Source organism: Rhodococcus triatomae (assembly GCF_014217785.1).
GTDB classification, from domain to species: Bacteria; Actinomycetota; Actinomycetes; order Mycobacteriales; family Mycobacteriaceae; genus Rhodococcus_F; species Rhodococcus_F triatomae.
In genome coordinates this window covers 4344446-4402116 of sequence record NZ_CP048814.1, presented here as the reverse complement: position 1 = coordinate 4402116, position 57671 = coordinate 4344446, and the positions used below count along the sequence as shown (strand labels likewise).

The following is a 57671-nucleotide window of genomic DNA, read 5'->3' as shown; positions in this document are numbered from 1 at the left end:
CGGTGTGCATCGCCGGGGCGAACACCACCGGACAGCGTGCCGTGAGCAGTGTCGCGGTCAACAGATCGTCGGCCCGTCCCATGACGGCCCGCGCCAGGAGATCCGCCGTGGCCGGGGCCACGACGACGAGGTCGGCTTCCTGCCCGAGCCGCACGTGCGGAACCTGCGGCACGTCGGTGAACACCCCGGTCTGCACCGGGTTGCCCGACAGGGCCTCGAAGGTGGCCCTGCCGACGAACTCGAGTGCGGACTCGGTGGGCACCACTCGCACCTTGTGTCCGGCCTCGGTGAAGTCGCGGATCAGTGCACAGCTCTTGTACGCGGCGATACCGCCGCCGACTCCGACGACGATGCGTTTGCGCGTGTCGGGGACGTCCGCGCCGATCGCCGAACGGGATGCGCCGTCAGGCACGTCTGGCCCTCCGCTCACTCGCCTTCGGTGTGCTCGAGCAGGTCGGAGTGGATCTCACGCAGCGCGATCGACAGCGGCTTCTCCTGCAGACCGGGCTCCACCAGCGGTCCGACGTACTCGAGGATGCCGTCACCGAGCTGGTTGTAGTAGTCGTTGATCTGACGGGCACGCTTGGCCGCGTAGATGACCAGGGCGTACTTCGACGACGTGCGCTCGAGCAACTCGTCGATCGGAGGGTTGGTGATACCGAGCGGGGTGTCGTACGCAGGCAGTTCGCCCGGGGTCGGAATGGTGGACGCTGCGGATGTGCTCACTCGGTGTCTCCTGGAAGTAGATGGGTCTGCGCTGGATCGGTCCGGGCCGGTACGTCGTCGGCGGAAGAACGGTGCCCGACCAACAAGGATACCAACTCCTCGCAGGTACGTTCGACATCCTCGTTCACGAGGACCACGTCGAACTCGTTCTGGGCTGCCAGTTCCACCCGCGCGGTGGCCAATCGGCGCTCCACCACGTCGGGAGCCTCGGTGCCCCGGCCGGTCAGCCGCTCGACGAGGACGTCCCAACTCGGGGGCGCCATGAACACGAGCAACGCCTCGGGCTTGGCGGCACGAATCGCACGGGCGCCGGCCAGATCCACCTCGACCAGCACCGGCCTGCCCGCGGAGAGCGCTCGTTCCACCGGAGCCGCGGGTGTGCCGGACAGCTGGAGGCCGCCGTGGATCTCCGCCCACTCGAGCAGTTCGCCGGAGTCGATCATCCGGCGGAACTCCTCGCGGCCGACGAATCGGTAATCCCTGCCGTCGACCTCGCCGGGACGCGGATCGCGGGTGGTGGCCGACACCGAGAAGACCAGCTCCGGGAGCCGTTCGTGCAACATGCGCACGACACTCGACTTACCCACGGCCGAGGGGCCGGCCAGTACCACCAGCCGACCCCTCCGCAGCGGGTTCCTGCTCTCTGACACGTGTGCGTCAGTGGTCACCGCTCGACTCAGGCCTCGAAGTCGAAGCGAGCGAGCAGCGCCTTGCGCTGCCGGTCGCCGAGTCCACGCAGACGGCGCGTCGGGGCGATCTCCAGCTCGGTCATGATCTCCTGCGCCTTGACCTTGCCCACCTTGGGCAGGGCCTCGAGCAGGGCGGACACCTTCATCTTGCCGAGGATCTCGTCCTCTTCGGCGTCCTTGAGGACCTGCTTCAGGTCGGTGCCGCCGCGCTTGAGGCGCTCCTTGAGCTCAGCCCTGGCCTTACGGGCGGCAGCCGCCTTCTCCAAAGCAGCGGCGCGCTGCTCATCAGTCAACTGGGGAAGGGCCACGGTTCCTCCGTCTCATCGTTGGGCATCAGTACCAAACCGCTGTCAACCAGCGGCGATAGCGACCGTACTCAGCCTCGGCGCCGATTGCGAACCCACCCCCCGCCGGAGCCCGGCGAAACCGGTGGGCTATGCGAGGACCACTTCGATCTCCTCGCGCAGCCGCGCGACCTCGGCCCGCAACGCGGAAACAGACGGCCCGACCTGCAGAATGCCACGGGAAACATTGGGGAGCAGCAGTTTTCGGGAACCCTGGAAAATCTGCGGAAGATCGGCCGCCGTCGCCCCCTGCGCGCCCACGCCGGGCGCCAGGATCGGTCCGGAAAAATTCGACAGATCCAGCCCGTGATCGCGCGTGGCACCGACCACCAGGCCGACGGTGTCCGCATCCTGCGCATTCCGCGCCGTCGCCGCGTCCACGACGGCCTGGGCGACCGAGACTCCGCCACCCGTCCCGGCTCCCTGGAACAGCCCACCCTCGGGGTTGGAGGTGCGGGCGAGGACGAACACTCCCCTGCCGCCTGCCGCGGCGAGGTCGACGGCAGGGCCGAGGGCACCGAACCCGAGATACGGCGAGATCGTCACCGCGTCGGACGACAGCGGCGAATGGGGATCGAGCCACGCCTGCGCGTACGCGGCCATCGTCGAGCCGATGTCCCCGCGCTTCGCGTCGGCGAGAACCAACGCCCCGGCCTCTCTCAGGCCCGCGACGGCGCGTTCGAGGATCGAGTACCCGGCGGCGCCGTACGCCTCGAAGAACGCCACCTGGGGCTTCACCACGGCCGCCTCGTCGCCGAAGGCCTCGACACAGATGTCGGTGAACCGCGCGAGACCGTCCGCCGAGGCGGGCAGGCCCCAGGACTCGAGCAGCGCCGGATGTGGGTCGATACCCACACACAGGCGCCCTCGCGAGGACACCGCGGCCCGCAGGCGGGTACTCCACGCCCCGGCCGCAGGCCCCGTCACTCGCCGGACTCCGCCCGCAGCCGCTCGTGCAGTTCCTGGAGCGACTGCACCCCGATGTCTCCGCGGATACCCGCCTCGATGCCCTGCACGGCCGCGGAGGCACCCTGCACCGTCGTGATGCACGGAATGTTCACCGACACCGCGGCACTGCGGATCTCGTAGCCGTCCACACGCGGCCCGGCGTTGCCGTAGGGGGTGTTGATGATCATGTCCACCTCACCCGCGCGGATCTGGTCCACGATCGTGCGGGCACCGTCCGGCAGCACCTCACCGGACGCCTTGTGCACCTGCTCACACTGGATACCGTTGCGCCGCAGCACATCCGCGGTACCTTCCGTTGCCAGGATGCGGAATCCCAGATCCGCGAGCCGCTTGACCGGGAAGATGAGCGATCGCTTGTCCTTGTTCGCCACCGAGACGAACACGGTGCCGCCGGTCGGCAGCGAACCGTAGGCGCCGGTCTGACTCTTGGCGAAGGCCGTGCCGAAGTCCGCATCGATGCCCATGACCTCGCCGGTCGACTTCATCTCCGGGCTGAGCAGGGTGTCGATCCCGGTGCCGTCCGCGCGGCGGAACCGGTTGAACGGCAGCACCGCCTCCTTCACCGCCACCGGGGCCGACATCGGGGTGGTGCCCCCGTCCCCGACCGCCGGCAGGATCCCGTCGGCCCGCAACTCGGCGATGGTCGCCCCCAGCATGACCCGCGCGCAGGCCTTCGCCAGCTGGACCGCGGTGGCCTTCGACACGAACGGGACCGTCCGGCTGGCCCGGGGGTTGGCCTCGAGGACGTAGAGGATGTCGTCCTTCAGCGCGTACTGCACGTTGAGCAGGCCCTTCACGCCGATCCCCGCGGCCAGCGCCTCGGTGGAGCGGCGGACGTTCTCGAGGTCGGCCCGGCCGAGCGTGATCGGAGGCAGGGCGCACGCCGAGTCACCGGAGTGGATACCCGCCTCCTCGATGTGCTCCATCACGCCGCCGAGGTACACCTCGGTGCCGTCGCACAGCGCGTCCACGTCGATCTCGATCGCGTCCTCGAGGAACCTGTCGACCAGGACCGGGCGGTCGTCGGAGATCTCCGTCGCCCTCGAGATGTAGTCCTCGAGTGCGCGCTCGTCGTAGACGATCTCCATACCGCGGCCGCCGAGCACGTACGACGGGCGGACCAGCACCGGGTAACCGATCCCGGCCGCGATGTCGCGGGCACCCTCGAACGACGTCGCGGTGCCGAACTTCGGCGCGGGCAGGCCCGCAGCGACGAGCACCTTGCCGAACTCGCCCCGGTCCTCCGCGAGATCGATGGCGGCGGGGCTGGTCCCGACAATGGGGACCCCGGCGGCCTCGAGCCGATCCGCCAGGCCGAGTGGCGTCTGCCCGCCCAGCTGCACGATGACACCCTCGACCACCCCGGACTGCGATTCGGCGCGATACACCTCGAGCACGTCCTCGAACGTGAGTGGCTCGAAGTAGAGGCGATCCGCCGTGTCGTAGTCGGTGGAGACCGTCTCCGGGTTGCAGTTGACCATCACGGTCTCGTAGCCGGCCTGCGAGAGGGTCTGCGCCGCATGGACGCACGAGTAGTCGAACTCGATGCCCTGCCCGATCCGGTTCGGCCCGGAACCGAGGATGAGGACCTTCGGCCGCTCGGTCTGCGGGGCGACCTCGGATTCGGCCTCGGGATCGAGCTCGTAGGTCGAGTAGTGATATGGCGTCTTCGCCTCGAACTCGGCGGCACAGGTGTCGACGGTCTTGTACACCGGATGCACGCCGAGCTGCTCGCGCAGTTCCCGGACGACGGACTCGGTGCCCAGTTCCGGTCGCAGCGCCGCGATCTGGCGATCCGACAGTCCGTGGTACTTGGCGCGACGCAGCAATGCCTCGTCCAGTTCCGCGGCGTCGTGCACGACATTGCCGATCTCGTGGATCAACCGGATCTGGTCCAGGAACCAGGGGTCGATCGCGGTCGCCTCGTACAGCTGCTCGTCGGTGGCACCCCAGCTCATCGCCCGCTCGATGCCGTACAGGCGGCCGTCGTGCGGCACCGTCAACTCGGCGAGCAGTGCGTCGAGGTCACCGCTCAGCGTCTCCTGTCCCGTCCAGAACCCGGCCGGCTTGGTCTCGAGCGAACGCATCACCTTGCCGAGTGCCTCGGTGAAGTTGCGGCCGATCGCCATCGCCTCGCCCACCGACTTCATGGTCGTGGTCAGCGTGGCATCGGCACCCGGGAACTTCTCGAACGCGAACCGCGGCGCCTTGACCACGACGTAGTCGAGGGTCGGCTCGAAGCAGGCGGGAGTCTCCCTGGTGATGTCGTTGACGATCTCGTCGAGGGTGTAGCCGATCGCGAGCTTCGCCGCCATCTTCGCGATCGGGTAGCCGGTGGCCTTCGACGCGAGCGCGGACGATCGGGACACCCGAGGGTTCATCTCGATGACGACGAGGCGCCCGTCCCGCGGATCCTGCGCGAACTGGATGTTGCAGCCACCGGTGTCGACGCCGACCTCGCGCAGGATGTCGATGGAGAGGTCCCGCATCTTCTGGTACTCGCGGTCGGTGAGCGTCATCGCGGGAGCGACGGTCACCGAGTCACCGGTGTGCACGCCGACCGGGTCGACGTTCTCGATCGAGCAGATGATGACGACGTTGTCGCGGCCGTCACGCATGAGCTCGAGCTCGTACTCCTTCCAGCCGAGGATCGACTCCTCGATGAGGACGTTGGCCGTCGGCGACGCCGCGAGACCGCCACCGGCGATCCGGTCGAGGTCCGCCTCGTCGTACGCCATACCCGAACCGAGGCCACCCATCGTGAACGACGGCCGAACGACGACGGGGTAGCCGAGTTCGGCGACCGTCTCGTGCACCTGCTCCATCGTGTGACACACGCGGGACCGGGCGGACTCGCCGCCCACCTTGGCGACGATGTCCTTGAACATCTGCCGGTCCTCGCCGCGCTGGATGGCGTCGAAATCCGCGCCGATGAGCTCGACGTCGTACTTCTCGAGGATGCCCTGCTCGTGCAGGGCGACCGCGGTGTTGAGCGCCGTCTGCCCGCCGAGGGTGGCGAGCACCGCGTCGATCGGGAAACCCTTTTCCGCCTCACGGGCGATGACCTTCTCGACGAACTCCGCGGTGATCGGCTCGACGTAGGTGGCGTCCGCGAACTCCGGGTCGGTCATGATGGTGGCCGGGTTGGAGTTGACCAGCGACACCCGCAGGCCCTCCTCCCGCAGCACGCGACAGGCCTGGGTGCCCGAGTAGTCGAACTCGCAGGCCTGGCCGATGACGATCGGGCCGGACCCGATCACCAGGATGTGCGACAGATCTGAACGGCGTGGCATTACTTGCGAACTCCCGTCCCCCGGCGCGCCGAGAGCAAAGTGGTGAAACGGTCGAAGAGGTAGGCGGCGTCGTGCGGACCTGCCGCGGCCTCCGGGTGGTACTGCACCGAGAACGCCGAGTCGTCCAGTAGCCGGACGCCTTCGACGGTGCCGTCGTTGGCGCAGGTGTGGCTGACGATCGCGCGGCCGAAGGGGGTGTCGAACTCCTCGCCGGCCTCGCCTTCGAGGGCGAACCCGTGGTTCTGCGCGGTGATCGCGATCCGGCCCGTCTCGTGTTCGACGACCGGGATGTTGATGCCACGGTGGCCGAACTTCATCTTGTAGGTGCCTCGGCCGAGCGCCCGGCCGAGGATCTGGTTACCGAAGCAGATGCCGAACAGCGGCAGTCCCTGGCCCAGGACCTCCTTCGTCAGGTGCACGGCACCGTCGGCGGTGGCCGGATCGCCCGGACCGTTGGACAGGAACACCCCGTCCGCCTTCAGGTCGAGAATCTGATCGAGCGTCGCGTTCGAGGGCAGCACGTGCACCCGGATGCCGCGCTCGGCGAACATGCGCGGGGTGTTCGTCTTGATGCCCAGGTCGATCGCCGCGACCGTGAACTGCGGGCTGCCGCCGACCGGCTCCACGGTGTATCCGGTGGTGGTGCTCACCTGACCGGCGAGGTCCGCACCCAGCATCGACGGCTGCTCGCGGACGCGAGCGAGCAGGACATCCGTGTCGAGGATCCCGTTCCCGGCCCACGCCAGCGCGTCGCCGGAGAAGACACCGGCCCGCATCGAACCGCGGGTGCGTAGATGCCGGACGAGGGCGCGGGTGTCGATGTTCGCGATCCCGACGATGCCCTGCCCCGACAGGGCGTCCTGCAGCGATCCGGTAGCCCGCCAGTTCGACGTCACCCGTGAGGGATCGCGCACCACGTACCCGGCCACCCAGATGCGGGCACCCGCCGGATCCCCGGTGGGGCCGACCGACTCGTCGTCCTCCTGGTTCCAGCCGGTGTTGCCGATCTGCGGTGCCGTCGACACCACGATCTGCCGGTGATAGCTGGGGTCGGTGAGTGTCTCCTGGTACCCCGTCATCCCGGTGCTGAACACCGCCTCACCGAGTGTCTGCCCGACGGCCCCGAACGTGGTTCCGCGGAACACTCGTCCGTCCTCGAGAACCAGTACCGCGAGATCGCCCCCCGAGGCGCTGTCTGCGAAAGGGGTGTCGTGGGGGCCGCTCATGCGTCCTCTCCGTTCTGCGGGGCCTCACCAGAGCCCGACGCGTTCGTTGGATCTTCGTTGTCCGTCGAGGACGGTGCGCTGGTACCGCCGTCCGCCGGCGACGGGGCCGGAGCACCGTCGGGCACGGGAGCGACCCAGTGCGGGTACACCGACTTGTCGTCGCCCCGGAATCCGGTGTCGACCTCGGTGCCCGTCGGCAGCTCCCAGCGGATCACCAGGACACCGTCCTTGGTCATCACCTTTCCGGCCAGACCCCGTTCGGTGCGGATGGCGCGGATCGATTCCCGGGGAATCCAGATCGCCGAGGCACCCGCCCGAGCGAGCAGGATCCCCTTCTCGTAGCGGCTGAGCTCGGAATCCGCCCGGTGGCCGAGATCCCCGACCGCGATCCGGTCCTGCCAGCTCGGCGCCAGGGTGCTGCCGACGTAGAGCCCGGTGGTCGCCGGAAGCAACTGGGTTCCCGGATCCTCCGGCACCGTCGGCAGCTCGCCGACCCGGTCGGCCTGCCGCCTGGCGCGGCCACGCCACCCGACGTACATCAGGCCGATCATCGCCACCCAGAAGACGAACAGCCCGACCACCCACAGCACGCGATCCATCAGCGATCTCCCTTCGGGCGCACCTTGCCGTCGCGGGCGGTGATCCGCCCGCGCAGCACGGTCGCGGTGACCTTGGCGGGCAAGGTCATCGACTCGTACGGGGTGTTGTTCGCGACGCTGGCCAGCTCCGGTCCGTGCACCGTCCACTCGGTGTCCGGATCCACGAGGACGAGGTTCGCCGGCTCCCCCACCTCGATCGGCCGGCCCTGGTCGTCGAGGCCGACGATCTCCGCGGGACGCTCGCTCATCACCTTCGCCACACCACGCCAGTCGAGCAGCCCGGGGCGGAGCATCGTCGAGACGACGATCGACAGCGCCGTCTCGAGCCCGAGCATCCCCGGCCGGGCAGCCGCGAACTCGCAGCACTTGTCCTGTTCGGCGTGCGGGGCGTGATCGGTGGCGACACAGTCGATCACGCCCTCCGCCAGGCCCCGGCGCAGCGCCTCGACGTCCGAGGCCTCACGCAACGGTGGGTTCACCCGGTTCACCGCGTCGTACGTCTCGAGTCTCGAGTCGTCCAACAGCAGATGGTGCGGGGTGACCTCGGCGGTGATCGAAATTCCCTGGCTTCGAGCCCATTTCAGCAACTCGACCGTACCGGCTGTCGAGGCGTGGCAGATGTGGACGCGGGCGCCGGCATCCCGCGCGAGCAGCGCGTCACGCGCGACGATCGATTCCTCGGCAGCTCGCGGCCAGCCGGTCAGACCCAGCCGCGCCGCCGTCGGCCCCTCGTGCGCCACGGACCCGACCGTCAGGCGCGGCTCCTCGGCATGCTGGGCGACGAGCACGTCCAGCGCACTCGAGTACTCGAGTGCCCGGCGCATGATGAGCGGATCGTGGACACAGTGCCCGTCGTCGGAGAACATCCGCACCCGGCCGACACCCGAAGCCATCGTGGCCATCTCCGCGAGCTGCTCGCCCGCGAGACCCACCGTCACCGCACCCACCGGATGCACGTCGACCAGGCCGACTTCCTGTCCGCGGCGCCACACGTGATCGGTGACCACTGCACTGTCGGCGACCGGGCTGGTGTTCGCCATCGCGAACACCGCGGTGTAGCCGCCGAGTGCGGCGGCCGCGGAACCGGAGTCGATGGTCTCGGTGTCCTCGCGGCCGGGCTCGCGCAGGTGCGTGTGCAGGTCCACGAAGCCCGGTAGCAGGACCTGACCGGCGCCGTCGAGGATCTCGGCGTCCTCGCCCGCACCGGCTGCGGCGTCGGGACCGATCGCCGCGACGATGCCGCCTGTGACCAGCACGTCGGTCGGTTCGCCCTCGCCGTAGACGCGGACGTCCCTGATCAGTACCGCACTCCCGGCCGGCACCGCATCTCCGGTCGGCACCGCATCTCCAGTCAGCACTGCATCTCCTGTTCTGTTCCCACTCATACCGCGGCCTCCTCGGCTCCGACGAGCAGCCGGAACAGGACCGCCATCCGCATGTGCACCCCGTTGGTCACCTGCTGCAGCACCGCGGCGCGCGGCGAGTCGGCCACCGCGGAAGCAATCTCCATGCCGCGCAGCATCGGGCCGGGATGCAGCACGACCGCGTGATCCGGGAGCATTCCCAGTCGCCTGTCGTTGAGGCCGTAGTTGATCGAGTACTCACGTTGCGAGGGAAAGAACCCGCCGTTCATCCGCTCGGCCTGTACCCGGAGCATCAGCACGGCGTCCAGCCCCGGCAGTTCCGCGTCGAGGGAATGCGCGACCGTCACCGGCCACGTCTCGACCCCGACCGGAAGCAGGGTCGGCGGGGCGACGAGGACGACCTCGGCACCGAGCATCGACAGCAGCAACGCGTTGGAGCGGGCGACCCGGCTGTGCAGGATGTCGCCGACGACGGCGATACGCCTGCCCTCGACGGATCCGAGCCGCTGCCGCAGGGTCAGTGCGTCGAGAAGCGCCTGCGTCGGATGCTCGTGAGTGCCGTCGCCCGCGTTGATCACCGCCGGACCGCCGTCGTCCATGCCACCGGTCCACCGCGCGATCTGGTGCGCGGCACCGGACGACGGGTGACGCACGATCAGCGCGTCGGCCCCGGCTGCGCGCAGGGTCATCGCGGTGTCCCGCAGCGATTCGCCCTTGGACACCGAGGAACTCGACGCGCTGACGTTGATGACGTCGGCGCTCATCCACTTGCCCGCGACCTCGAACGACACCCGGGTGCGGGTGGAGTTCTCGAAGAAGACCGTCATCACGGTGCGGCCGCGCAGGGTGGGCAGCTTGCGGACCTCACGGCCGAGCAGCGCCTGCTCGAATCGCTCCGCCTCGTCGAGGAGCGAGGTGGCCGACTCCCGATCCAGATCGGCGATCGACAGCAGATGCTTCACTTAGCTCTTACCCCCGGAGATCATGACCGCGTCGCGGCCGTCGTGTTCGGCGAGCAGGACGCTGACATCCTCGCTGCGTGCGGTGGGGACGTTCTTGCCGACGTAGTCGGCTCGCAGCGGAAGTTCACGGTGTCCGCGGTCGACCAGCACGGCGAGCTGTACTCCGCGAGGCCGCCCGAGATCGCGAAGAGCGTCGAGCGCCGAGCGCACGGAGCGGCCGGAGAAGAGAACGTCGTCGACGAGGATCACGAGCGCGTCGTCGACCCCGCCTTCGGGCACCGAGGTGCGTTCCAGGGGTCGGTGCGGTTTCGTGCGCAGATCGTCGCGATACAACGTGATGTCGAGAGAGCCGGTGGGTGGGCGGATGCCGGAGAATTCCTCGATCCGGTCCGCCAGCCGAGTGGCGAGGGTGGTGCCGCGCGTCGGGATTCCGATGAGGACGACGCGGGCTGCGTCGCCGTCCTCGGATTCGGAGCCGCCTGCCGCATCCAGCGCGGTCTTCTCGATGACCTGGTGCGCGATACGGGCGATCGTCCGGCCGACATCGGCGGCGGACAGCAGCTCACGAGCCGCTGCGGGTGGTGTTGGATCTGCCGCATCATCGGCAGGGCGTGAGCCCTCGGGCACGCGCATACAACGACCTCCTTCTCCGCCTCACTGGACGGATCGTTAAAGGATGCCTGACGTGGGCCATCGTAGCAGCGACCGGAGATCGCACCGCACCCGCCCTCAGACACCCACGTTCACCTCCTCCCCCGGCCCACAACCGGGTGAAGGTGGCTTTCGACCGGTCAGACCGGTCGAAAGCCACCTTCACCCACGAGGAGGGAGGGGTCCAGTGCGTCGGTGGATCAGTCGGTCGGGTCCGACGGCCCCTGCTGCGCCTCGGCGGGAACGTCGACGTCCGCCGATTCCCGGGCGTCTGCGGTGGATTCGGTCTCGGCGGCACGCTGCGAGGTGGCGGCGGCGGCCGACCGCACCTGCGGCGCGACGAGGACGACCTGTCCGAGAACTCCGTTGACGAAGCCGGGAGAATCGTCGGTCGACAGCTGTTTCGCCAGCTCGACGGCCTCGTCCACCGCCACGACCGGCGGGACGTCGGCGGCATGGAACAACTCCCACACCGCCAGGCGCAGAATTGCCCGGTCCACGGCGGGGAGCCGATCGAGAGTCCAATCCTGCAGATGCGACTCGATGACGGAGTCGATCCGGTCCAGGTTCTCCGCGACGCCGGTGACCAATGTCACCGTGTATCCCGGCACCGGCGCGACCGAATCGTCCTTGGCCGCGAGGTCCGCCCGGTCACCGGCGAGGTCGACCGGGTCGAGGTCGCGAGCCTCGGCTTCGAAGAGGAAATCGACGGCGCGCTTCCGTGCCTTGTGCCGCGCGCCGAGCTTCTTGTGCGTACCGGACACTCAGGAATTCACACGCCCGAGGTAGTTGCCGTCGCGCGAGTCGACCTTCAGCTTGTCACCGATGTTGATGAACAGCGGAACCTGGATCTCGGCACCGGTCTCGAGTGTCGCCGGCTTGGTCCCACCGGTCGAACGGTCGCCCTGCAGGCCGGGGTCGGTGTGCTTGACCTCGAGCTCGACCGTGACGGGCAGCTCGACGAACAGCGGGGCGTCCTCGTGCGTGGCGACCTGGACCTGCATGTTCTCCAGCAGGAAGCGGGCGCCGTCACCGACGGTCTCCGGGCTGATCGACAGCTGGTCGTAGGTCTGGCCGTCCATGAAGATGTAGTCGGTGCCGTCGTGGTACAGGTACGTCATGTCACGGCGGTCGACCGTTGCGGTCTCGACCTTGACGCCGGCGTTCCAGGTCTTGTCGACGGTCTTGCCCGAGAGCACGTTCTTGATCTTCGTACGCACGAAAGCCGGCCCCTTGCCGGGCTTGACGTGCTGGAACTCGAGGATCTGCCAGAGCTGGCCCTCGATCTTCAGCACGAGACCGTTCTTGAAATCACTGGTGTCTGCCACTTACTTCGCGTCTCCTTGTTCGTTGCACCCGCCGGTGTCCGTCACAGCCGCCGGTCGGACCCGACCCGGGCGACGAGCCACCGCACATCGAGTGAGGTCACACCACGGTCAGTTCCTTGTCGGTGAGCGTGAGCAATTCCGGGCCCTGTTCGCGCACCACGAGCGTGTCCTCGATCCGGACGCCACCGCGCCCGGAGAAGTACACACCCGGCTCGACGGTCACCGCCGCACCGACCGAAAGTGTACCGGTGCCCCGCTGACCGATTCCGGGCGCTTCGTGAATCTCGAGTCCGACACCGTGCCCGAGGCCGTGCACGAACAGGTCCCCGTATCCGGCATCGGCGATCACCCGCCGCGCCGCACCGTCGACGGCGGCCACCTCGGTGCCGGGTACCAGCGCCGCCCGGCCCGCCGCCTGCGACCGCGCGACGAGCTCGTAGACGTCGCGCTGCCACTGCGCCGCGGCGCCGAGCACGTAGGTGCGGGTCATGTCGGAGTGGTAGCCGCCGATCCGGGCACCGAAGTCGAGTTTCACGAAGTCGCCGTGGGCGAGTACCGCGTCGGTGGGACGGTGATGGGGCACCGCCGAGTTCGCGCCGGTGGCGACGATGGTCTCGAAGGAGACCGCGTCGGCGCCGTGGTCGAACATGAGGTTCTCGAGATCACGGCGGACCTGCTTCTCCGTCCGGCCCGGGCGCAGTCCACCCTGGTCGAGCAGGTCCGCGAGGGCGGCGTCGGCACACGCACAGGCCGCCCGCAGGCGGCCGATCTCGAATTCGTCCTTGATCGCACGCAGCGCTTCGACCAGATGCGGCGTCGACACCAGCCGGCTCGGCGACACCAACGGCTCCCAGGTCCGGAACTGGTCGACGGTCACGACGTGACTCTCGAAACCGAGCGAACCCACACCGTCCGCGACGGCCTTCTCCAGGAGGTGGACCGCACTCGCGCGGGCGATCTCGGCCGGCAGATCCGGAACCTGCTCCGCGACCTGCGTGACGTACCGGCCGTCGGTGCACACGACCGTCCCGTCCTCCCCCGCAGCACGGACCAGCAGCGCGGCCTGCGAGCCGGTGAAGCCGGTGAGATAGCGGATGTTGAGCAGATCGGTGACGAGGATCGCCTCGCACCCCTGGTCGGCGAGTACACGGCGCAGTGCCTCGCGGCGGCGTCCGAAATCGGCAGGCATCGGTTCAACGTACCGCCGGACCAGCCGGACCCGCTGCTCCGGCGCGCGACCCCGTCGCCCGTACGACGTGAATCCGCTCCGGGTGTGGGGTGCAACACACACCGGAGGTACCCTGTCCGCATGAATGCGTGGGTGGTACGCGGCCTCGGCATGGCCCTGATACATGTTCTGGTACGGACGTTCCTCGGGGTGGCCCTCACCCAGTGGCCGCTCCAGGGCTCGACGTTCCGGTTCCTCGGCCTCGTCGTGGTCGTGGTCGCCGCCGCCGGATGGGGGTGGCTCGATGCCGCCGCGGACAGCCGCAGGCACCCGGAGGAGGACACCGGCAGCGACCTCACGATGCGGTGGCTGCAGGCCGGCGTCCTCGGCGCCTTCCTCTCCGCGGTGATCTGCTGGATCCTCAACTTCGTCCCCGGCCTGAACGTGACCAGCAACTCGCTGTTCTTCGAGCTCACTTCCGGTGCGGCGTTCACGATTCTGCTCATCTTCGTCCCCGCGATCATCACGTCCGCGATCGCCCGGTTCGTGGCCGGTCGACGCAGCGGACCCGCCCACGTCTCGCCCGCCGCCGACGCGTCGGTTCCGGTCGGCGCGGCCGCCGCGCCCGGCGCGACGATGGCCTACGGAGCCGGATACGCGCCGGAAGCCCACGAGACCGACTCGTTCGGGGAGACGGAGCACCACTACGGGGACGGGTCGGTGGACCCGAACGCCGACACCACCGTCTTCGAGGCCGTCACCGAGGATCCGTCCCCGCCTTCCGAAGACGCGCCCACCGAGCAGTGGTACCGCGACGACCAGCGCTAGACACCAGAACGGCGGCAACCGCCGGAGCTGCACCCTACGACGAGACAGGCCCCGTGGAAGAGTCCACGGGGCCTGTCTCGTTCCCCACTGCGTCGAGGCCGGAAGCCGCAGAGCCGCAGATCAGAGCAGGATCGCGCCGCCGCCGGGCGCCTCGTCCCGGCCGATCGCCGAATACGCTGCCACCAGGAGCGACGGGTCCGGGCCCTCCAGACGGCCCGGCTTCGCCAGGCCGTCGAGCACCACGAACCTCAGCCGACCGGCGCGGTTCTTCTTGTCCGTCTGCATGCCTTCGAGCAACTGCCCGAAGGCGTCGGCGTCGTACGTCGTGGGCAGGCCGACGGCCTCGAGAATGCGGCGGTGCCGGTCCGCGGTCTCGTCGTCGAGCCGACCTGCCAGGCGCCCCAGCTCCGCGGCGAAGACCAGGCCCACCGCGACGGCCGCGCCGTGCCGCCAGCGGTACCGCTCACGCCGTTCGATCGCGTGGCCGAGGGTGTGGCCGTAGTTGAGGATCTCCCTCAGGTCCGATTCGCGGAGGTCGGCCGCGACCACGTTCGCCTTGACCTCCACCGAACGACGGATCAGTTCGGGCAGCACGGCTCCCGCCGGGTCCAACGCGGCCTCGGGATCGGCCTCGATCAGGTCGAGGATGATCGGGTCCGCGATGAACCCCGTCTTGATCACCTCGGCCATCCCGGCGACGATCTCGTTGCGTGGCACAGTCTCGAGCGTGGCCAGGTCCACGAACACCGCGGACGGCTCGTGGAACGCCCCGACCAGGTTCTTCCCGGCCTCCGTGTTGATTCCGGTCTTGCCACCGACGGCGGCGTCGACCATCGCGAGCAACGTCGTGGGAACGTGCACGACGCGCACACCGCGCATCCAGGTGGCCGCCACGAAGCCCGCGAGATCGGTGGCGGCTCCCCCACCGAGGCTGACCACGGCGTCTCTGCGGCTCAGTCCGATCCGCCCGAGGACCTCCCAGCAGAAGCCCGCGACGGCCAGTTCCTTGCCGTCCTCGGCATCCGGGATCTCGATGCGGTGGGCGTCGATCCCCTTCTCGGCCAGCGAACTCCGGATCACCTCGGCGGTCTCGGCGAGCGGCGGCTGGTGGAAGATCGCCACGGTCCGCGTGCCCTCGAGTTCCTCGACGAGATCACCCAGCAGACCTCGGCCGATCACCACGGGATAGGGGTCCGCCGTCTGTACCTCTACGCGTACCGGTTCGGTCACTTCGTCACTGCTCCCGTTTCTCGACATCGAATTCCTGAGGGGCCCCGGTGTTCCGGTCCCGTGTCAGTTCGGCCACCAGTTGGCGCACGACGCGTCCCGGACTGCGTCCGTCCGTGCGGATCCGGAGGGTGGCCACCTTCCGGTACAGCGGTCGGCGTCGTCGCATCAGTTCCTGATACTTCGCCCGTGGATCGCCGCCGGTCAACAGGGGGCGGCCGGTGTTGCCGCCGGTTCGCTTGAGACCCTCGGACACACTGATCTCGAGATAGACGACCGTGTGTCCCGCGAGCAGCCGCCGCGTGTTCGGCGAGAGCACGGCTCCCCCGCCCAGCGACACCACGCCGTCGTGCTCGGCGAGCGCCTTCGCGACGACCTCCTCCTCGAGTGCCCGGAACGCGGGCTCGCCGTCGGCGGCGAAGATCTCGGGGATGGTGCGCCCGGCGGTTTCCTCGATCGCGACGTCCGTGTCGAGCAGCGGCACCTCGAGAGCCTGGGCGAGGCGTCTGCCGATGGTGGACTTGCCGGCACCGGGAGGCCCGACGAGGACGGCCCGCGGCGACATCAGTGCGGCGGGCGGAGCGCGATCGCGTCGGCGTAGCGACGGAAGTTGGACCGGGTCTCCTCGATCGAGTCCCCACCGAACTTCTCGAGCGCTGCCTGGGCGACGACGAGCGCCACCATCGCCTCGGCCACCACTCCCGCTGCGGGAACCGCACAGACGTCCGAGCGCTGATGGATCGCGACCGCCTCCTCGCCCGTCGACATGTCGATGGTCGACAACGCGCGGGGGACGGTGGAGATCGGCTTCATCGCCGCGCGGACCCGCAGGGGCTGACCGTTGGTCATGCCCCCCTCGAGCCCTCCCGCCCGGTTGGTCGCACGGGCGATCCCGTCCGGTCCAGGCGTGATCTCGTCGTGCGCGACGCTGCCGCGGCGACGAGCGGTCTCGAAGCCGTCGCCCACCTCGACACCCTTGATCGCCTGAATCCCCATGAGTGCCGCGGCGAGACGCGCGTCCAGCCGTTCCGCTCCGGAGACGAACGAGCCCAGGCCCACGGGCAGTCCGTGCACGACGACCTCGACGATCCCGCCGAGAGTGTCGCCGTCCCGCTTGGCCGCGTCGATCTCCTCGACCATCGCGGTGGTGGATGCCTCGTCGGCCGCGCGGACGGGGCTGGCGTCGATCGCGGCCGCGTCCTGCGGGCTCGGCACCGGGCCGTCGTAGGGCGCGCTCGCACCGATCGAGATCACGTGCGAAAGCACTTCCACACCGAACAGCTGGCGCAGCATGTTGCGTGCGACGGTGCCCGCCGCCACGCGTGCGGCGGTCTCCCGGGCGCTGGCCCGCTCGAGCACGGGCCGCGCGTCGTCGAAGCCGTACTTGAGCATGCCCGCGTAGTCGGCGTGACCGGGCCGAGGCCGCGTGAGTGGCGCATTGCGTGCCTGGTCCTCGAGCAGCGCCGGATCGACCGGGTCCGCTGCCATGATGGTTTCCCACTTCGGCCACTCGGTGTTGCCGATCTCGACGGCGATGGGTCCGCCCAGCGTGAGGCCGTGACGGACGCCACCGAGAACGGTGACCTTGTCCGCCTCGAACTTCATCCGAGCGCCCCGGCCGTATCCCAGCCGTCGGCGGGCAAGTTGTGCCGAGATCTCCTCGGTCGTGATCTCCACCCCGGCCACCATTCCCTCGAGCATCGACACGAGGGCAGGTCCGTGGGACTCTCCAGCAGTTATCCAGCGCAGCACATCCGCTATCTTTCCACGACTGCCGCCGATGCCGGTCCGTCACCCCCACGAGGCCACGGCGAGAGCGCCGAGTGCCGCGAGGCACATCGACGGCCCGTGCGGGACGCGCCCTCCGGTGCGCCGCACCGACGCGATACCCCACCCTGCGGTCAGGATCGGCGCGAGCACGGCGGCACACAGCCACACGGTGGCGCCCGCGAGGCCGGTGACCGCCCCGATCCCCAGCGCCAGCTTGACATCACCCGCTCCCATCGACGCGGGCGAGACGAGCCACACCGCGCCGTACAGCCCGGCGAGAACGACACCCGCGAGAACGCACGTCGCGGCCCGCCCACCGGCTGCGGCGTAGGCGACGATCAGGGCGAATCCCGGCAGGGTCAGCACATTCGGCAGTCGGTGGACTCGGAGGTCGGTCGCGCACAGGCTCAGACACCATCCGATCAGTGCCACGGCGGCCGACGTCTCGGCCGGCCCGTCGGTGATTCCGGCAGCGAGCGCCCCGCCGATCGCCCCCGCGGCTTCGTATCGTCCCGCCGCGACGGCCGCGCCGACGGCACGGCGGGCAGCGAGCCGGGCGAGTACACCGGCCGCCGTCCCCAGCACCGCACCCAGCACGAGCATTCCGACGAGCGGCCACGGCGACATCCCTGCGTCCATGCCGTCAGCATGGAACGAGCGGCCCGCACCTCGGTCCGGGTCCGGTGCCCTGCGAACAGGTCTGTGGATCGATGCGAGCCTGTGGACAACGGCCCGGTCGGTGGCTCGCTCAGTGCAGCGCTGCCGCCATCGCCGCGCGCGGTGCCGGCCGGCCGGTGAATTGCTCCACCTGTCCGAACGCCTGGTTCAGCAACATCGACAGGCCGCCGACGACCGTGCCCCCGCGGGCCGCGACCGCCTCGGCGAGTGGCGTCGGCCACGGATCGTAGATCGCGTCGAGGACGAACGGGGCACGGCCGAGCGCATCGGCGAACGGCGCCGCTGCAGCCGCGGGAACGGTTCCGACGAGGACCTCGGACCGCGCGGACACCTCCGCCAGACGGGCGTCGTCCAGCGCCAGCCATTCCACGGCGAGACCCACCGCGGCGGCGCAGTCGATCGCGCCGTCCGCGCGCGCTCGGTCCCGCGCGACCACGGTGACCGACTCGACCCCCAACCCGGCCAACGCGACGAGCGCGGGACGCGCAGTGCCACCAGCGCCCACGACGACCGCCCGGCCCCCGGTGACGTCACCGAGACCGGCATCGAGCAACGCCCCACTGACGCCGTCGACGTCGGTACAGTCCGCCCGCCAGCCGTCGGCGGTGCGGACCAGGGTGTTCGCGGACCCGACGATCATCGCCCGCTCCGTCCGGACGTCGGCGAATTCGAGCGCGGCGATCTTCCCGGGCATCGTCACCGACAGGCCGATCCATTCCGGGCCGAGGCCCGCGACCAGCCCGGGTAGTTGCTCGGCGGTGCACTCGATCCGGTCGTAGGTCCACTCGACAAGTCCGAGAGCGCGATACGCCGCCAGGTGCAGTTGTGGGGAACGCGAGTGCGCGATCGGTGAGCCGAGAACAGCGGCCTTGCGCGCGGGTGCCGCCGGGCCGGCCGAGGAGAACGCCGGGCCAGCCGAGGAGAACTCAGCGGCCACTGTCGAGAATTCCGCTCTGCAGAGCATGCCGGGTGTTCGACAGATGCTCGTCGTAGCTGTTGGAGAACAGCGTGGTACCGGCTTGGTCGATGGTGACGAAGTACGTCCAGTCCCCCTGCTCGGGGGCCTCGGCCGCCTGCAGCGCCGCGATGCTCGGCGACGCGATCGGCGTGGCGGGCAGTCCCGGGCTGGCGTAGGTGTTCCACGGCGTGACCTCGGCGCGGTCGGCGTCGGTCGTGGCCAGTTCCGTGGTGTCCAGGGAGTAGTTGACGGTGGAGTCGAACTGCAACGGCTGGCCGATCGCGAGGCGATTCACGATGACCCGCGCGACCTTGGCGAAGTCGTCCGGCTTCGCCTCACGCTCGACCAGGGACGCGGAGATCAACACCTCGTACGGCGTCATCCCGACATGGCCACCCGCGGTACGGATCCCGGTCTCCTCGTACGCGGCCGCACTCTCGGTGACGAGCTTGCGCAGGATCGCGGTCGGGTCCGCGGTCGGGTCGAAGTCCCAACTGCCGGCCGCGATGAGTCCTTCCAGCTGCCGGTCGCGGTCCGGGACGTTCGCCACCGCGTCCGCAGCCCAGTCGGGTACCCCGAGATCGGCGAGATCCCCGGCACCGGCGGTGTTCAGCTCGTCGTACTCGATGCACTGCTGCGCTCCCTCGGCGCCGATGCAGCTCGCTTCCGCGATGAGCGTGTAGATCCCCTTCTTCACCGCCTCGGTCTGCACGTCCCGCGAGTCGTGTAGTTGGCGTCCCTCGGAGATCACCATGTGTCCGACCCGCGCACCGGGCGCGACGAGCGCACTGACCGCCTGTGCTGCGGGTATCCGGCTCGGGATGCTGTAGAAGCCGGGTTGGACGGTGTTCATTCCCTCGTCCAGCAGCGCCGCGCGGTAGAACGCGTTGGAGCTCGCCACGACATCCTTGTCCGCCATCGAGCGGGCGATCTGCTCGGCGGTGTCCCCCGGGCTGACCTCGACGACCACCGGCTCACCACCGGGCCCGGCGTAATCGGCCGGCGGGTCGTCGGCACCGAAGAACACCTTGCCGCCGACGAACAGGAGTCCACCGAGTACGACCAGAACCATCACCGCGGCGAGGCTGCCGACCCACTTTCCGCGGCGCCGGCGGCGGTCGCTGGCCTGGCGCCGGCGGCGGGCCTGGGCACGGGACCCGTGGGAGGCCACCCCCACCTCCGCGGGGATCGCCCGGATCACCTGGGTCTCGTCGTCGTACCGGGGGCGATCGGTGTAAGGGGGACGATCGGCATACTCAGGAGGATCGGCGTAGTCGGCGGACTCGCCGTAGCCGTCGCGGTACTCCCGATCCTCGTACTCGGCGTCCGCATAGCCGGCGTCCGCATAGCCGGCGTCCGAGTAGCCCGAGTCCGAGTAGCCCGAGTATCCCGAATCCTGGTACGCCGGTTCCGCGTAGCCCGGATCGGAATAGCCCGTGTCGGCGGACTCGGGCCCCTCCTCCGGTACGTACCGATCGCCCGGTCCCGGCGCACGCCGGCCGTAGTGTGCGTTCTCCCCGACAGGACGCCACTGATCACTCACGGCTACGGCCCGCCCCCGTTCTCGTCTGCTCGCGTGTCCTCGATGTGCACCGACCTGCTCCGCTCGTCCAGCCATCCCTGCAATATCGCCACCGCGGCGGCCTGGTCGATGACCTGGCGCTGGCCCCGGGCGTCGACTCCGCTGTCCCGCATCGCACGCGACGCGGCCACCGTGGTCAACCGTTCGTCGGCCAACCGTACCGGTACCGGCTCGACGGCTCGACGCAGTCGTGTCGCGAACGCCACCGCGACCGACGCCGCCTTGCCCCGCTCTCCGCGCAGGGTTCGCGGCAGACCGACGATAACCTCCACCGCCTCGTATTCCGTGACAATGTCGGCGATCCGCCGGATGTCCGGCGCGTCGGGACCCCGGTCCTTCGCCCGCGGCACCGTCTCCACCGGGGTGGCGAGAATCCCGTCCGGATCACTCGAGGACACCCCGATCCGGACGCTTCCCACGTCGATTCCGATCCGCCGTCCACGCCCGGGGTCGTCGGTACCGGGACGATCCGGCTCACCGGCGAGCACCGCTAGTTGCTTCCCGCCAGTTCGGCGACACGAGCCCGCACCGCGTCCAGCGCCGCCTGGACGCCGCTGGGGTCGGCCCCGGATCCCTGCGCCATGTCCGCCTTGCCGCCACCGCGCCCGGCGATCTTCGGTCCGAACGACGCGACGAGCTCACCGGCGCGGATCCCGAGTTCCTGGGCCGCCTTGTTCGCGGCCACGACGAACGGAACCTTGCCGTCCACGTCGCCGAGCAGGATCACGACGGCCGGATCGTTCCCGAGCCTCCCGCGGATGTCACCGACGAGAGTGCGCAGGTCTCCCGCGGACACGCCCGCGGGCGCGGCGTCGGCGACGAGCCGGACCGCGCCGATGCGCTGCGCCTTCTCGGCGAACTCACCGGCTGCGGCGAGAACCGCCTTGGCACGAGTCGCCTCGAGTTGCTTCTCCGCCACGCGGAGCCGCTCCACGAGGGATTCGACGCGTGCGGGGACCTCCTCCGCGGGGACCTTCAGGGATGCGGAGAGTCCGGCGAGGAGCGCGCGCTCCTTGGCCAGGTGGCGGTACGAGTCCAATCCCACGTAGGCCTCGACGCGCCGGATGCCGGAGCCGACGGACTGCTCGCCGAGAAGTGTGACCTGCCCGATCTGCGCGGACGATCCGACGTGGGTCCCGCCGCAGAGTTCCATGGAGAAGGGTCCGCCGATCTCCACGACCCGGACCTCGTCGCCGTAGTTCTCGCCGAAGAGCGCCATCGCGCCCATCGACTTCGCCTTGTCGAGATCGGTGACGAAGGTGTTCACGGCATAGTTCGCGGCCACTGCCTCGTTGGTCACGGCCTCGATGTCCTGCTTCTGCGCTTCGGTGAGCGCACCCTGCCAGGAGAAGTCGAAACGCAGGTAGCCCGGCTTGTTGAGTGAGCCCGCCTGCACCGCGTTGGGGCCGAGGACCTGTCGCAGCGCGGCGTGCACCATGTGCGTGCCGGAGTGCCCCTGGGTGGCGCCCTTACGCCAGTCGGCGTCGACCTGGGTGAGGACGGTGTCGCCCTCGGTGATCTGCCCCTGTTCGACCGTCACCTTGTGGACCCACAGCTTCTTCGCGATCTTCTGCACGTCGTTGACCCGAACGCGGAGTCCGGATGCGGTGATGGTGCCGCGATCGGCGATCTGGCCGCCGGATTCGGCGTACAGCGGGCTGCGGTCCAGGACGATCTCGACATCCTGACCCGCGGCGGCGGTCGGGACCCGGACACCGTTCGAGATCAGGGCGAGGACCGACGACTCGGTGACCAGTTCCTCGAAGCCGGTGAACTCGGTCGGACCGCGGTCGACCAGTTCCTTGTAGACACTCAGGTCTGCGTGCGCGTGCTTGCGGGCCTGCGCATCTTCCTTGGCGCGCGTGCGCTGCTCGGCCATGAGTGTCCGGAAGCCGTCCTCGTCGACGCTCAGGCCCGCCTCGGATGCCATCTCGAGGGTGAGATCGATGGGGAATCCGTACGTGTCGTGCAGTGCGAAGGCCTCGTCCCCGCCGATGACCTTCTTGCCGGCCGCCTTGACCTCGGAGGCGGCGTTCTCGAACAGCCGCGAACCGGAGGCCAGGGTCTTGAGGAACGCGGTCTCCTCGCCGACGGCGACGGTGGAGATCCGGTCGAAGTCGGTCTCGAGGACCGGGTACGAGGGCGCCATCGTGTCGCGCACGACCGTGACGAACTCGCGCATCGACGGCCGGTCGGCGCCGAGCAACTTCGCCGAGCGGACGATCCGGCGCAGCAGCCGGCGCAGCACGTAACCACGTCCGTCGTTGCCCGGGTTCACACCGTCCGCGATGAGCATGGCGGCGGTGCGGGCGTGGTCGGCGATCACCCGGAACCGGACGTCGTCCTCGTGGTCCCGCCCGTAGGTGCGGCCGGACAGTTCCTCGGCCTTGGCGATGACGGGACGCACCAGGTCGGTCTCGTAGACGTTGTCGACACCCTGCAGCAGGAACGCCACGCGTTCGACGCCCATGCCGGTGTCGATGTTCTTCTTCGGCAGTGGCCCGAGGATCTCGAAGCTGTCCTTGCCGGTGCCCTCCCCACGCTCGTTCTGCATGAAGACGAGGTTCCAGATCTCCAGGTAACGGTCCTCGTCCGCCTCGGGACCGCCGTCCTCGCCGAACTCGGGTCCGCGGTCGTAGTAGATCTCCGAGCACGGTCCGCAAGGACCGGGAATGCCCATGGACCAGTAGTTGTCGGCCATTCCGCGCCGCTGGATGCGCTCCTCGGGGATGCCGACCTCGTCCCGCCAGATGTCGCGGGCCTCGTCGTCGTCGAGGTAGACCGTCACCCACAGCCGCTCGGGATCGAAGCCGTAGCCACCCTCGTCGATCGGCGACGTCAGCAGCGCCCACGCGTGCGTGATGGCCTCACGCTTGAAGTAGTCGCCGAAGGAGAAATTGCCCGCCATCTGGAAGAACGTGTTGTGCCGGGTGGTGATGCCGACGTTCTCGATGTCGAGGGTGCGCACACACTTCTGCACGCTCGTGGCGGTGGAGTACGGGGGTGTCTGCTGGCCGAGGAAGTAGGGCACGAATTGGACCATGCCGGCATTGACGAACAGCAGATTCGGATCGTCCAGCAGCAGCGATGCGCTGGCGACCTCGGTGTGGCCCGCCTTGACGAAGTGGTCGAGGAAGCGCCGGCGAATCTCGTGGGTCTGCACGTCGATGGTCCTTATGGTCTGTCTCGGGAGCGGCGGACACGGGGAACTCCCGGCAGCCGCCGGGAAAAACACCACTGTTCAGCTTAACCGTCGAGCTCCGCGGAACCGCCCGCGGACACCGTCGGTGACGGCGCTCACGCCCGCAGCGTGGTCACCGTTTCCCGCGCACGATCGAACGCAGCTTGCCGAGGCGTTCGCGGATTCCGCGTTCCACACCGTGGCCGCTCGGCGTGTAGTAGTCCACGCCGACCAGCTCGTCGGGCGGATACTGCTGGGCCAGCACCCCGTCCGGGTGGTCGTGGGGATAGCGATAGCCGACGGCATTGCCGAGTTGCTTCGCCCCGGCGTAGTGCCCGTCCCGCAGGTGGGCAGGCACGAGACCGGACTTGCCCGCCGCGACGTCGGCCATCGCGGCACCGAGGGCCGCGATGACGGCGCCGGACTTGGGGGCGGTCGCCAGATGGATCGTCGCCTGCGCGAGCGCCAGGCGGGCCTCCGGCAATCCCACCAACTGCACCGCCTGAGCCGCCGCCGTCGCCGTCTGGAGCGCGGTGGGATCCGCCATCCCGACGTCCTCACTGGCATGCACGACGAGCCTGCGGGCGATGAACCGTGGGTCTTCGCCCGCGGTGAGCATGCGCGCCAGATAGTGCAGGGCCGCGTCGACGTCCGACCCGCGGATGGACTTGATGAACGCGCTGATGACGTCGTAGTGCTGGTCGCCGTCGCGGTCGTACCGCACGGCGGCCTTGTCGACGCTGGCCTCGACGGTCTCGAGGTCCAGGGTGGCCGACGCCCCGTCCTCCCCGGCGGCACCGTCCTTCCCCGCGGCACCGTCGTTCGCGTCGAGCACCGTCCCGGCGGCCGCCTCGAGGGCGGTGAGTGCGCGACGGGCATCCCCTGCGGCCAACCGGACGAGATGGTCCACCGCGTCGTCGGTGATCTCGATCCGCCCGCCCAGCCCCCGTTCGTCGACGCGGGCGCGCTCGATCAGCGCGCGGATGTCCGCGGACGTGAGGGATTGCAGTTGCAGGACGAGCGATCGCGACAGCAGCGGCGAGACGACGGAGAAGGACGGGTTCTCCGTGGTGGCCGCCACGAGCAGGACGATCCGGTTCTCCACCGCCGCGAGCAGTGCATCCTGCTGCGTCTTGGAGAACCGGTGGACCTCGTCGATGAACAGCACGGTCTGCTCGCCGGCGAGGAGCCTGCGCCGAGCCAGGTCGATGACGCCGCGTACCTCCTTGACGCCGGCCGACAGGGCGGACAGGGCCTCGAACCGGCGTCCGGTGGCGCCCGAGATGAGCGACGCCAGCGTCGTCTTCCCCGTCCCGGGCGGCCCGTACAGCAGTACCGAGGCGGCGCCGGATCCCTCGACCAGACGACGCAACGGCGCGCCCGCCCCGAGCAGGTGCTGCTGCCCGACGACCTCGTCGAGGCTGCGCGGCCGCATGCGCACCGCCAACGGGGCATCCGGCCGGACCGGCGCCGCGACTCCGACGGACGAGTCCGCAGACACCGCCGGGCCCGTCGTCTCGGCCGTCTCGAACAGACGCCCCGGGGCCGCTCCGTCGGTACCGGTTCCGAAGAGATCACTCACCTGTTCGACGCTACCCGGCGACACCGACGGGACGGAATTCGCGACGACCGGCACCGACGCGGACACTCCGCTCGGCCGCCGGGCCGGAGCGCCCCGTCCGGACCGATTCCGGTCCACCGGGCGAACGTTTCGTGAACTCTCGCAACGAATCCCCCCGAAACAGTTGAACAAGCGCCCAGAATGGGGTCTGATTCATCGCGTGCTCCGAACTCCAGCCTCACCGGTCCCTGCGGTCACCCGCCGCGGCTTCCTACGTACCGCCGCCGTCGTCACCGGAACGAGCGTCGCGCTCTCCGTCCCCGGTGTCGCGCGCGCCGAGGCCGGGGCGATGTTCCGCCACGGCGTCGCGTCCGGCGACCCGCTGCCGGACGGCGTCGTCCTGTGGACCCGGGTGACCCCGTCCGCCGACGCCGAGCCGGGATCGGGCCGGGGCGAGTCGGTCCCGGTGCAGTGGTCGATCGCACGGGACGCGGGATTCGCACAGATGGTCGCCTCGGGCAGCGTCGTCACCGATGCCTCGCGCGATCACACCGTCAAGGTCGACGTGGCCGGCCTGGCGCCGGCCACCGACTACCACTACCGATTCTCCGTGGCAGGTGAGCACTCTCCGGTGGGCCGCACGCGCACCGCTCCTGCCGCCGACGCCGATCCCGGCCGACTCCGGTTCGGGGTCGTCTCGTGCTCGAACTGGGAGGCCGGATTCTTCGGTGCCTATCGACATCTCGCTCTCCGGGGCGACCTCGACGCGATCGTGCACCTGGGCGACTACATCTACGAGTACCCGCAGGGCGAGTACACGGGCCGCTCGGGCGCGGTACGCCTCCACGAGCCGGCCCACGAGATCGTCACGCTGGCCGACTACCGGATCCGGCACGCCCAGTACAAGACGGATCCCGACCTTCTCGCCCTGCACGCGCGACTGCCGTGGATCGCCACCTGGGACGACCACGAGAGCGCCAACGACGCGTACGTCGACGGGGCGGAGAACCACGATCCGGCGACCGAGGGCGACTGGCACACCCGCCGAGCCGCCGCCATGCAGGCCTACCTCGAGTGGATGCCGGTCCGGGCCGGAGGTGGCGCCTCCGACGCCCGCCTGTACCGACGGCTGCGATTCGGCACCCTCGCCGAGCTCTCGATGCTGGACCTGCGCACCTACCGCGACGCCCAGGTGTCCCCGGTCGCCGAGTGGCGCGGCGTGGACGATCCGGCGCGGTCGATCACCGGCGAAGCCCAGATGCAGTGGCTCACCTCCGGCGTGACGACGTCTTCGGCGCAGTGGACGCTGGTCGGCAACCCGGTGATGATCGCTCCCCTGCTGATCCCCCCGCTGGACCCGGACAGCACCCGCGCACTCACCGAACTCCTCGGCGTCCCCGCCTCCGGGGTCCCGGTGAACGTCGACCAGTGGGACGGATACCAGGCGGACCGCCGCCGGTTGTTCGAGTCTCTCGCCGCCACCGGCCGGGACACCGTCTTCCTCACCGGAGACATCCACACGTCCTGGTCGGCGGACCTGCCACTCGAACCGGCCCACTATCCGGCCGGGCCCACGGTCGGGACCGAGATGGTGGTGCCCTCGGTGACGTCGAACAACTTCGACGAAATCCTGCACACCCCGCCACGCACGACGTCGGTGGCCATCGAGGCCGCCCTGCAGGGCGTCAACCGGCATCTCACCTACGTCGAGCTCGATTCGCACGGGTTCGGCGTCTTCGAAGTCACCGCGGAGGCTGCCCAGATGGACTGGTATTTCGTCGACGACATCGCCGACCCGAACAGCGGTGCGCGTTATGCCGCCGGTCGGCGCGTGGCTGCCGGTGGCGGCCGCTCGCTGCCCACCGGTGCGCCCCTCGTCGACGACGGGGCGCGGGCATGAGCGGGCGGCCGGGAACGGCGGCACGCGAGGGATTCCGGCGCCGCACCTTCCTGGCGGGCGGCGCCGCGGTGGGAGCGGCCGCCACCGGGCTGGCACTGCCGCGGATCGCCGGCGCGGGGCAGCCCACCGATCCCGCCGCGGACCTCGACGTCTACGTGATCGTGGTCGACGGGATGCGTCCGGACGAGCTCCGCGCGGATCTGGCTCCGGCACTCACCGCGCTCGCCGAGGGCGGCACCCGCTATTCGTCGGCCGAGGCGATCGACGTCGCGGAGACTCTGCCCAACCACACCGCGATGATGAGCGGTGTGTGGCCGGACCGCTCCGGGGTGCCGACGAACAAGATCTTCGACCGGGAACTGGGTGGCACCCGGGACCTCGATCGACCGGACGACCTCTGGGGCACCACGGTCCTCGACCGGGTCCGCACCGAGCTGGGTCTGACCACGGCGAGCGTGCTCTCCAAGCGTTACCTGCACGGGCTGTTCGGCGACCGCGCCTCCGTCGTGTGGGATCCGGCTCCGTTGATTCCCGGTACCGAGCACGCTCCGGACCAGTTCACCGTGGACGCGCTGCTCCGCATCGTGGACGAGCATCGCCCCCGCCTGACTTTCGTCAACCTCGGTGACGTGGACCGGGTCGGACACCTGGACTTCTCCGGCCCGTCCGCCCGAATCGCCCGGACGGCCGCCGTCCGCAACGCCGACGCGCAGGTCCACCGGTTCGTCACCCACCTGCGCGAGCGCGGCTGGTGGGAGCGCAGCGCGGTCATCGTGCTGGCCGACCACTCGATGGACTGGTCGGTGCCGACGGAGATCGTCAGCCTCTCCCGCGCCTTCGAGGCCGATCCGCTACTCGCGGGGAGGGTCGAGATCGCGCAGAACGGCGGCGCCGAGACCGTCTATCACACCGGTGAACCGGACGGCCGTGACGCCGCGATCGCCCGCATCCTCGAGATCGCGAACGGCACCGTCGGAGTCCAGTCGGCGACGCCCGTCGCCGACACCCGACTCGGGCCCCGGGCCGGCGACGTGGTTCTCGAATGCTCCCCCGGCTGGAGGTTCAGCGACCCACACGTGGTCTCGAACCCGATTCCCGGCAACCACGGCCACGGCGTGACCCTGCCGATCCCGTTCTTCGTGGCCGGAGGTCACCCGGCACTCGCCTCCGGGGTGGTCGTCGACGAACCGGTGCTGACAATGGATGTCGCGCCGACCGTGGCCGCGCTGTTCGGGCTGGACTCGCCCGAGGGCGGCTGGGACGGACGGGCGCGCCTGCACGCCCTGCGCTGACCACCCGGTCTCCCCCCGGGTGACGGCGGGCGGGGCGGGACGCGTCAGCCGCGCAACCTGTCCTCGACCTGCGCGGCATGGCCCGCGACGACGTTGTTGCCCGCGCGCTGCGCCGCGCGCCCGAGACGCGACCATCGCTGCCGGAGAGCCTCGAGCCGGGGCACCGACAGGGCATGCTCACGGACGGTGGCGATCCGCTCGTGGTTCTCGGGGAGGAAGAGCGAGGTGGTCAGCCACACCCAGATCAACTCGGCCTCGAGCATGCGGGCCGCGAGCACGGCGTCGTCGGCGAGTGCCGGCCAGATCCCGACGACCTCCGCGCGCCAGGCGTCGATCATCGCGTCGGACCGCTCGTCGGACAGATCGATGCTGCACAGGCAGCCCGGGAAGGACACCAGCGCGTACGTGATGTCGAGCATCGCGTCGCGGAAGCCACCCCACTCGTAGTCGAGGAAGCGCACGCCCTCGTCGTTGACGATGATGTTGTCGGGGCAGAGGTCCGCCGGACTGAACGCACGGAACCCCCCGCCCCGGAACAACTTCGCCGCGTGCTCGACCTGCTCCACCACTTCCGCGGGAACGTCGATGTCGAGATGCTCGGCGAGCAGTCCCGGCACCTCGGACGCCACGGTCGCGACCCGGGTCGCGAAGGCATCGGCCGTGGGCGGGACGTCGGCGCGACGGAGCAGCGCCGTGAAGTCCTCCTCACGGCCGACGGTCGCCGCGTGCATCCGGCCGAGGGCCTGGGCCATCGCCATCAGGGTGTTGGTGACGGTGTCCGCATCCGAGTGCTCGAGCAGAACTCCGATCGGCGACGCGTCGCCGAGATCACTGAGCACCAGCAACTTCGCATCGAGATCCGAGGCCAGCAGTTCCGCCCCCGGGCGGCTCTCCGTGGCCAGCGCCGTCGCGAACTGGTAGGACACCGCTTCCCGCAGGAACGCCTTGTCCGCGTCGCCGATCCACTCGTCCGAATCGACGGTGCTCGCGCGGGGCCGGCCGGCGTCCCCGCGCACCTGCTTGAGCACGAGGGTCCGGGGTAGCGAGAACGGATTCTCCGCGACGCGCACGCGCAGCACGATCGTCCGGCCGCTCCCCCCGAGATCGACAGGGTCCGCCAACGTCACCGATGCCCCGGTACGACGCGTGAGCAGCCTTTCGGCTGCGGCAACTACCTCGGAAACGGGGTCTGCCAATATTGCGGTCATCGAGTTCCAACTTACCTGCCCGAACCCGACCGGGGCGATGGTCGGCCCCGGTCCGATTCACGGCTGTGACTATTGCGCGGACGTCGGCTGCGCGGCGGCGGCACCCTCCGCCGGTTCGGTGTCCCGACCACCACCCGACCGCGGCTCCGGCCTCGCGTCGATGCCCGATTCCTTGCGCTGTTGCGGCGTGATCGGCGCGGGCGCCTCGGTGAGCGGGTCGACGCCGCCACCGGACTTCGGGAAGGCGATCACCTCGCGGATGGAGTCCACTCCCGCGAGCAGCGCCGTGATGCGGTCCCACCCGAAGGCGATACCGCCGTGGGGCGGGGCACCGTAGGCGAAGGCGTCGAGCAGGAAGCCGAACTTCTCCTCGGCCTCCTCGTGCGAGATGCCCATGACCGCGAACACCCGCTCCTGGATGTCCTTGCGGTGGATACGGATGCTGCCGCCACCGATCTCGTTGCCGTTGCAGACGATGTCGTAGGCGTAGGCCAACGCCGACCCGGGGTCCGTGTCGAACGTCTCGAGCGACTCGGGCTTGGGCGAGGTGAACGCGTGGTGCACCGCCGTCCAGGCGCTGTACCCGAGTGCGACGTCACCGCTGGCGGTGGCCTCCTCGGCCGGCTCGAACAGCGGCGCGTCGACGACCCACACGAACGCCCAGGCCTCCGGATCGACGAGGTCCTGCTTGCGGGCGATCTCGCCGCGCGCCGCACCCAGTAGGGCGCGGGTGGACTTGACCGCGCCGGCACCGAAGAAGACGCAGTCGCCGGGCTGGGCACCGACGTGGACGGCCAGGCCGTCGCGCTCGGCGTCGGTGAGGTTCTTCGCGACCGGCCCGGTCAACGTGCCGTCCTCGCCGACGAGGACGTAGGCGAGCCCCTTCGCACCGCGCTGCTTGGCCCATTCCTGCCAGGCGTCGAGCTGACGCCGGGGCTGGCTCGCACCGCCGGGCATCACGACGGCGCCGACGTACGGGGCCTGGAAAACACGGAACGGCGTGTTCGCGAAGTACTCGGTGCACTCGACGAGTTCGACGCCGAAGCGCAGGTCCGGCTTGTCGGTGCCGAACCGGCGCATCGCCTCGGCGTAGGTCATGCGCGGGATCGGTGTGGTGATCTCGTGACCGATCAGCCGCCACAGCGAGACCAGGATCTCCTCGGCGAGGAGGATGACGTCTTCCTGCGTGACGAAGGACATCTCGAGGTCCAGCTGGGTGAACTCCGGCTGACGGTCCGCACGGAAGTCCTCGTCCCGGTAACACCGGGCGATCTGGAAGTACCGTTCGATGCCCCCGACCATGAGCAACTGCTTGAACAGCTGCGGGCTCTGCGGCAACGCGTAGAAGCTGCCGGGCTGCAGACGGGCGGGCACCAGGAAGTCGCGAGCGCCCTCCGGTGTCGACCGGGTCAGTGTGGGGGTCTCCACCTCGACGAACTCGTGATGGGCCAGCACCCCGCGCGCGGCGGCGTTGACCTTCGAGCGCAGGCGGATGGCCTGGGCCGGTCCGGGGCGGCGCAGATCGAGGTACCGGTATTTCAGGCGCGCTTCCTCGCCGGGCTGATCGTCGAGCTGGAACGGCAGGGGAGCACTCTCCCCCAGGACCTCGAGGTCGGTGACGTTCACCTCGATCTCGCCGGTCGGAATCTCGAAGTTCCGGTTGCCCTCCGGGCGTACCTCGACGACACCGGTCACCTTGACGCAGTACTCGGCGCGCAGCCGGTGTGCCTGCTCGGCGGCGTCGCCCTCGCGGAACACGGCCTGCGCGACGCCGGACGCATCCCGGAGATCGATGAAGATCACGCCGCCGTGGTCACGACGCCGCGCAACCCAACCGGTGAGGGTGACGGTCTGCTCGGCATGCTCGGGTCGCAACGAGCCGGCGAGATGGGTGCGCAGCACGGGTGTCCTTTCGACAAATGTGAAACACGAAACGTCGTCGGCTGCGATCCTACGGAGGCAGAGCGTGTGAGTGGAAACGCACACCCGGATCGGGTCGCGCGAGGACGCGGAAGGTGACGAGGCGATGACGTTCGACGAGCGTGCGCGGATAGATGCAGGCCGGGTCTCGGTCGGCGGAGGAGGCGGCGGGCGCGGCGGCAAGTTCGCGCTCGGCGGTGGCGCGGGCGGCCTCGTCGTCCTGGTCCTCGCCCTCCTGCTCGGCGGGGATCCCGGGTCGCTGCTCGGCACGTTCGGCGGGGCGACGGGCCCTTCCGGTCCGGCCACCGGCGGCACCCTGGAGAACTGCGAGACCGGCGCCGACGCGAACCGCGACATCGACTGCCGGGTGGCGTTCACGGCCGCCAGCCTCGACGCGGTATGGGGCGGCGAACTCGAGCAGCAGACCGGCGTCGCCTATGTGAGGCCGGGCGTCGTGCTGTTCTCCGGCGCGGTATCCACCGCGTGCGGGAACGCCACGAGCGACGTCGGGCCGTTCTACTGCCCCGCCGATTCGACGGCGTACTTCGACACCAGCTTCTTCCAACTGCTCACCGATCGATTCGGCGCGAACGCCGGCCCCCTCGCCCAGGAATACGTGGTGGCGCACGAGTTCGGCCACCACATCCAGAACCAGCTCGGCGACATCGGCCGAGCGCAGATCGACCCGCGCGGAGCCGAGTCCGGTGCGGTCCGCACCGAGCTCCAGGCCGACTGCTATGCCGGGGTCTGGGCCCACTACGCGGACTCGGTGCCGGGTCCCGACGGGGGCCCGCCGTTCCTGCAACCGTTGACGCAGAGCGACATCGACGACGCCCTGTCGGCGGCGTCGGCGGTCGGCGACGACCGGATCCAGCGCTCGGCCGGCGCACGGGTCAACCCGGAGAGCTGGACGCACGGCTCGTCGGAACAGCGGCAGACGTGGTTCCTCGCCGGCTACGAGTCCGGTCGGGTCGACGCATGCGACACCTACGCGGCGCGGGATCTGGAGAACCCGTGACCTGTCAGCTCGCGGCTGCCCGGCCGAGCGCCTCGTCGAATCGGTCGAGGATGTAGCCCGCCTGCCCGTAGTTGCTGACCAGGGCGTAGCCCGCCGGGTACACCTGCCCGGCGGCGCCCGCGGAGGAACCGACGACGACGATCCCGAGAAACAGCGCCACCGCTGCGGTCAGCAGATTTCGTCACACACGCATCCGTCGTCTCCTTCGGCGGCCGCACCGTCCTCGGCGCCGGTGAGCGCACCCTGACCGACCGATGCGCCACGAAAACGTGTCTCGGATCACAGGGCTTCGGACGTTCGGATTCGGCGCTCGCCTCCGACCACACAGTCGACAGACACAGCCACAACCGAAGGAGTGGACCATGGGATTCGTCGACAAGGCCAAGAATGCCGCCGAGGACATCGCGGGCAAGGCCAAGGAAGCGGTCGGCAACGTCACGGACGACAAGGATCTCGAAACCGAGGGCAAGACCGATCAGGCCAAGTCGAGCCTGAAGGATGCCGGCGAGAACATCAAGGACGCGTTCGGCAAGTAGCCGCCGTCTCGATGCGTTTCCGCTCCGGGCAGGGTGACCTACCCGGAGCGTTCTCGTGTCCGGGCCGCCCGGATTCACGCGTGCGGGACCTTCGCGCATGCGGGAATCGTGCACTAATTGTTAGGGCACGAAGTAGTGGCTAGAGTGGGGGCCGTGTCAGCCGCTCCCACCGATCCCCTCGCCCTCGACCGACAGGTGTGCTTCGCTCTCGCGGTCGCCAACCGCGCGGTGCTGTCGGTCTACCGCCCTCTCCTCGAGCCCCTCGGCCTCACTCATCCGCAGTACCTGGTGATGTTGGCGCTCTGGGAGCGGTCCCCGCGTGCGGTGAAGGACATCGCCGGGGCCCTGCAGCTCGAGTCCGCCACACTCTCACCGCTACTGAAGCGGCTCGAGAGCGCCGGAATGGTCGAACGCACGCGCAGCCGCACGGACGAGCGTCAGCTCGACGTCGCGCTGACCGCCGCCGGGCTCGCCCTGCGGGAACGCGCACTGTCGATTCCCCCGGCCGTGGTCGAGCGCCTCGGAGTGAGCCTGGCCGAACTCGAGGAACTCCACTCCGTCCTCGTCCGGGTGAACGGTGCAGCCCTGGCCGCCGGTGCGCTGAGCGAGACGCCGTGACGGCGTCGAGGCGATCTCGGCCGGAACGGCGCCGTCCCGGCCCACTGCAATGGCTCGGATACGCATTCGGACGCACCCTGCCCGATTCCCAGCGGGACTGGGTCCGGAACGACCTCGTCGGCAACCACGCGGTGGCACGGCACCTCGTCCGCAGCATGGCCCCGTTCGTGCCGGTCTTCGCCGCCTTCGCCCTGTTCCCCGGTCCGGTGGCACTGCGCGCGTCGATGGTCCTCCTCGGAGTGCTGCTCGCGCTGTTCTACTCGGTCGCCTACATGGCCCAGAACCGGGCCAGGCGCCTCGAAAGGCACGGCCTGCCGGCCGATCTGGAGAACCCGAAGGCCGCGCGACGCCACGAGAACGAGCGCCGCACCTACGAGCGTCGTCACGGGCGGGCACCCTGACGATCGCCCCGACAGGGCGGGCGGGCAGGAGCGTCTCAGAACAACGTGAGTGCGGGCTCTCCCGTCGGACGCGGGTCCGGGGTCTCCTCGTCGGCAGGCACGCGCCCGACCGGGTGGTCGGCGCCGCGGTGCGGCTCCCGCGGCGCCAGACCGTAGGCCACGCGCAGCGGATCGACCCTCGCCTTCAGCCAGCTGGTGTACTCGGGCGGAACGTACGCCCCGCGCCCGTACAACTCGCGGTACCGGCGGACGAGGGCGGGGTGCTCCTGCGCGAGCCACGACAGGAACCAGCCCCGAGTACTCCCCCGCAGATGCATGGCGAACGCGGTGACCCCGGACGCGCCGGCCTCGGCGAGATCCGCGAACAATGCCTCCAGGTGCGCGGACGAGTCGGTGAGGTACGGAATGACGGGCGCGACCATCACGTGCGGCGCGAATCCGGCGTCCGCGATCGCACGGATCAGCTCGAGCCGGGCCCGAGGCGACGGCGTGCCGGGCTCGAGTTGCTTCTGCAACTGCGCATCGTGGACGGCGAGGGAGACGGACAGGCTCACCGGAACCTGCTCGGCCGCCTGCCGGAGCAGCGGCAGATCCCGCCGCAGCAGCGTTCCCTTCGTGAGAATCGAGAACGGCGTGCGGGATTCGGTCAGCGCGCCGATCACACCCGGCATCAGCCGGTACCGCCCCTCCGCGCGCTGATAGGGATCGGTGTTGGTACCCAACGCCACCGGAGAGCGCTTCCACGACCGGCGGGCGAGTTCCTTGCGAAGCACGGCCGCGACGTTCAGCTTGACCACCACCTGCGAGTCGAAGTCGTGCCCCGCGTCGAGATCCAGGTACTCGTGGGTCGGGCGCGCGAAGCAGTACCGGCAGGCGTGCGAGCAACCCCGGAACGTGTTGACGGTGAACGAGAACGGGAGGTTCGTCTCCTCCGGCACCTTGTTGAGCGCGCTCTTGCACAGCACCTCGTGGAACGTGACACCCTCGAACTCCGGCGTCTGCACGGACCGGACGAACCCGGCCCGTTCGAGACCGGGGAGGGCTCCGTCGTCCGCGTCGAGCGTCTGACCGTTCCACCGCATGAGCCCAAGTCGAACATGTGTGCGAGCACCTGTCAACCGGTGCTCCTCAGCCGGCCGCGAACTCCCCCGCATCCGCCCACCGCTGCCTCTCGGCCGCGAACGCCGACGACTGCCTGCCACGGAACTCGCCGATCGAGGCCGCGTTCTCGGCGAGGAAGCGCCGGTGCTCCGCCAGTGTGAACGTGCCCTCCGTGATGTCGACACCGCCGCCGCGGCCGGCCGCGATGTCGGCACGCAGGTCCCTCAGTTCCTCCGGCTCCACCGGGTACCAGGAGATCCGGTCGAAGAACCGGAGCAGCCACGGCGTGCCCTCCTCGAACATTCCGGACGCCTGCGGGTGCCGGTGGTTCCACACCTGGGTCGTCCGTCCGACGAACTGGTACCCACCCGGCCCCTCCATCCCGTAGATGCACAGGTAGGCACCACCGATCCCCACCGCGTTCTCCGGCGTCCAGGTACGGGCGGGGTTGTACTTGGTGGTCACGAGACGATGCCGTGGATCGAGAGGCGTCGCCACCGGGGCCCCCAGATAGACGTCGCCGAGACCGAGCACGAGGTACTCGGCGCCGAAGACGGTGTCGAAGACGTCCGCGACGGAGTCGAGTCCGTTCATCCTCCGGATGAATTCGATGTTCCACGGGCACCACGGGGCATCCGCACGCACCCCGTGCATGTAGCGCTGGATGGCCTCGCGGGTCGAGGGGTCGTCCCAGGACAGCGGTAGCCGCACCGTACGGCTGGGCACCACGAGCTCGTCCACCGCGGGCAACTGCTCCTCGGCCTCCCCCAGCAATCCCATGAGTGTCGAGATCGGGAGAACGTCCGGGTCCACCCGCACCTGGAGCGAGCGGATGCCGGGAGTGAGATCGAGCAGCCCGGCCGGACGCTCGCGTTCGAGCCGTTGGTGCAGCGCATGGGCACGAGCGCGGAGCGCGAGATCCAGTGTCATGTCGCCGTACTCGACGAGGACGTTGTCGTCTCCCGACCGGCGGTAGGTGACGGCGACCTCGCCGTCACGCCGGGCGATCACACCGTCGTCGCCGTCCCCGCCGCCGCGGTGCACCCGACCGGTTCCGGCACGACGCGCAGCCCCGAACACCCGCGGCGACGCGGCGGCCTGCACCTGCACGGGCACGAACCGCACGGTGTTGCCGGGCGCCAGCTGACCGAGTTTCCACCGGTCGGCGGCCACCACGGTCACCGGACACACGAAGCCACCCAGGCTGGGCCCGTCCGGGCCGAGCAGGATGGGCGTATCTCCCGTGAAGTCCAGCGCGCCGACCGAGTAGGCGTTGTCGTGGATGTTCGACGGATGCAGGCCGGCCTCCCCACCGTCCGGGCGCGCCCAGTCCGGTCGGGGACCGATCAGGCGCACGCCGGTGCGGTCCGAGTTGAAGTGCACCTCGTAGTCGGTGGCGTACAGGGTGTCGATGTCCCCGCGGGTGAAGAACTCCGGCGCCCCGTGCGGCCCCTCGGTGACCGCCAGTTCCCAGTGCGTGCCGAGTGCGGGCAGATGCTCGGACGGCAGCGGACGGGTGGGCGCCTCGGGCTCGTCACCGATCGTCAGGATGTCGCCCACCCGCAGCGCGCGACCCTCGTGTCCACCGAATCTCCCGAGAGTGAACGTTGCCGCGCTGCCGAGGAATTCGTCGACCGACACGGCGCCGCGCACCGACAGGTACATCCGCAGGCCGGGGCCGGAGACAGTGCCGATGTCGAGGACGGCTCCGGCAGGCACCCGGATCGGCTGCCACTGCGCCCGTGGCACACCGACCACCGTCACCGGTACCGGCGCTCCACTCACGCACACCACCGTGTCCTGGTCGAACTGGACCGCCGGCCCTGCCATGACCGCCTCGATACCCGCCGCGCCCTCCGGGTTGCCGACAGCGACGTTGCCGAGCCGGAACGACAGGTCGTCCATCGGCCCCGACGGCGGAACGCCGACCTGCCAGTACCCGACTCGGCCCGGGTGGTCCTGCACGGTCGCGAGCATTCCCGGGCGGAGCAGCGTCATCTTCGCAGTCACGGTGCGCCGCCCTCGGGCGAGGTGACGATCATCCGCACCGGGGTCGGGTCGAATCCGTTGCACGGGTTGTTGATCTGCGGACAGTTCGACACCAGGACGAGGACGTCGCGCTCGGCCCGCAACGCCAGCCGCTTACCCGGCGCCGAGAGCCCGTCGACGATTCCGAGAGTGCCGTCGGCGTCGACCGGGACGTTCATGAAGAAGTTGATGTTGGACACCAGGTCTCGCTTGCCGAGCCCCCATTTCGCACCTTCGACCAGAAAGTTCTCCACGCACGCGTGCTGGTGGGCGGTGTGGTGTCCGTAGCGGAGGGTGTTCGATTCACGCGAGCACGCGCCACCCACCGTGTCGTGGTTGCCCACCTCGTCGGCGACCAGGGTCATGAGTGGGTCGCCGTCGTCCGAGCGGAGCACACTCCCGGCGGTGAGGAAGATGTTGCGCTGCGCCGACACGGTGGCGGCGGCCGAGTAGCGCACCTCCGCATCGACCGCGTCGTAGATCAAGGTGTCCACCGCCTGGTTACCGTCGAGGTCGACGATCGTGAGAACGTCCCCCGCGGCGATCACCGCGGACCACGGACCACGCGCGGGCGCGGTCTCGTCACGGACGAGGGCACCGGGCACCAGGGCCGGGGAAGGTACTGCCGTCGTGGTCATTTCGTCCTCGATTCGGTCGCCGCGGTTCCTGCCGCTCGGGCAGCCCAGAGGTCTTCGGTGTTGAGATGCGCCCGGTGGTACTCCGGATCGGCGCCGTCCGGTTCCGTCGGGTCCGCGCCGCGCCAGGCGAGCACCTCCAGCGAGGTGGTACCGAACTCCGGTGCCGGGTCGAGCGGATGCGCCGTGTTCGCGACCATCACGACGAGCGGAAGATGGACGAGCAGTTCGACCGCCTTGTCGGCGCCGGCGTTGCCGATGCTGGTGAGGGTTCCGTCCGCCTCCACCCGGACCCCGTGGAAGAAGGACAGCGTCTGTGGGACGTCCCGGGGAGCCAGTCCGTGCTTCGCCGCGGCGACCGTGAACAGGGCCCGACCGGCGGGCGAAGACGAATGGAGGGTGCCGTCACCGTATTTGGCGGTGTTGGCCGCGACCGTCGTGGTGCCGCACAGTGCGTCGTGGCGGCCGGAGGTGTCGCCGACGACCGTCGCGAGGACCCGGCCCTGGTCGGAGAGCAACGGATGGCCGACCCTCAGGTACGCCTGCCACGGAACCTTCACGGTGTCGGCCACGTTGAGCCGTTCCCACGGCGCGTCGGCGCGGTGGAGCGAGAGGTGCGCGCAGGCGCGGCCGTCGAGGTCCCGGAGCCGCAGTCTGGTTCCGCGGGCCAGGACCTTGGTCGTGTAGCTGCCGCCCGGCACCGTCTCGGCCCAGGTGAGGGTGTCCGGGTCGACCCCCGCGGGCGGTGTGGGCCAGGTGCGGGCCGGGAGCACCGGCATCGAATCCGTGATCACGCCACCCTGGGCGCGGGCATGCTCCCGTGCTGCCGCGGTGGTGGCAGTACTGCTGGTCATCTCGCTGCTCCGATCGAACGCGGGTCGATATCTGTCAGTTGACAGTTTTCCTGTCGCCGGCGCGCCACGGGTGACGTCCAGGTGTCCGAATCGCCGCTGCCGGTAACGAACTCGTTTCCCGTGTGAACACGATGTGTCCGCGAGCGCGCACCCCGTGGTGACGGGCGCGTGGGCCGACCGGGCGGGGCGACACTCGGCAGCAGGTACCTGAGATGATGAGGTGGTGACCACCGGACCGGGACGACCTCGCCTGACCTCCCCCCGCCGTCCCGGAGCGAGCGCGGCGGAGGAAATCCTCGACGCCGCGGCCGAACTGTTCACCACCCAGGGATTCACCGCGACGTCGACTCGTCGGATCGCCCGCGACGTCGGGATCCGCCAGGCCTCGCTCTACCACCACTTCGCCACCAAGGAGGAAATCCTCGAGGCTCTGCTCGAACGCACGGTCTCGCCCGCACTCGCGGCGGCCGATGCGCTCACGGCGGCCGACGTGCCCGGCGCTGTCGCACTCCATGCACTGGCCTGGTTCGACTCCCGCCAACTCGCTTCCGCGCGATGGAATCTCGGCGCGTTGTACCTGCTTCCCGAACTGCGGTCACCGAGCCTGGCCCCGTTCGTCGAACAGCGTCGGGCCCTGCGCGGGCGGTACGCGGCACTCGCACGCCGCGCCGTCCTCGAATCGGAGGGCGGGGACCGGGACGGGGACGATGCGGCACTGCTCGACCTCCCGTTCCGGATCGTCGAATCGGTGATCGCCACCCGCGCCGACTCGGACGAGGCCCCCTCCGCCGATATCGGCCGCACCCTGGCCGACGCCGCACTCCGCGTCCTCGGTGTCGACGGGCAGGCGATCGAGCCCCACTCGCGGCGCGCGCTGGCCGCGGCGGGGCTGGCCGACACCGCGCCCACCGACTGACGAGGCCCGCGCCGTGGGATAGAGTCTGACAAACAGTTTCTCACCTGGGGGGAGTCGAACTTTGAGTGACGTCACCGTCGAAACAGCCGGAATTCGACAGTTCGGGGCGTCCGCGGCACAGTCCGCGGAACAGATCACCAGCGCAGCCGGAATCGACCTGGCCGCCAACCTCGCCGCTCTGGCACCGGTACTCGGACCTATCGGAGCGGACTTCCTGGCCTCGTTCGCCACCGCGCAGGCCAATCACGCCAAGGCCGTCGCGGAGTTGGCGGCACACTACGTCGCCACGTCGTCCGCAGCGTTCTCCACCGCGGACGAGTACGACGGCACCGATTCGGGCACCGCCGACACGTTCGGCGGTATCGGCGCGGGAGGGTTGCGATGACGGATGCGACGCCCACCGGCGATCCCCAGTCGATCATGGACCTCCTGCAGGGATCTCCCGTCGGCGACGCGCTCTCCGCGCCGCTGCCGGACACTCCGCTCGACGCCCTCCGCGACTCACCGCTCGGGGGCGTGCTCGACACCCCGCTCGGCGAGTTCACGGTTCCCGAACTTCCTCCCCTGCCGGAGTTCCCCCTTCCGCCCAACCCGATCGAGGCGCTGATGCAGGGGCAGGGGCTCGGCATCCCGGGGATCGACCAACTGTTCGCGCCGTTCTCCGACATCACCGGAATGTTCGGCTCGGGCACCCTCGGTTCCTTCGATCCGACCTCCATCCTGAGCATGTCCTCCGGTCTGATCGATCAGGCCATGTCGATGAGCAGTTCGGCTCTCTCCGCGCTCGATCAGGTGTGGCAGAGCAACGCCGCCGCCGAGGCTCAGGCCCAGGGGCAGCAGGCGCAGGCCAGCGGTGCCGAACTCAGCGACCGCGGCCGCGACATCTCGACGACGACGCAGACGGCCGCAGCCTCCGTCGCCCGGGGCAACGCCAACCTCACCACCGTGATCGAGTCGTTCGTCGCCACCGCGACGGCAGCGGCGCCCATGGTGGTCACGCCCCCCGGACAGGCGATGCTGATGGCCTCGGCCGCAGAACATCTCAAGGCGGCCGTCGGCATCATCACCGCCACGCGCACCGAGCTCAACGAGCAGACGCTCACCATGAACGGCCTCGCGGCTCCGGTACCCGTCCCGCCGCCTCCGGCTGCCGGAGTTCCCGGCGGACCCTCGCCGTTCTCCATTGCGGGCGAGGTGCTCGAAGGCATCGGCAAGCCGATGGTGTCCAACGTCAGCAGCGCGGTCGGTGATCTGGTCTCGGCGCAGACGCAGGCCGCGAGTGTCGGAGCATCGCCGTTCTCGGAGCCCGGCGCCCGCACCTCGGCCGCCTCGTTCGGTGGTGGCGGCGGAGGCGGCGCCGGCGGTGGCGCCGGCGGCATGGCCGGTGTCGCGGGCCTCGGCGGCGGAGTGGGCCTGGTCGGCGCCACTCCGGGAGCCGCACCCGTCCCCAAGCCGGGTTCGGTCGCCGGCACGATGCCCGGGGCCGCAGGCCCCGCTGCACCCGCCGGTGCCGCCGGCGGCGCGCCGATGATGGCGGGCGGCATGGGCGGTGCCGGAATGATGGGCGGTGCCGGCGCACGCGGCGGCGCCGACGAGGAACACACGTCCCGCAACGCTCCGGGCTACCTGGTCAATGCCGGCGAGTCCAATGCCTTCACCGGAGATCTCGGCATGGTCGCACCCCCGGTCATCGGCGGTGGCGACGACGCCCTCGACGAGACCTTCGGCGAATAGGTTCTCGGGCCCCGGCCCCTCTCGGAGGTGGCGTCACTCGACGAGTGACGCCACCTCCGCGTCGGTCAGGGCTCGCTGCGATCGTGCCCCCGATCCCGCGGCCGTCGTCGCGGCCCGGTACAACGGACGTTCCGCCAGGCCCGCGCCCCGCGCCTCGGCGCGGAGCTGGCCGATCAGCACGGACGCCACCGCCGCGCCGAAGGCCGTCTCACCTGCCGACAGGGCATCGGCGAGCTTGCGTAACGGCAGGATCTCCAGCTCGCGAGCACCGGCCCCGGTGTAGAAGGCCAAGGGCACCAGGACCGATCCCCCGTCACCCTGCACCCGCAAAGCCACCTGACTCAGCCGGGCGGAGCGCACCACCATCTCGATCTCGCGGGCCGACGCGACGTCGACCTCGGTGGCACCGAACAGACCCGTCGACCGGAGAACGTTGCCACTCAGCGTGATTCGGTGCCGCCACGTTCGGATCACCAGGAGAATCGCCGGACCGGCGATCACGAGCCCGAACACGAGTCCCACCAGCGGCGTGGTGAAGAGTGCCACCAGCACGCCGAAACCCACCGCGAGGACGAGGGTGAGGGTCGTGACGATGCGCAGGCGCTGGCGGATCAACTCCGCCGGAATGAGGTCCAGTGACAATCGCTCGTCACTCCCGTCTCCGACCGGTCCCCCGGCCGACCCCTCAGTCGACAAGGAGCTCCCCCACCCGCGCACCGACCAGGTCGAACGGAACGGACTCCTGGCTTCCGTCCGCCAGATTCTTCACCACTATCGTTCCCTCCGTGATGTCCCGGTCCCCCAGTACGAGCGCCAGCCGAGCACCGGAGCGGTCCGCGGCCTTCATCGCACCCTTCACACCGCGATCACCGTAGGCGAGATCCACCCGGATACCGTCCGCGCGCAGCTGCCGTGCCAGGACGACGAGCCTGGCTTTGGCCTCGGTTCCCATCGGGACACCGAACACGTCGACCCGAGCCGGGGGCGCCACCGTCTTCCCCTCGGCAGCGAGCGCGAGGAGGGTGCGGTCGACACCGAGCCCGAATCCGATGCCCGACAACGGCTGACCGCCGAGCTGCTCCATGAGTCCGTCGTAGCGGCCACCGCCACCGATGCCGGACTGCGCCCCCAGCCCGTCGTGCACGAACTCGAAGGTGGTCTTGGTGTAGTAGTCGAGGCCGCGCACCATCCGAGGATTGACGACGTACGGCACGCCGAGCGCGTCGAGGTGGCCGAGGACCTGCTCGAAGTGTTCCTTCGCACTGTCCGAGAGGTGATCGAGCATCAGCGGGGCGTCGGCGGTCAGCTCCCGCACAGCGGCACGCTTGTCGTCGAGCACCCGCAGCGGGTTGATCTCGGCTCGCTGCCGAGTCTGCTCGTCGAGCGGGAGCCGGAACAGGAATTCCTGCAGCAGTTCCCGGTACTGCGGGCGACAGGTGTCGTCCCCCAGCGAGGTGATCTCGAGCCGGAAACCGTCCAGCCCGAGACTGCGGAAGCCCGCGTCGGCGACAGCGATCACCTCGGCGTCCAGCGCCGGATCGTCGACTCCGATCGCTTCCACGCCGACCTGCTGCAACTGGCGGTACCGACCGGCCTGGGGACGCTCGTATCGGAAGAACGGACCGTCGTAGCGGAGTTTGACGGGCAGCTGCCCACGATCGAGCCCGTGCTCGATCACCGCCCGCATCACGCCTGCCGTGCCCTCCGGGCGCAGCGTCACCGAACGGTCACCGCGGTCGGCGAAGGTGTACATCTCCTTGCTCACCACATCGGTGGACTCGCCGACACCTCGCGCGAACAGGCCGGTGTCCTCGAAGATCGGCAGCTCGATGTGCCCGTACCCGGCCAGTTCTGCGGCCCGGACCAGCCCGTCACGCACCGCCACGAACTCCGCCGACTGCGGCGGCACGTAGTCGGGGACGCCCTTGGGAGCGGAGAAGGCGCTTGCTTTGCTCACAGTCGTCAGTGTTCCTTACGTCGATGTTCGCCGGTGCGGTCCGGCGGTCAGTTCGATCCGGTCAGCCCGGCGAGAAACGGGTTGGTGCGGCGCTCGTCGCCGACGGTGCTCGCCGGTCCGTGGCCCGGCAACACGACGGTGTCGTCCGGGAGCACGAGCAGCCGGGTGGCGATCGAGCCGAGCAACTGTTCGTGATCGCCGCCGGGGAGATCGGTGCGGCCGATGGAGCCCTGGAAGAGAGTGTCCCCGGTGAGTGCGAGCGGCAGCCGGCCCTCGTCGGTGTCGGTGTGCGTGCGGAACACGACCGATCCCTGGGTGTGCCCCGGTGTGTGTTCGACGAGGAACTCGATGCCCGCGTGCGCGAACTCGTCACCGTCCGACAGGGCGATCACCTCGTCGGGCTCGGTGAACTCCATTCCGGCGACGAAGGGCTTCAGCGCCTCACCGATCCCGCGACCGGGGTCGGTGAGCATGTACCGGTCCTCGGGGTGGATGTACGCGGGAACCCCGTACCGGGCGCAGACCTCGCGCGCGTTCCAGATGTGGTCGAGGTGCCCGTGCGTGAGCAGTACCGCCGCGGGGGTCAGGCCCGAGTCGGCGAGAAAGTTCCCGAGTGGCCCGGCGGCGTCCTGACCGGGGTCGACGACCACGCATTCGTCGGCACCGTCGTGCGCGAGAATGTAGCAGTTCGTCTGGAACATTCCGGCCGGAAATCCAGTGACGAGCACCAGCGTCGCTCCTCGTGGTAGGTCTGTGCGGTCAATACAGCCTATGCTGCCTCCCGGCCAGTGTGTTCTCAGGTAGGCCTGGCAGACTCGATCCCCGGATCGTCCCCGGGGAGCATGTTCCGCGTCCGGACCACCGGGAACCGTCCGGACCGGGAACGAATTGTCCAGGCGACACCGAATCGCGCAGACGACACGGGAGGAACTTTCGCAGTGCCGAGCAACGAGCAGCGCCGGGAAGCAGCCAAGAGGAAACTCGAACGTCAACTCGCGCGACGCGCCGAGCGGGCCCGTCGTCGCAAGCAGTTGACGATCGGCGGCACCGTCGTCGGCGTCGTCGTGGCGGTCGCGGCAGTCGCAGTCGTGGTGACGCTGACCCGCGGGGGCGACGACTCCGCCGACGAGGCGGCAACCGACACCGCCGCGGAGACCCAGACACCTGACGCCCTTCCCGCCGGCCGCAGCGAGCCGCTGCCGGAACTGGTGTCCTGCACGTACACCCCCGACGGCTCGGAGCCCTCGCGGCCGGTGGAACCGCCCCGCACCGACGGCATCGACACCACCCTGGAATCCGTGAGTGTGAGCATGGAAACGTCCCAGGGCAACGTGGGGTTGGTGCTGGACAACGCGAATTCCCCGTGCACGGTGAACAACTTCCTCTCCCTGGCGGGCCAGGGCTACTTCGACGACACTCCCTGCCATCGGCTCGTGACCGGTGCCGGGCTCCGCGTCCTGCAGTGCGGTGACCCGAGCGGCACCGGGGCAGGCGGGCCCGGCTACGGCTTCGACAACGAGTTCCCCACCGACCAGTACTCACCCACGGACCCGGCACTCGCACAACCTGCGATCTACCCGCGCGGCACCCTCGCGATGGCCAACACCGGGGCGCCCGGCAGCAACGGCAGCCAGTTCTTCATGGTCTACGAGGACTCCCAGCTGCCGCCGAACTACACCGTGTTCGGCTCGATCGACGAGACCGGGCTGGCCACCCTGGACACCATCGCCGCGGCCGGCGACGACAGCTCGAATCAGCCCGGGGACGGCAAGCCCAACGTCCCCGTCGACATCACCTCCGTCAGGATGGACTGACGTGACCGGAGAACGGATCACCATGACACGCACTTCCCTGATCGTGGGCGTCGCCGCCCTGGCCCTGGCTCTCGCCGGCTGTTCGGGCGACTCCGACTCCTCGGACCCGGATTCGGGCACCGATACGGCGGCGGCCACCCCGACCGCCACCGTCGACGCTCCCCCGCCCGTCGACATGTCGTCGTACGCCGCGCTCCCCGCGGTGCCGTCCGCGGCTTCCGCGACCGTCGACTGCACGTACACCCCTTCCGGTGCGCCCTCCCGTAACGTCTCCGCTCCCGAGGCGTCCGGGGTGCCCGCGGAAGGCCGTGCAGCCGTGGATCTGGAGACGACGGCCGGGCCCATCGGCCTCGACCTCGATCGCGCCGCCGCGCCGTGCACGACGCACAGTTTCGTCAGCCTCGCCGAACAGGGCTACTTCGACGGCACCGACTGCCACCGCCTCGTGTACTCGCCCGGCATGCAGATCCTGCAGTGCGGGGACCCGACGGGTACCGGCACGGGCGGGCCCGGCTACGGCTTCGACAACGAGTACCCGACGACGGCGTTCGACGCGAATGCCGCCGAACTCGCCCAGCCGGCCGTGTACCCGCGCGGCACGATCGCGATGGCGAACACCGGCTCACCCGGCAGCAATGGCAGCCAGTTCTTCCTCGTGTTCGCCGACACCGTCCTGCCGCCGCAGTACACCGCCTTCGGCACGATCTCCGAGGAGGGGCTGACCACGATCGAGTCGATCGCCGTCTACGGCGACGACGGGTCGATGGCAGCCGGTGGCGGCGCCCCGGCGATGCCGATCTCCATCGAGACCGCCACCGTCGCCTCCTGACCCTGATCCCCTGCCCCCCTGATCCCCTGCCCCCTGATCCCCTCCTGATGCATGCCCCCTGATCCGGGGACAGGGGGGCCGGGAGGGGCCGGGGATGGGTTGATCAGGCGGCGGACGTGACGCGGTAGACGTCGTAGACGCCTTCCACGTTGCGCACCACGTTGAGAACGTGCCCGAGGTGCTTGGGATCGCCCATCTCGAAGGTGAACTTGCTGATCGCGACCCGGTCACCCGACGTGGTGACCGAGGCGGACAGGATGTTGACCTTCTCGTCGGCGATGGCCTTGGTGACATCGGAGAGCAGTCGATGCCGGTCCAGCGCCTCGATCTGGATGGCCACGAGGAACACCGACGACGGCGACGGTGCCCACTCCACGTCGATGATCCGTTCGGACTGCTGCTGTAGCGAGGCCGCGTTCGTGCAGTCGGTGCGATGCACACTCACCGACCCCTGGCGGGTGACGAAACCCATGATCTCGTCGCCGGGCACGGGGGTACAGCACTTGGCGAGCTTCGCCACCGTGCCCTCGGCACCCGGGATGAGCACCCCGACGTCGCCGGTGCTGCGCGGACGCATCGGCATGGTCGACGGCGTCGCCCGCTCGGCAAGCTCTTCCTCGACGTCACCCACCCCGCCGAAGTGCGCCACCAGGCGCTGGACGACGTGGTGCGCGGAGACCTGGTTCTCCCCGACCGCGGTGTACAGCATCGACACGTCGGTGAACCGCAGTTCGTGCGCGACCGACGACATCGACTCGGCGTTCATCAACCGTTGCAACGGAAGCCCCACCCGCCGGACCTCGCGGACGATCGCGTCCTTGCCCGTCTCGAGAGCTTCCTCGCGCCGTTCCTTCGCGAACCACTGCCGGATCTTCGTCTTCGCCCGGGGCGAGACGACGAACGTCTGCCAGTCCCGGCTCGGACCCGCGTTGGGCGCCTTGGAGGTGAAGACCTCGACGACCTCGCCGTTCTCGAGTGTCCGTTCCAGTGCGACGAGACGGCCGTTGACGCGGGCACCGATACACCGGTGCCCCACCTCGGTGTGCACCGCGTACGCGAAGTCCACCGGCGTGGAACCGGCCGGCAGGGTCACTACATCACCCTTGGGCGTGAAGACGAAGATCTCCTTGGCCGCCAGGTCGAAACGTAGCGACTCGAGGAACTCGCCGGGATCGGCGGCCTCCCGCTGCCAGTCGAGCAACTGTCGCATCCAGGCCATGTCGTCGACCTCGGCGAGGTCCCCGGAGTGCTTGCCCTTCGTCTCCTTGTACCGCCAGTGCGCCGCGATCCCGAACTCGGCGGTGCGGTGCATGTCGTGGGTACGGATCTGCACCTCGAGGGGTTTGCCCTCGGGACCGACGACGGTGGTGTGCAGCGACTGGTAGACGCCGTATCGCGGTTGCGCGATGTAGTCCTTGAAGCGGCCCGCCATCGGCTGCCACAGCGAGTGCACGACGCCGACGGCCGCGTAACAGTCGCGGACCTCGTCGCACAGGATCCGGACACCGACGAGGTCGTGGATGTCGTCGAAGTCCCTGCCCTTGACGATCATCTTCTGATAGATCGACCAGTAGTGCTTCGGACGCCCCTCGACGACGGCGTTGATCCGCGAGGCGGACAGGTTCGCGTTGATCTGGGCACGCACCTTGGCCAAGTATGTGTCCCGGGACGGCGCACGGTCGGCCACCAGCCGCACGATCTCGTCGTACTTCTTCGGGTGCAGGATCGCGAAGGACAGGTCCTCGAGTTCCCACTTGACGGTCGCCATCCCGAGCCGATGGGCCAGCGGCGCGATGACCTCGAGCGTCTCCCGCGCCTTCCTCGCCTGCTTCTCCGGCGGGAGGAAACGCATGGTGCGCATGTTGTGGAGCCGGTCGGCGACCTTGATCACCAGCACCCGCGGATCGCGGGCCATGGCGATGATCATCTTCCGGATCGTCTCGCCCTCTGCGGCGTTGCCGAGCACGACCTTGTCGAGTTTGGTGACACCGTCGACGAGGTGAGCCACCTCGTCACCGAACTCCGTGGTGAGCTGCTCGAGCGAGTATCCGGTGTCCTCGACCGTGTCGTGCAGCAGCGCCGCGACGAGCGTGGTCGTGTCCATGCCCAGCTCGGCGAGGATGCTCGCCACGGCGAGCGGATGCGTGATGTAGGGATCACCGGATTTGCGTCGCTGGCTGGCGTGGCGCTCCTCGGCGACGTCGTAGGCCCGCTGCAACAGGGCGAGGTCCGCCTTGGGATACAACTCGCGATGCAGGCTCACCAGCGGCTCGAGCACCGGCCGGATCGGCGTGCTGCGCACTCCGGTGATGCGGCGCGCCAAGCGGGCACGCACCCGGCGGGACGCCGACGTGGGTGCTGCGACGGGGGCCGGTTCGGCCGGAGTGCGGTCCTGGTCGACGCCGTCACGTTCGTTCTCACCGGGGACGCGCTCGGTATCGCCTGCGCCGACGCCGCGGGATCGGTCGAGACCCGAAGTCATACCGTCACCTCCTGCCACCGATGGAACCGGGTGTGTCGCGGGCGCGGCACACCCGTGCCACAGCCAACCTTAGTACTCCCGTCGAGAGCGAACCCCGGCAGCGGCGTTCTCGGCGGCGAACTCACACGGCGGCGAGCACCGTCAGCGGATACCCGTCGATGCGGGACCGACCGCCGAGCGCCTCGATCTCGAGCACCACCGCGATGCCCTCGACCGACCCACCCGCCGATTCGACCAGCCGAGCCGTGGCTGACAAGGTTCCCCCGGTGGCGAGTACGTCGTCGCCGATCAACACCCGCCGACCTTCCAACGACACACCGGACGCGGGTATTTCCAGCACCGCAGCGACGATGTCGACGGGCACGTCGCCCTCTCGCCCACTGCCGACGCAGGCCGGAGCCGGGAAGTCGTCCGCCCAGCGCGTCAGGGTCCGGATGTACTCCGCGGCGCACGTCACCGACGCAGCACCCATCTGTCCATGTTCCAGCCGGTCCCCGAGCGGGACGGATTGGGGTCGAGGGCGTGCATGCCCTCGGCGGCTCCGATGGTCCGTGGCTGATTGAAGAGCGGGATCGTCGGCATCTCCGTCCACAGGATGTTCTCCGCCTCCCCTGCCAGCGCCAGGGTGGCCGACGTCGATCCGTCCACCGCGAGCTGATCGACGATCTGATCGACCCGGCTGTTGGCAAATCCCCCGAAATTGGATCCGCTGCCACTGCGGAGCGCGTACATCGCAGTGGTCCGCTCGGTGCTGCCGGCAGATCCGTCGGCCCCTGCCGTGCCGGCGAGCACGGCGTCCACCTCACCACGACGGAGCGCCGACGAGGTGAACTCCGGCGAACCTGCGTCCTCGACGGTGATCCCGGCCGGCTCGCAGGCGGATGCGATCGCGGACACCATGTCTCGGCGTTGCTGGTCGGGCGCCCGATAGCCGATCCGCACGGTGAGCGGGCCGGCCGCCGACGCGGCGGCGACATCCGGCTGCCGGTACCGTCCGTCGGCCGCGGTCGCGACCGACGGGTAGATCAGGTCGTCGCGCGCGACGAACCGGGCGTCGACCACACCCAGCGGAGCGCCCGTGTGCTCGGGAATCGTGCCGAACGTCTCGAACAGCTGATCGCGGGGAACGCACGCCGCGAAGGCGCGGCGGGCCGCGGCGGAGTCGAACACTCCCGTCGACGACAGGATCAGCTGTTCGACGCCGAGGGACGGCAGCTCGGCCACCTCCCATCCGGCGACGTCGAGCCCCGGCACCGATCCCTCGGCGACGTCGAGGACCTCGATCTCGCCGGATTCGACCCGCTCCGCGAGGCCCTCGCCCTTCGTCCGCACCACGATGCGCTCGGTGGCCGGGCGGTTACCCCACCACCGATCGTTGGCGACGAGGACGAGGCCGTCGTCCTCACTGTAGGACTCGAGCTTGTAGGGACCCGCCGACGGGAAACGGGACAGGTCCAACTCGCCGGGAACGAGCGACCAACCGGTGTTCCAGAACTCGGCCACCCGGCCGAGCGCCTCGACGTCGCCCGCCTCGACCGCCGCGACGAGGTCGTCGACGCCGGCCTCCCGCTCGACCACGTGCGAGGGCAGGATCGAGGTGGCACCGAACAGCGACTTCCAGTCGACCACCGACCGTCCCGAACGGAAGACGACAGTCGCCTCCCTGGCGCCGGGCACGCAGTCGACCCGATCGATGTCCGTGTACCCGGCGACCTCGGCGGCATCGAACAGCTGCCCGCCGTCCGGCCCGGTGAAACGTCCACTGTGGGCAGCCCACGTGAGAACGAGATCGTCGCAGGTGAGGGGCGCGCCGTCCGAGTACTCCGCAGCAGGGTTGATCTGGTACGCGATGGTCAAGGCCTCGGCGGGGACCGGGTGAGCGGAGCCGACATCGGTGTCGGACACCGCCGTCCCCTCCGGACCGGTGTACGAGAAACCGGGCTGGACCCGCACGAATGCCTGCCGGGCACCGGACGTGGCGCCGTCGACGGTTCCCGCGTTGTACGTCGTCACGACGTTGTCGATGCCGTAGCCGATCGTGGGGACCTGCTCCTCGGCCGACGCACAGCCCGTCGCCGTGACCGCCGCGACGGCGAGCGTCAGACCCGCAGCGACCAGAGCGCGAGCCCGGGGACGCGTGGCCACGGGCATGCGCGATTCGGGTCCGGTGGAATCCGGCATCGTGTCCACCTTCCCTACGTGCGCGTCTCCGCTGACACCCACTCCACTACGACCTCCGGCGGTGCCGCTTGCCCGCCGGCCGCGATCCGGGCCGCGGTCCCGCTGTCCGCCGGGGCCCGGTGGCCCTGTCGGGAGCGTCTCCGGCGACCGCGACGGCACCGGTCCCCGCGGTCGCGTCGACCTCCTCGCCGGCGGCCACTCGGGCAGCACGCTCCTCACGCCGCTCGAGCACCTTCTGCGTGTGCTCGCGCACCGGACCCCACCGTTCCTTGATCGACACGAGCAGCGGGGTTGCAAAGAAGATCGACGAGTAGGTACCGACGACGATACCCACGAGCTGCACCAGTGCGAGGTCCTTCAGCGTGCCCACTCCGAGCGCCCATACCGCGACCACCATCAGCGCGAGGACCGGGAGCACACCGATCACGGTCGTGTTGATGGACCGCATGAGCGTCTGATTGACCGCGAGATTCGCCTGCTCCGCATAGGTACGTCTGTTCAGGTGCAGGATTCCGTGGGTGTTCTCCTCGACCTTGTCGAACACGATGACGGAGTCGTACAGCGAGAAGCCGAGAATGGTCAGCAGTCCGATGACACTGGCCGGGGTCACCTCGAATCCGACGATCGCGTACACGCCCGCCGTGACGATGATGTCGAAGAACAGGGCGGCGATCGCCGCGGTCGCCATGTCCCTCTCGTATCTGATCACGATGTACACGCTGACCAGCACCAGGAACACCACCAGCGCAATGAGTGCCTTCTGGGTGACCTGCCCGCCCCACGTCTCGCTGACGTCGGCGAAACTGATCGCGTTGGGATTGGGCACGCCACTGGTGTCCCGCGGTGCGAACTCGTCGAACAGCGCCTGCTGGAGCGTCACCACCTCGGCGGCGTCCAGCGCGCTGGACCGGATCTGCACGGTCGCGCTCGCCCCGGACCCCACGATCTGCACGGCCTCCGGGCTCTGCCCCAGGGCGTCGGAGTACACCTGCTCGACCTGCGCGGTCTCCACCCCGTCACCGACCGGGAACTGGACCCGCGAGCCTCCCTCGAAATCGATTCCGAGGGTGAAGCCGCGAATGGCGATTCCCGCGAGGGACACCAGCACGATGGCGGCCGTCAGCAGATAGTAGAAGCGACGGCGCCCGACGACCTCGAAGGCGCCGGTGCCGGTGTAGAGGCGGGAGAGGAACCCGCGCTGCCCTGCTTCGGTGGTGGACGATGCGCTCATGCTCGGGTCTCCTTCGACGCCGCGACGGCAGCGGCCTTCTTGCGTTCACGCGCGATCTGTTGCACGGCCCCGAGCCCGTTGACCGACGGCTTGGCCCAGAACGCGGATTTCGACGCCAGGTACACCAGCGGCCACGTCACCAGGAACACGACGACGACGTCGAGGATGGTGGTCAATCCCAGGGTGAACGCGAATCCACGCACCTGTCCGACCGCGAGCATGTACAACACCGCGGCGGAGATGAAGCTCACCGCGTTACCGGACAGGATCGTCCGCTTCGCCCGGGCCCAACCACGAGGCACCGCGGAGCGGAAACTGCGCCCCTCCCGCATCTCGTCCTTGATCCGCTCGAAGAACACGACGAACGAGTCCGCCGTCATGCCGATACCGATGATGAGACCGGCGATTCCGGCCAGGTCCAGGGTGAAGTTGATGTAGCGGCCGAGGAGCACCATGATCGCGTACACCGCGACACCGGAGGCCACCAGCGAGAACGCGGTGAGTATGCCGAGCAGCCGGTAATACAGGAGGCAGTACAGCAACACGAGGACCAGCCCGACAGCGCCGGCGAGCAACCCCGCCTCGAGCGAGGCCAGGCCGAGCGTCGCGGACACCGTCTCGGCTTCGGACGCTGCGAACGAGAGCGGAAGCGAGCCGTACTTGAGCGTGTTCGCGAGTTCGCGCGCACCGTCGGCACTGAACTGACCGGTGATCGACGTGGAGCTACCGGCCGGGGTCGCACCCTGGATGACCGGGGCACTGACCACCTTGGAGTCGAGCGTGAAGGCAGCCTGCCTGCCGATGTTGGCGGAGGTGAACTGTGCCCACGTGTTGCTGCCACCGGACTCGAACGACAGGCTCACCTCGTGCCGGGACTGCTGGGAGTTGAATCCGGAGGTCGCATCGGCGATCTCCTGGCCGTCGATGATCGCCGGCTCCAGCAGGTAGACGAACTGGTTGTCGGTCGAGCAGGCGACCAGCGGCAGTTCCGGGTCGTCGTTGCCGCGCAGCGGGTCGGCCACCGAGCAGTCCATCGTCGCCATCGCCTGCTGCTGGACGGCGGGATCGGTGCTCTGCCGGAGCGCACGGGCCTCGGCGATCTCGTCCGCGGCGTCCGCGGGCAACCCCTCCGTCACTGGTGCCGACCCCCCCGGCTGTGCCGGATCGGTCGGTGAGGCCGGATCGGTCGGTGAGGCCGGATCGGTCGGTGAGGCCGGATCGGTGGGATCCTGCGCCGGGAACGGCCGACTCTGCGGCTCCGGTGCAGGAGCCTGCTCGCCCGGGTCGGTGCCCTCGGGATCGGTGCCCTCCGGCGTGCCCGGAACATCCGTCGCGGGCGCCTCACCCGGGGTGTCGGAGGCGCCGACCCCGTTCTCGGTGGGCGCGCCGGGAACCGGTGCCGGTTGCGAGGTGGCCACCGGGCGGATGTAGAGGCGCGCCGTCTGCCCCAGGGAACGAGCCTGGGAACTGTCGTCACCCGGCACCGTGATCACCAGGTTGTCGCCGTCGATGACGACTTCCGAGCCGGACACGCCGAGCCCGTTCACGCGCGTCTCGATGATCGCCTGGGCCTGGCGCAGGCTGTCCTGCGACGGGGTGCTGCCGTCCGGGGTCCGTGCCGTGAGAGTGACTCGCGTCCCTCCCTGCAGGTCGATGCCCAACTTCGGTTCCGGTGACTTGTCACCGGTGAAGAACACCAGGGCATACAGCGCCGCCACGATGACCGCGAACACGGTCATCGCGCGGACTGGATGCACCGAACCGTTGGAAGGTGCCACGATCGTTCAGTCTCCTCAGTACGTGCAGCTCGACATGCGTGTACCCCGATCCGTGGACGCTCGCCGGGCGGCGCTCACCGGGCGCCCCGGATCGGAGGTGGACAGCGTCTAGTTCTTGTCCGGGCTCGGCCGCGAATCCTCGGCCTGCTCCTGGGCACTCACCTCGGAGCCGTCGAGTTCCTCGTACTCCTCGTCGTCGATGTCGACGACGACCTCGCGGATCACCAGGCGCGACCAGGTCGTGATGACACCCGGAGCGATCCGCAGGTCCACGGTGTCGTCCTCGAGTTCCTCGATGATGCCGTAGAGGCCGGCAGTCGTGACGACGCGATCACCGATCTGCAGCGAATCCTGGAGAGCGGCGGTCTTCGCCATCTCCTTCTTCTGCCTGCGGATACCGAGGAACATCGGAACCAGGAGCGCGAGAATCAGAAGGGGAAAGAGAAGGTCCATCAGGTAGTCGTCCTCGAGAGTTCGTTGCAGCGGTCGCATGCAGGTTTCACAGGAGCACCGGCCCCGGATGGACCCGCGCAATACACCAGTGTGCCATTAGACAGGCGAAAGCCCGTCAGCTCGTCACCTCGAACGGCCACCGGAGCCCTTCGGAAGCGCGTGTCGGAGCACTCCGACACGGACGTCAGGGGTCTCCCGTCCGCTCGTCGAGCTCGCCCGGATCGAACAGCGACGGCTCGTGCGCACGCACCTCGATGCCCCCCGTCGCCTCCGGCGGAGCGGTGAGACCGAGCTGGCGCCACGCCGCCGCGGTGGCCACCCGACCGCGCGGTGTGCGGGCGACCAGGCCGGCACGCACCAGGAACGGCTCGCACACCTCCTCCACGGTCGATGTCTCCTCCCCGACCGCGACGGCGAGCGTGGACACGCCTACCGGTCCCCCGCCGAAACTGCGGACCAAGGCTCCGAGAACGGCGCGGTCGAGCCGGTCGAGCCCGAGCTCGTCCACGTCGTATACGGCGAGCGCCGCACGGGAGACCTCCCGGGTGACGACTCCGTCCGCCCGGACTTCGGCGTAGTCGCGGACCCGTCGCAGTAGCCGGTTGGCGATGCGCGGCGTTCCGCGCGAACGGCGCGCGATCTCCTCCCCCGCCGACGGGTCGAGATCGATCCCGAGGATGCCCGCCGAACGCGCGAGGATCCGCTGGAGTTCGGCGGGCTCGTAGAAGTCCATGTGTGCCGTGAAACCGAACCGGTCGCGCAGCGGCCCGGTGAGCGACCCCGACCGTGTCGTGGCACCCACCAGAGTGAACGGGGCCACCTCGAGGGGAATGGAGGTCGCGCCCGGCCCCTTCCCGACGACGACGTCGACCCGGAAATCCTCCATCGCGAGATACAGCATCTCCTCCGCGGGCCGGGCGATGCGATGGATCTCGTCGATGAACAACACGTCGCCCTCGACGAGGTTGCTGAGCATCGCGGCGAGATCCCCGGCGCGTTCGAGCGCCGGACCCGACGTCAGCCGCAGCGAGGATCCCAGTTCGGTCGCGATGATCATGGCCATGCTGGTCTTGCCGAGACCGGGCGGGCCGGACAACAGAATGTGGTCGGGGGTGCCGCCGCGCAGCCGGGCTCCGGTCAGGACCAGTTGCAGTTGCTCGCGTACCCGCGGCTGACCGATGAAGTCCTCGAGACTCTTCGGGCGCAAGCCCGCTTCCACGTCGCCGTCGCCGGGGAGAACCTCCGCCGTCACCGGCGACGAGTCCTCGGCGAATTCTCCGGGAGGCAGGTCGCGTGGATCGACGGGGTCGGGGGTCATCGCGTCTTACCCAGCAGCGCCAGCGCCGCACGCAGAGCCGTCGACGTCGGCGCGTCCGGTGCCTCGGCGAGGACGGAATCGGTGGCCTGTTCGGCCGCCTTCGCGGCGAACCCCAGGCCGGTGAGCGCCTCGACGATCTGCTCACGCACCGTCGAGGACGCGCCGGCCGCCGTCGCCACACCGGCCGCCGACGGGACGGCGGAGACCTTGTCCCGCAACTCCACGACGAGTCGCTCCGCTCCCCGCTTGCCGATACCCGGCACCCGGGTGAGCGCGGCGAGGTCGCCCTCCGACAGCGCACGGCGCAGCGCCTCCGGCTCGAGCACGGACAGCACCGCCATCGCGAGCCGTGGCCCCACCCCCGACACGGTCTGCAGCAACCCGAACAGTTCACGGGACTCGGCGTCGGCGAAGCCGTAGAGCGTCATCGAGTCCTCCCGCACGATCATCGCGGTGACGAGCCGGGTCTCGTTGCCCCGGGACAGCGTGCCCAGCGTCGCCGGCGTGGCGTTGATCCGATAGCCGACACCTGCGGACTCGACGATCACATGGTCGAGGGCGATGTCGAGCACCTCTCCGCGGACGGAGGCGATCATCGGTGAACCTGCCTTCTCTTCATCTCGACTTCTTCAACTCGGCCAGCCGGGCCTGGTAGCGGCGCTTCTGCTCTGCCGCCGCCGCCTCGGCGCGAGCCATCCGCTCGATCATCGGAGCACGCCAACAATGGCAGATCGCCAGGGCCAGCGCATCGGCCGCGTCGGCCGGTTTCGGTGCCGCGTCCAGCCGCAGGATCCGGGTGACCATCGCGGTCACCTGGGCCTTGTCCGCCGAGCCGCTGCCGGTGACAGCCGCCTTGACCTCGCTGGGGGTGTGGAAGCAGACGGGGATACCGCGCCGCGCGGCGGCGAGGGCCACCACCCCGCCGGCCTGGGCAGTGCCCATCGCGGTACGGACGTTGTGCTGCGCGAACACCCGCTCGATCGCCACCACGGTGGGCCGGTGCAGGTCCATCCAGGACTCTGCAGCCTCGGAGATCCGGAGCAGGCGCACCGACAGGTCGAGGTCGGCCGGGGTCCGCACCACGTCGACGGCGATCGGCTGTACGGCCCGGCCGCGGCCGCTGTCGACGACCCCGAGCCCGCACCGGGTCAACCCCGGATCGACTCCCAGTACACGCACGCCACCACACCTTCCGCCGAACAGTTGTTCGACAGCCTAGTGTGCGGCGAGCGCGTGTGGAACGACCGACACGCGCGGCCCACCGCGCACCCGACCTCAGTCGGCGCGGTGGCGAGCCCACCCGGTCGTCCGAAGCCTCCGGTCAGTCGTCGAGTTCGGCGAGGACCTCGTCGGAGATGTCGACGTTGGTGTAGACGTTCTGTACGTCGTCGGAGTCCTCGAGGGCATCCACGAGCTTGAACACCTTGCGGGCGCCGTCGGCGTCCACCGCGACCTCCACCGAGGCACGGAAGTCCGCGTCGGCCGAGTCGTAGTCGATGCCCGCCTCCTGGAGCGCGCTGCGGACCGCCACCAGATCGGTGGGCTCGCTGACGATCTCGAAGGTGTCGCCGAGATCGGTGACCTCCTCCGCACCCGCGTCCAGCACGGCCACGAGGATGTCGTCCTCGGTCTGACCGTTCTTCTCGAGCGTCACGACACCCTTGCGTGTGAACAGGTAGGACACCGAACCCGGGTCGGCCATGTTGCCGCCGTTGCGGGTCATCGCGGTGCGCACCTCTCCGGCGGCACGATTGCGGTTGTCGGTGAGGCACTCGATGAGCACGGCGACACCGTTGGGGCCGTACCCCTCGTACATGATCGTCTGCCAGTCGGCGCCGCCCGCCTCCTCACCGCCGCCGCGCTTGCGCGCGCGCTCGATGTTGTCGTTGGGGACGGAGCTCTTCTTGGCCTTCTGGATCGCGTCGTACAGCGTCGGGTTTCCCGCCGGATCGCCGCCACCGGTCCGGGCCGCCACCTCGATGTTCTTGATCAGCTTCGCGAACATCTTGCCGCGCTTGGCGTCGACGACCGCCTTCTTGTGCTTGGTGGTGGCCCATTTGGAGTGGCCGCTCATGCGATTCAAGCCCCTTTCCTGCTGCCCTGCGGCATGCCGGGTTCTGCGATTTCAGCTGCACCGATGGTACCGCCCGTGCCATCGGTCACCGCTCGCCCTGGACACGGGGTTCCACATTTTTCCTATTGTTCGCATACAATGCGAACATGTTGCTGAGGGTCGACCACGGTTCGGGAACGCCGCTCTCCGATCAGATCGCGGCCGGAATCCGTGGCGCGTTCCTGCGCAGAGAGATCGGCCCCGGTGACCGCCTGCCCGCGGCCAGGGCACTCGCCCAGTCGATCGACGT

At 69.5% G+C, this 57671-nt stretch carries 56 protein-coding genes (2 of these 56 running past the window's edge); 13 read left to right on the top strand and 43 right to left on the bottom strand.

The window, feature by feature from the left end; translation table 11 throughout:
- From coaBC to G4H71_RS20870, 14 genes are all read right to left on the bottom strand, one after another.
- A protein-coding gene (coaBC, locus tag G4H71_RS20935) for a bifunctional phosphopantothenoylcysteine decarboxylase/phosphopantothenate--cysteine ligase CoaBC (RefSeq protein WP_072738175.1) crosses the window boundary here: on the bottom strand, positions 1–412 show its 5' portion. 878 nt of this gene lie to the left of the window's left edge; the window shows 412 of its 1290 coding nt (coding positions 1–412); it begins with the start codon at positions 410–412; its stop codon lies beyond the left edge, outside the window.
- Positions 413–426: 14 nt separating this feature from the next.
- The gene (rpoZ, locus tag G4H71_RS20930) at positions 427–702 is read right to left on the bottom strand and encodes a DNA-directed RNA polymerase subunit omega (protein WP_371842450.1); all 276 of its coding nucleotides are present in this window, start codon (positions 700–702) and stop codon (positions 427–429) included.
- A gap of 20 nt (positions 703–722) precedes the next feature.
- Positions 723–1394 (bottom strand): guanylate kinase, encoded by a 672-nt coding sequence (gmk, locus tag G4H71_RS20925; RefSeq protein WP_302846824.1) that lies wholly within the window; start codon positions 1392–1394, stop codon positions 723–725.
- 8 nt (positions 1395–1402) lie between these two features.
- Complete coding sequence (mihF, locus tag G4H71_RS20920) at positions 1403–1723, bottom strand: integration host factor, actinobacterial type (RefSeq protein ID WP_007535578.1); 321 nt, start codon at positions 1721–1723, stop codon at positions 1403–1405.
- A gap of 126 nt (positions 1724–1849) precedes the next feature.
- Positions 1850–2686: an orotidine-5'-phosphate decarboxylase gene (gene pyrF, locus G4H71_RS20915; protein ID WP_072738172.1), complete on the bottom strand. Its 837-nt coding sequence runs from the start codon at positions 2684–2686 to the stop codon at positions 1850–1852.
- Positions 2683–6021, bottom strand: coding sequence for a carbamoyl-phosphate synthase large subunit (gene carB, locus G4H71_RS20910; RefSeq protein ID WP_072738171.1), 3339 nt, complete (start codon positions 6019–6021; stop codon positions 2683–2685). The genes pyrF and carB overlap by 4 nt, the downstream gene beginning before the upstream one ends.
- On the bottom strand, positions 6021–7247 hold the full coding sequence (carA, locus tag G4H71_RS20905; RefSeq protein ID WP_072738170.1) for a glutamine-hydrolyzing carbamoyl-phosphate synthase small subunit: 1227 nt from the start codon (positions 7245–7247) through the stop codon (positions 6021–6023). Before carA ends, carB begins: the two co-directional genes overlap by 1 nt.
- A complete protein-coding gene (locus tag G4H71_RS20900; RefSeq protein WP_072738169.1) occupies positions 7244–7846 on the bottom strand; it encodes a PH-like domain-containing protein in 603 nt (200 codons plus the stop codon). Before G4H71_RS20900 ends, carA begins: the two co-directional genes overlap by 4 nt.
- Entirely contained in the window at positions 7846–9201 is a 1356-nt protein-coding gene (locus G4H71_RS20895; protein WP_246442882.1) for a dihydroorotase, read from the bottom strand. Before G4H71_RS20895 ends, G4H71_RS20900 begins: the two co-directional genes overlap by 1 nt.
- Before the next feature lie 26 nt (positions 9202–9227).
- Positions 9228–10172, bottom strand: a complete 945-nt coding sequence (locus G4H71_RS20890; protein WP_072738168.1) for an aspartate carbamoyltransferase catalytic subunit — start codon at positions 10170–10172, stop codon at positions 9228–9230.
- On the bottom strand, positions 10173–10805 hold the full coding sequence (gene pyrR / locus G4H71_RS20885) for a bifunctional pyr operon transcriptional regulator/uracil phosphoribosyltransferase PyrR (RefSeq protein WP_072738167.1): 633 nt from the start codon (positions 10803–10805) through the stop codon (positions 10173–10175).
- Positions 10806–11023: 218 nt separating this feature from the next.
- Entirely contained in the window at positions 11024–11587 is a 564-nt protein-coding gene (gene nusB / locus G4H71_RS20880; protein ID WP_072738166.1) for a transcription antitermination factor NusB, read from the bottom strand.
- Positions 11588–12151 carry an elongation factor P gene (gene efp / locus G4H71_RS20875; protein ID WP_072738165.1) on the bottom strand — a complete coding sequence of 188 codons (564 nt, stop codon included), beginning with the start codon at positions 12149–12151 and terminating at the stop codon, positions 11588–11590.
- 97 nt (positions 12152–12248) lie between these two features.
- The gene (locus G4H71_RS20870; protein ID WP_072738164.1) at positions 12249–13340 is read right to left on the bottom strand and encodes a M24 family metallopeptidase; all 1092 of its coding nucleotides are present in this window, start codon (positions 13338–13340) and stop codon (positions 12249–12251) included.
- 120 nt (positions 13341–13460) lie between these two features.
- On the opposite strand from G4H71_RS20870, the gene G4H71_RS20865 reads away from it, so the two are divergent.
- The gene (locus G4H71_RS20865; RefSeq protein WP_072738163.1) at positions 13461–14147 is read left to right on the top strand and encodes a B-4DMT family transporter; all 687 of its coding nucleotides are present in this window, start codon (positions 13461–13463) and stop codon (positions 14145–14147) included.
- A gap of 120 nt (positions 14148–14267) precedes the next feature.
- On the opposite strand, the gene aroB is transcribed toward G4H71_RS20865, so the two are convergent.
- From aroB to G4H71_RS20820, 9 genes are all read right to left on the bottom strand, one after another.
- Entirely contained in the window at positions 14268–15377 is a 1110-nt protein-coding gene (gene aroB, locus G4H71_RS20860; protein ID WP_072738162.1) for a 3-dehydroquinate synthase, read from the bottom strand.
- Between the two features lie 4 nt (positions 15378–15381).
- Complete coding sequence (locus tag G4H71_RS20855) at positions 15382–15939, bottom strand: shikimate kinase (RefSeq protein ID WP_072738161.1); 558 nt, start codon at positions 15937–15939, stop codon at positions 15382–15384.
- On the bottom strand, positions 15939–17126 hold the full coding sequence (gene aroC / locus G4H71_RS20850) for a chorismate synthase (protein WP_072738160.1): 1188 nt from the start codon (positions 17124–17126) through the stop codon (positions 15939–15941). Before aroC ends, G4H71_RS20855 begins: the two co-directional genes overlap by 1 nt.
- A 39-nt stretch (positions 17127–17165) precedes the next feature.
- A complete protein-coding gene (locus tag G4H71_RS20845; protein WP_072738159.1) occupies positions 17166–17783 on the bottom strand; it encodes a prepilin peptidase in 618 nt (205 codons plus the stop codon).
- 109 nt (positions 17784–17892) lie between these two features.
- The gene (locus tag G4H71_RS20840) at positions 17893–18669 is read right to left on the bottom strand and encodes a shikimate dehydrogenase (RefSeq protein ID WP_246442883.1); all 777 of its coding nucleotides are present in this window, start codon (positions 18667–18669) and stop codon (positions 17893–17895) included.
- 79 nt (positions 18670–18748) lie between these two features.
- Complete coding sequence (locus G4H71_RS20835) at positions 18749–20323, bottom strand: endolytic transglycosylase MltG (protein WP_254777835.1); 1575 nt, start codon at positions 20321–20323, stop codon at positions 18749–18751.
- Between the two features lie 2 nt (positions 20324–20325).
- Positions 20326–20850 (bottom strand): Holliday junction resolvase RuvX, encoded by a 525-nt coding sequence (ruvX, locus tag G4H71_RS20830; RefSeq protein ID WP_072738157.1) that lies wholly within the window; start codon positions 20848–20850, stop codon positions 20326–20328.
- Positions 20851–20852: 2 nt separating this feature from the next.
- A complete protein-coding gene (gene alaS / locus G4H71_RS20825; protein WP_072738156.1) occupies positions 20853–23525 on the bottom strand; it encodes an alanine--tRNA ligase in 2673 nt (890 codons plus the stop codon).
- Positions 23526–23676: 151 nt separating this feature from the next.
- Entirely contained in the window at positions 23677–25125 is a 1449-nt protein-coding gene (locus G4H71_RS20820) for a replication-associated recombination protein A (protein ID WP_072738155.1), read from the bottom strand.
- A gap of 199 nt (positions 25126–25324) precedes the next feature.
- Here G4H71_RS20820 and G4H71_RS20815 point away from each other — a divergent pair, with 199 nt between their 5' ends.
- The gene (locus G4H71_RS20815; RefSeq protein ID WP_072738265.1) at positions 25325–27004 is read left to right on the top strand and encodes an alkaline phosphatase D family protein; all 1680 of its coding nucleotides are present in this window, start codon (positions 25325–25327) and stop codon (positions 27002–27004) included.
- Positions 27001–28296 (top strand): alkaline phosphatase family protein, encoded by a 1296-nt coding sequence (locus G4H71_RS20810; protein WP_072738154.1) that lies wholly within the window; start codon positions 27001–27003, stop codon positions 28294–28296. The genes G4H71_RS20815 and G4H71_RS20810 overlap by 4 nt, the downstream gene beginning before the upstream one ends.
- 44 nt (positions 28297–28340) lie before the next feature.
- Here G4H71_RS20810 and G4H71_RS20805 read toward each other — a convergent pair whose 3' ends face one another.
- Positions 28341–29504, bottom strand: a complete 1164-nt coding sequence (locus tag G4H71_RS20805; RefSeq protein WP_072738153.1) for a protein kinase family protein — start codon at positions 29502–29504, stop codon at positions 28341–28343.
- A gap of 69 nt (positions 29505–29573) precedes the next feature.
- Positions 29574–31406 carry an aspartate--tRNA ligase gene (gene aspS, locus G4H71_RS20800; RefSeq protein ID WP_072738152.1) on the bottom strand — a complete coding sequence of 611 codons (1833 nt, stop codon included), beginning with the start codon at positions 31404–31406 and terminating at the stop codon, positions 29574–29576.
- A gap of 124 nt (positions 31407–31530) precedes the next feature.
- Here aspS and ypfJ point away from each other — a divergent pair, with 124 nt between their 5' ends.
- Positions 31531–32442 (top strand): KPN_02809 family neutral zinc metallopeptidase, encoded by a 912-nt coding sequence (ypfJ, locus tag G4H71_RS20795; protein WP_072738264.1) that lies wholly within the window; start codon positions 31531–31533, stop codon positions 32440–32442.
- 4 nt (positions 32443–32446) lie between these two features.
- On the opposite strand, the gene G4H71_RS20790 is transcribed toward ypfJ, so the two are convergent.
- Positions 32447–32602 (bottom strand): hypothetical protein, encoded by a 156-nt coding sequence (locus G4H71_RS20790; RefSeq protein WP_169847154.1) that lies wholly within the window; start codon positions 32600–32602, stop codon positions 32447–32449.
- Between the two features lie 202 nt (positions 32603–32804).
- On the opposite strand from G4H71_RS20790, the gene G4H71_RS20785 reads away from it, so the two are divergent.
- The 3 genes from G4H71_RS20785 to G4H71_RS20775 all read left to right on the top strand — a co-directional run bounded on the left by G4H71_RS20785 (position 32805) and on the right by G4H71_RS20775 (position 33997).
- A complete protein-coding gene (locus G4H71_RS20785; protein ID WP_072738151.1) occupies positions 32805–32978 on the top strand; it encodes a CsbD family protein in 174 nt (57 codons plus the stop codon).
- Positions 32979–33122: 144 nt separating this feature from the next.
- Positions 33123–33596: a MarR family winged helix-turn-helix transcriptional regulator gene (locus tag G4H71_RS20780; RefSeq protein ID WP_072738150.1), complete on the top strand. Its 474-nt coding sequence runs from the start codon at positions 33123–33125 to the stop codon at positions 33594–33596.
- Positions 33593–33997, top strand: a complete 405-nt coding sequence (locus tag G4H71_RS20775; protein ID WP_072738149.1) for a DUF5313 family protein — start codon at positions 33593–33595, stop codon at positions 33995–33997. The genes G4H71_RS20780 and G4H71_RS20775 overlap by 4 nt, the downstream gene beginning before the upstream one ends.
- A gap of 35 nt (positions 33998–34032) precedes the next feature.
- Here the strand turns inward: G4H71_RS20775 and G4H71_RS20770 are convergent, their stop codons facing one another.
- The 4 genes from G4H71_RS20770 to G4H71_RS20755 are packed head-to-tail and all read right to left on the bottom strand — an operon-like array spanning position 34033 to position 38615.
- Positions 34033–35079 carry an Rv2578c family radical SAM protein gene (locus G4H71_RS20770; RefSeq protein ID WP_072738148.1) on the bottom strand — a complete coding sequence of 349 codons (1047 nt, stop codon included), beginning with the start codon at positions 35077–35079 and terminating at the stop codon, positions 34033–34035.
- Positions 35080–35125: 46 nt separating this feature from the next.
- Positions 35126–37108: a 5-oxoprolinase/urea amidolyase family protein gene (locus tag G4H71_RS20765; protein ID WP_072738147.1), complete on the bottom strand. Its 1983-nt coding sequence runs from the start codon at positions 37106–37108 to the stop codon at positions 35126–35128.
- Positions 37105–37764: an urea amidolyase associated protein UAAP2 gene (locus G4H71_RS20760; RefSeq protein WP_072738146.1), complete on the bottom strand. Its 660-nt coding sequence runs from the start codon at positions 37762–37764 to the stop codon at positions 37105–37107. Before G4H71_RS20760 ends, G4H71_RS20765 begins: the two co-directional genes overlap by 4 nt.
- Positions 37761–38615, bottom strand: coding sequence for an urea amidolyase associated protein UAAP1 (locus G4H71_RS20755; protein WP_072738145.1), 855 nt, complete (start codon positions 38613–38615; stop codon positions 37761–37763). The genes G4H71_RS20760 and G4H71_RS20755 overlap by 4 nt, the downstream gene beginning before the upstream one ends.
- Before the next feature lie 223 nt (positions 38616–38838).
- On the opposite strand from G4H71_RS20755, the gene G4H71_RS20750 reads away from it, so the two are divergent.
- The 3 genes from G4H71_RS20750 to G4H71_RS20740 all read left to right on the top strand — a co-directional run bounded on the left by G4H71_RS20750 (position 38839) and on the right by G4H71_RS20740 (position 41265).
- Complete coding sequence (locus tag G4H71_RS20750) at positions 38839–39531, top strand: TetR/AcrR family transcriptional regulator (protein ID WP_072738263.1); 693 nt, start codon at positions 38839–38841, stop codon at positions 39529–39531.
- Positions 39532–39592: 61 nt separating this feature from the next.
- On the top strand, positions 39593–39916 hold the full coding sequence (locus G4H71_RS20745) for a type VII secretion target (protein WP_072738144.1): 324 nt from the start codon (positions 39593–39595) through the stop codon (positions 39914–39916).
- Positions 39913–41265 (top strand): hypothetical protein, encoded by a 1353-nt coding sequence (locus G4H71_RS20740; protein ID WP_072738143.1) that lies wholly within the window; start codon positions 39913–39915, stop codon positions 41263–41265. Before G4H71_RS20745 ends, G4H71_RS20740 begins: the two co-directional genes overlap by 4 nt.
- A gap of 33 nt (positions 41266–41298) precedes the next feature.
- Here the strand turns inward: G4H71_RS20740 and G4H71_RS20735 are convergent, their stop codons facing one another.
- The 3 genes from G4H71_RS20735 to G4H71_RS20725 are packed head-to-tail and all read right to left on the bottom strand — an operon-like array spanning position 41299 to position 43950.
- Positions 41299–41907: a hypothetical protein gene (locus G4H71_RS20735; protein ID WP_072738142.1), complete on the bottom strand. Its 609-nt coding sequence runs from the start codon at positions 41905–41907 to the stop codon at positions 41299–41301.
- Between the two features lie 43 nt (positions 41908–41950).
- Positions 41951–43222 (bottom strand): histidine--tRNA ligase, encoded by a 1272-nt coding sequence (gene hisS, locus G4H71_RS20730; RefSeq protein ID WP_072738141.1) that lies wholly within the window; start codon positions 43220–43222, stop codon positions 41951–41953.
- Between the two features lie 47 nt (positions 43223–43269).
- A complete protein-coding gene (locus G4H71_RS20725; protein WP_072738140.1) occupies positions 43270–43950 on the bottom strand; it encodes an MBL fold metallo-hydrolase in 681 nt (226 codons plus the stop codon).
- A gap of 210 nt (positions 43951–44160) precedes the next feature.
- Between G4H71_RS20725 and G4H71_RS20720 the strand changes: the two genes are divergently transcribed.
- A complete protein-coding gene (locus G4H71_RS20720) occupies positions 44161–45036 on the top strand; it encodes a peptidylprolyl isomerase (RefSeq protein WP_072738261.1) in 876 nt (291 codons plus the stop codon).
- A 22-nt stretch (positions 45037–45058) separates the two neighbouring features.
- Positions 45059–45865, top strand: a complete 807-nt coding sequence (locus tag G4H71_RS20715; RefSeq protein WP_072738262.1) for a peptidylprolyl isomerase — start codon at positions 45059–45061, stop codon at positions 45863–45865.
- 103 nt (positions 45866–45968) lie between these two features.
- On the opposite strand, the gene G4H71_RS20710 is transcribed toward G4H71_RS20715, so the two are convergent.
- From G4H71_RS20710 to G4H71_RS20665, 10 genes are all read right to left on the bottom strand, one after another.
- Complete coding sequence (locus G4H71_RS20710; RefSeq protein WP_072738139.1) at positions 45969–48347, bottom strand: RelA/SpoT family protein; 2379 nt, start codon at positions 48345–48347, stop codon at positions 45969–45971.
- Positions 48348–48468: 121 nt separating this feature from the next.
- On the bottom strand, positions 48469–48819 hold the full coding sequence (locus tag G4H71_RS22950; protein ID WP_072738138.1) for a phosphoribosyltransferase family protein: 351 nt from the start codon (positions 48817–48819) through the stop codon (positions 48469–48471).
- Positions 48801–50528, bottom strand: a complete 1728-nt coding sequence (locus G4H71_RS20700; RefSeq protein WP_083343127.1) for an ABC transporter substrate-binding protein — start codon at positions 50526–50528, stop codon at positions 48801–48803. The genes G4H71_RS22950 and G4H71_RS20700 overlap by 19 nt, the downstream gene beginning before the upstream one ends.
- Positions 50529–50574: 46 nt before the next feature.
- Entirely contained in the window at positions 50575–51759 is a 1185-nt protein-coding gene (gene secF, locus G4H71_RS20695; protein WP_072738137.1) for a protein translocase subunit SecF, read from the bottom strand.
- Positions 51756–53537 (bottom strand): protein translocase subunit SecD, encoded by a 1782-nt coding sequence (gene secD / locus G4H71_RS20690; RefSeq protein ID WP_072738136.1) that lies wholly within the window; start codon positions 53535–53537, stop codon positions 51756–51758. The genes secF and secD overlap by 4 nt, the downstream gene beginning before the upstream one ends.
- 108 nt (positions 53538–53645) lie before the next feature.
- Positions 53646–53990 (bottom strand): preprotein translocase subunit YajC, encoded by a 345-nt coding sequence (gene yajC, locus G4H71_RS20685; protein WP_072738259.1) that lies wholly within the window; start codon positions 53988–53990, stop codon positions 53646–53648.
- A gap of 184 nt (positions 53991–54174) precedes the next feature.
- Positions 54175–55308: a Holliday junction branch migration DNA helicase RuvB gene (gene ruvB, locus G4H71_RS20680; RefSeq protein ID WP_072738135.1), complete on the bottom strand. Its 1134-nt coding sequence runs from the start codon at positions 55306–55308 to the stop codon at positions 54175–54177.
- A complete protein-coding gene (gene ruvA / locus G4H71_RS20675; protein ID WP_072738134.1) occupies positions 55305–55904 on the bottom strand; it encodes a Holliday junction branch migration protein RuvA in 600 nt (199 codons plus the stop codon). Before ruvA ends, ruvB begins: the two co-directional genes overlap by 4 nt.
- Before the next feature lie 19 nt (positions 55905–55923).
- On the bottom strand, positions 55924–56487 hold the full coding sequence (gene ruvC, locus G4H71_RS20670; RefSeq protein ID WP_072738133.1) for a crossover junction endodeoxyribonuclease RuvC: 564 nt from the start codon (positions 56485–56487) through the stop codon (positions 55924–55926).
- Between the two features lie 142 nt (positions 56488–56629).
- Positions 56630–57382, bottom strand: a complete 753-nt coding sequence (locus G4H71_RS20665; RefSeq protein WP_072738132.1) for a YebC/PmpR family DNA-binding transcriptional regulator — start codon at positions 57380–57382, stop codon at positions 56630–56632.
- Positions 57383–57528: 146 nt separating this feature from the next.
- On the opposite strand from G4H71_RS20665, the gene G4H71_RS20660 reads away from it, so the two are divergent.
- Positions 57529–57671: the start of a GntR family transcriptional regulator gene (locus G4H71_RS20660; RefSeq protein ID WP_072738258.1), read on the top strand. The gene runs 226 nt beyond the window's last position; only the first 143 of its 369 coding nucleotides appear in the window; the start codon lies at positions 57529–57531; its stop codon lies off the right edge, out of view.

Coding starts and splice junctions, on each gene's coding strand:
- G4H71_RS20870 (WP_072738164.1), bottom strand. CDS start 13,340: ATGCCTGCCGATTTCGGACGCCGCCGCGAGGCACTGCGCCGTGTACTC.
- G4H71_RS20900 (WP_072738169.1), bottom strand. CDS start 7,846: ATGGATCGCGTGCTGTGGGTGGTCGGGCTGTTCGTCTTCTGGGTGGCG.
- secF (WP_072738137.1), bottom strand. CDS start 51,759: ATGAGCGCATCGTCCACCACCGAAGCAGGGCAGCGCGGGTTCCTCTCC.
- G4H71_RS20665 (WP_072738132.1), bottom strand. CDS start 57,382: ATGAGCGGCCACTCCAAATGGGCCACCACCAAGCACAAGAAGGCGGTC.
- G4H71_RS20785 (WP_072738151.1), top strand. CDS start 32,805: ATGGGATTCGTCGACAAGGCCAAGAATGCCGCCGAGGACATCGCGGGC.
- G4H71_RS20845 (WP_072738159.1), bottom strand. CDS start 17,783: ATGGACGCAGGGATGTCGCCGTGGCCGCTCGTCGGAATGCTCGTGCTG.
- G4H71_RS20700 (WP_083343127.1), bottom strand. CDS start 50,528: ATGCCGGATTCCACCGGACCCGAATCGCGCATGCCCGTGGCCACGCGT.
- carB (WP_072738171.1), bottom strand. CDS start 6,021: ATGCCACGCCGTTCAGATCTGTCGCACATCCTGGTGATCGGGTCCGGC.
- G4H71_RS20810 (WP_072738154.1), top strand. CDS start 27,001: ATGAGCGGGCGGCCGGGAACGGCGGCACGCGAGGGATTCCGGCGCCGC.
- G4H71_RS20710 (WP_072738139.1), bottom strand. CDS start 48,347: ATGACTTCGGGTCTCGACCGATCCCGCGGCGTCGGCGCAGGCGATACC.
- ypfJ (WP_072738264.1), top strand. CDS start 31,531: ATGACGTTCGACGAGCGTGCGCGGATAGATGCAGGCCGGGTCTCGGTC.
- G4H71_RS20755 (WP_072738145.1), bottom strand. CDS start 38,615: ATGACCAGCAGTACTGCCACCACCGCGGCAGCACGGGAGCATGCCCGC.
- G4H71_RS20740 (WP_072738143.1), top strand. CDS start 39,913: ATGACGGATGCGACGCCCACCGGCGATCCCCAGTCGATCATGGACCTC.
- G4H71_RS20855 (WP_072738161.1), bottom strand. CDS start 15,939: ATGTCGCCGCGGGCCGTCCTCGTCGGGCCTCCCGGTGCCGGCAAGTCC.
- G4H71_RS20715 (WP_072738262.1), top strand. CDS start 45,059: ATGACACGCACTTCCCTGATCGTGGGCGTCGCCGCCCTGGCCCTGGCT.
- carA (WP_072738170.1), bottom strand. CDS start 7,247: ATGAGCGGCCCCCACGACACCCCTTTCGCAGACAGCGCCTCGGGGGGC.
- yajC (WP_072738259.1), bottom strand. CDS start 53,990: ATGGACCTTCTCTTTCCCCTTCTGATTCTCGCGCTCCTGGTTCCGATG.
- G4H71_RS20770 (WP_072738148.1), bottom strand. CDS start 35,079: ATGCGGTGGAACGGTCAGACGCTCGACGCGGACGACGGAGCCCTCCCC.
- G4H71_RS22950 (WP_072738138.1), bottom strand. CDS start 48,819: ATGGGTGCTGCGTCGGTGACGTGCGCCGCGGAGTACATCCGGACCCTG.
- G4H71_RS20805 (WP_072738153.1), bottom strand. CDS start 29,504: ATGACCGCAATATTGGCAGACCCCGTTTCCGAGGTAGTTGCCGCAGCC.
- ruvA (WP_072738134.1), bottom strand. CDS start 55,904: ATGATCGCCTCCGTCCGCGGAGAGGTGCTCGACATCGCCCTCGACCAT.
- ruvB (WP_072738135.1), bottom strand. CDS start 55,308: ATGACCCCCGACCCCGTCGATCCACGCGACCTGCCTCCCGGAGAATTC.
- G4H71_RS20760 (WP_072738146.1), bottom strand. CDS start 37,764: ATGACCACGACGGCAGTACCTTCCCCGGCCCTGGTGCCCGGTGCCCTC.
- pyrR (WP_072738167.1), bottom strand. CDS start 10,805: ATGCGCGTGCCCGAGGGCTCACGCCCTGCCGATGATGCGGCAGATCCA.
- G4H71_RS20865 (WP_072738163.1), top strand. CDS start 13,461: ATGAATGCGTGGGTGGTACGCGGCCTCGGCATGGCCCTGATACATGTT.